At 71.6% G+C, this 56,604-nt stretch carries 51 protein-coding genes, 4 tRNA genes and 2 pseudogenes (2 of these 57 running past the window's edge); 30 read left to right on the top strand and 27 right to left on the bottom strand.

The features are described from left to right. The 3 genes from ABT070_RS19110 to ABT070_RS19100 form a co-directional block, all read right to left on the bottom strand. Positions 1–598: the 5' portion of a MerR family transcriptional regulator gene (locus ABT070_RS19110; RefSeq protein WP_351761804.1), read on the bottom strand. 353 nt of this gene lie to the left of the window's left edge; the window shows 598 of its 951 coding nt (coding positions 1–598); it begins with the start codon at positions 596–598; its stop codon lies beyond the left edge, outside the window. A gap of 76 nt (positions 599–674) precedes the next feature. Beyond that, complete coding sequence (locus tag ABT070_RS19105) at positions 675–2,486, bottom strand: SDR family oxidoreductase (RefSeq protein ID WP_351761801.1); 1,812 nt, start codon at positions 2,484–2,486, stop codon at positions 675–677. Next, on the bottom strand, positions 2,483–3,370 hold the full coding sequence (locus ABT070_RS19100) for a M24 family metallopeptidase (RefSeq protein WP_351761798.1): 888 nt from the start codon (positions 3,368–3,370) through the stop codon (positions 2,483–2,485). Before ABT070_RS19100 ends, ABT070_RS19105 begins: the two co-directional genes overlap by 4 nt. 250 nt (positions 3,371–3,620) lie before the next feature. On the opposite strand from ABT070_RS19100, the gene ABT070_RS19095 reads away from it, so the two are divergent. The 6 genes from ABT070_RS19095 (at position 3,621) to ABT070_RS19070 (ending at position 7,846) form a co-directional block, all read left to right on the top strand. Beyond that, positions 3,621–4,598 (top strand): ABC transporter ATP-binding protein, encoded by a 978-nt coding sequence (locus ABT070_RS19095; RefSeq protein WP_351762207.1) that lies wholly within the window; start codon positions 3,621–3,623, stop codon positions 4,596–4,598. Continuing rightward, the gene (locus tag ABT070_RS19090) at positions 4,588–5,496 is read left to right on the top strand and encodes an ABC transporter permease subunit (protein ID WP_351761795.1); all 909 of its coding nucleotides are present in this window, start codon (positions 4,588–4,590) and stop codon (positions 5,494–5,496) included. The genes ABT070_RS19095 and ABT070_RS19090 overlap by 11 nt, the downstream gene beginning before the upstream one ends. After that, positions 5,493–6,404 carry an ABC transporter ATP-binding protein gene (locus tag ABT070_RS19085; protein ID WP_351761792.1) on the top strand — a complete coding sequence of 304 codons (912 nt, stop codon included), beginning with the start codon at positions 5,493–5,495 and terminating at the stop codon, positions 6,402–6,404. The genes ABT070_RS19090 and ABT070_RS19085 overlap by 4 nt, the downstream gene beginning before the upstream one ends. 9 nt (positions 6,405–6,413) lie before the next feature. Continuing rightward, on the top strand, positions 6,414–7,133 hold the full coding sequence (locus ABT070_RS19080; RefSeq protein ID WP_189923753.1) for an ABC transporter permease subunit: 720 nt from the start codon (positions 6,414–6,416) through the stop codon (positions 7,131–7,133). 102 nt (positions 7,134–7,235) lie between these two features. After that, positions 7,236–7,478 carry an SGM_3592 family protein gene (locus ABT070_RS19075; protein ID WP_351761789.1) on the top strand — a complete coding sequence of 81 codons (243 nt, stop codon included), beginning with the start codon at positions 7,236–7,238 and terminating at the stop codon, positions 7,476–7,478. A 283-nt stretch (positions 7,479–7,761) separates the two neighbouring features. Further along, a tRNA-Ser gene (locus ABT070_RS19070) sits at positions 7,762–7,846 on the top strand. A 127-nt stretch (positions 7,847–7,973) separates the two neighbouring features. Here the strand turns inward: ABT070_RS19070 and ABT070_RS19065 are convergent. From ABT070_RS19065 to ABT070_RS19025, 9 genes are all read right to left on the bottom strand, one after another. Further along, entirely contained in the window at positions 7,974–8,780 is an 807-nt protein-coding gene (locus ABT070_RS19065) for an HAD family hydrolase (RefSeq protein ID WP_351761786.1), read from the bottom strand. Continuing rightward, on the bottom strand, positions 8,777–10,054 hold the full coding sequence (gene serS, locus ABT070_RS19060) for a serine--tRNA ligase (RefSeq protein WP_351761783.1): 1,278 nt from the start codon (positions 10,052–10,054) through the stop codon (positions 8,777–8,779). The genes ABT070_RS19065 and serS overlap by 4 nt, the downstream gene beginning before the upstream one ends. Positions 10,055–10,637: 583 nt before the next feature. Continuing rightward, complete coding sequence (gene pheA, locus ABT070_RS19055; RefSeq protein WP_351761781.1) at positions 10,638–11,570, bottom strand: prephenate dehydratase; 933 nt, start codon at positions 11,568–11,570, stop codon at positions 10,638–10,640. Positions 11,571–11,755: 185 nt separating this feature from the next. Further along, positions 11,756–13,075 (bottom strand): iron uptake transporter deferrochelatase/peroxidase subunit, encoded by a 1,320-nt coding sequence (gene efeB / locus ABT070_RS19050; protein ID WP_351761778.1) that lies wholly within the window; start codon positions 13,073–13,075, stop codon positions 11,756–11,758. An 8-nt stretch (positions 13,076–13,083) separates the two neighbouring features. Beyond that, complete coding sequence (locus tag ABT070_RS19045; protein WP_351761775.1) at positions 13,084–15,069, bottom strand: copper resistance CopC/CopD family protein; 1,986 nt, start codon at positions 15,067–15,069, stop codon at positions 13,084–13,086. 13 nt (positions 15,070–15,082) lie between these two features. Further along, positions 15,083–15,562 carry a copper chaperone PCu(A)C gene (locus ABT070_RS19040; RefSeq protein WP_351761772.1) on the bottom strand — a complete coding sequence of 160 codons (480 nt, stop codon included), beginning with the start codon at positions 15,560–15,562 and terminating at the stop codon, positions 15,083–15,085. Continuing rightward, on the bottom strand, positions 15,559–16,209 hold the full coding sequence (locus ABT070_RS19035; RefSeq protein WP_351761769.1) for an SCO family protein: 651 nt from the start codon (positions 16,207–16,209) through the stop codon (positions 15,559–15,561). The genes ABT070_RS19040 and ABT070_RS19035 overlap by 4 nt, the downstream gene beginning before the upstream one ends. A 145-nt stretch (positions 16,210–16,354) precedes the next feature. Then, positions 16,355–17,119, bottom strand: a complete 765-nt coding sequence (locus ABT070_RS19030; RefSeq protein ID WP_351761766.1) for a YcnI family copper-binding membrane protein — start codon at positions 17,117–17,119, stop codon at positions 16,355–16,357. A gap of 129 nt (positions 17,120–17,248) precedes the next feature. Beyond that, complete coding sequence (locus tag ABT070_RS19025; RefSeq protein WP_351761763.1) at positions 17,249–18,127, bottom strand: hypothetical protein; 879 nt, start codon at positions 18,125–18,127, stop codon at positions 17,249–17,251. A 242-nt stretch (positions 18,128–18,369) separates the two neighbouring features. Here ABT070_RS19025 and ABT070_RS19020 point away from each other — a divergent pair, with 242 nt between their 5' ends. The 3 genes from ABT070_RS19020 (at position 18,370) to ABT070_RS19010 (ending at position 20,757) form a co-directional block, all read left to right on the top strand. Further along, entirely contained in the window at positions 18,370–18,831 is a 462-nt protein-coding gene (locus ABT070_RS19020) for an ATP-binding protein (RefSeq protein ID WP_351761760.1), read from the top strand. Between the two features lie 150 nt (positions 18,832–18,981). Beyond that, positions 18,982–19,914, top strand: a complete 933-nt coding sequence (locus tag ABT070_RS19015) for an intradiol ring-cleavage dioxygenase (RefSeq protein ID WP_451101072.1) — start codon at positions 18,982–18,984, stop codon at positions 19,912–19,914. A 9-nt stretch (positions 19,915–19,923) separates the two neighbouring features. Next, positions 19,924–20,757 carry a triphosphoribosyl-dephospho-CoA synthase gene (locus ABT070_RS19010; protein WP_351761754.1) on the top strand — a complete coding sequence of 278 codons (834 nt, stop codon included), beginning with the start codon at positions 19,924–19,926 and terminating at the stop codon, positions 20,755–20,757. Between the two features lie 111 nt (positions 20,758–20,868). Here ABT070_RS19010 and ABT070_RS19005 read toward each other — a convergent pair whose 3' ends face one another. From ABT070_RS19005 to ABT070_RS18990, 4 genes are all read right to left on the bottom strand, one after another. Continuing rightward, positions 20,869–22,086 (bottom strand): MFS transporter, encoded by a 1,218-nt coding sequence (locus ABT070_RS19005; protein ID WP_351761751.1) that lies wholly within the window; start codon positions 22,084–22,086, stop codon positions 20,869–20,871. Positions 22,087–22,185: 99 nt separating this feature from the next. Beyond that, positions 22,186–23,553 carry a MocR-like pyridoxine biosynthesis transcription factor PdxR gene (gene pdxR / locus ABT070_RS19000; RefSeq protein WP_351761748.1) on the bottom strand — a complete coding sequence of 456 codons (1,368 nt, stop codon included), beginning with the start codon at positions 23,551–23,553 and terminating at the stop codon, positions 22,186–22,188. Positions 23,554–23,650: 97 nt separating this feature from the next. Next, the gene (locus ABT070_RS18995) at positions 23,651–25,144 is read right to left on the bottom strand and encodes an aminopeptidase P family protein (RefSeq protein WP_351761745.1); all 1,494 of its coding nucleotides are present in this window, start codon (positions 25,142–25,144) and stop codon (positions 23,651–23,653) included. A 92-nt stretch (positions 25,145–25,236) separates the two neighbouring features. Continuing rightward, positions 25,237–26,772 (bottom strand): PP2C family protein-serine/threonine phosphatase, encoded by a 1,536-nt coding sequence (locus ABT070_RS18990; RefSeq protein WP_351762205.1) that lies wholly within the window; start codon positions 26,770–26,772, stop codon positions 25,237–25,239. Positions 26,773–27,296: 524 nt separating this feature from the next. Between ABT070_RS18990 and ABT070_RS18985 the strand changes: the two genes are divergently transcribed. Together ABT070_RS18985 and ABT070_RS18980 are read left to right on the top strand one after the other, a co-directional pair. Beyond that, positions 27,297–27,962, top strand: coding sequence for a bifunctional DNA primase/polymerase (locus ABT070_RS18985; RefSeq protein WP_351761742.1), 666 nt, complete (start codon positions 27,297–27,299; stop codon positions 27,960–27,962). A gap of 56 nt (positions 27,963–28,018) precedes the next feature. Then, the gene (locus tag ABT070_RS18980; protein ID WP_351761740.1) at positions 28,019–28,573 is read left to right on the top strand and encodes a hypothetical protein; all 555 of its coding nucleotides are present in this window, start codon (positions 28,019–28,021) and stop codon (positions 28,571–28,573) included. 277 nt (positions 28,574–28,850) lie between these two features. Here ABT070_RS18980 and ABT070_RS18975 read toward each other — a convergent pair whose 3' ends face one another. The 3 genes from ABT070_RS18975 to ABT070_RS18965 form a co-directional block, all read right to left on the bottom strand. Continuing rightward, a complete protein-coding gene (locus ABT070_RS18975; RefSeq protein WP_351761737.1) occupies positions 28,851–29,816 on the bottom strand; it encodes a DUF5926 family protein in 966 nt (321 codons plus the stop codon). Positions 29,817–30,075: 259 nt separating this feature from the next. Next, on the bottom strand, positions 30,076–30,714 hold the full coding sequence (locus ABT070_RS18970; protein ID WP_351761734.1) for an ATP-binding protein: 639 nt from the start codon (positions 30,712–30,714) through the stop codon (positions 30,076–30,078). A 219-nt stretch (positions 30,715–30,933) separates the two neighbouring features. Further along, entirely contained in the window at positions 30,934–31,770 is an 837-nt protein-coding gene (locus tag ABT070_RS18965) for a glycerophosphodiester phosphodiesterase (protein ID WP_351761731.1), read from the bottom strand. 281 nt (positions 31,771–32,051) lie between these two features. On the opposite strand from ABT070_RS18965, the gene ABT070_RS18960 reads away from it, so the two are divergent. After that, positions 32,052–33,686: a S1C family serine protease gene (locus ABT070_RS18960; RefSeq protein ID WP_351761728.1), complete on the top strand. Its 1,635-nt coding sequence runs from the start codon at positions 32,052–32,054 to the stop codon at positions 33,684–33,686. Positions 33,687–33,998: 312 nt separating this feature from the next. Further along, positions 33,999–34,517, top strand: a complete 519-nt coding sequence (locus ABT070_RS18955) for a hypothetical protein (protein ID WP_351761725.1) — start codon at positions 33,999–34,001, stop codon at positions 34,515–34,517. Positions 34,518–34,548: 31 nt separating this feature from the next. On the opposite strand, the pseudogene ABT070_RS18950 reads toward ABT070_RS18955, so the two are convergent. The 3 genes and pseudogenes from ABT070_RS18950 to ABT070_RS18940 form a co-directional block, all read right to left on the bottom strand. After that, positions 34,549–34,787 (bottom strand): annotated as a pseudogene (locus ABT070_RS18950) (NUDIX hydrolase); the annotation flags it as partial. Next, positions 34,785–35,155 (bottom strand): annotated as a pseudogene (locus ABT070_RS18945) (serine/threonine-protein phosphatase); the annotation flags it as partial. The pseudogenes ABT070_RS18945 and ABT070_RS18950, both read right to left, overlap by 3 nt. A gap of 408 nt (positions 35,156–35,563) precedes the next feature. After that, positions 35,564–35,827, bottom strand: coding sequence for a hypothetical protein (locus ABT070_RS18940; protein ID WP_351762202.1), 264 nt, complete (start codon positions 35,825–35,827; stop codon positions 35,564–35,566). A gap of 825 nt (positions 35,828–36,652) precedes the next feature. Between ABT070_RS18940 and ABT070_RS18935 the strand changes: the two genes are divergently transcribed. The 5 genes from ABT070_RS18935 to ABT070_RS18915 all read left to right on the top strand — a co-directional run bounded on the left by ABT070_RS18935 (position 36,653) and on the right by ABT070_RS18915 (position 39,488). Then, positions 36,653–37,288: a DUF5994 family protein gene (locus tag ABT070_RS18935; RefSeq protein ID WP_351761723.1), complete on the top strand. Its 636-nt coding sequence runs from the start codon at positions 36,653–36,655 to the stop codon at positions 37,286–37,288. A gap of 175 nt (positions 37,289–37,463) precedes the next feature. After that, positions 37,464–37,955 (top strand): DUF5994 family protein, encoded by a 492-nt coding sequence (locus ABT070_RS18930; RefSeq protein WP_351761720.1) that lies wholly within the window; start codon positions 37,464–37,466, stop codon positions 37,953–37,955. A 165-nt stretch (positions 37,956–38,120) separates the two neighbouring features. Then, positions 38,121–38,492, top strand: coding sequence for an STAS domain-containing protein (locus ABT070_RS18925; RefSeq protein ID WP_351761718.1), 372 nt, complete (start codon positions 38,121–38,123; stop codon positions 38,490–38,492). Then, the gene (locus ABT070_RS18920; protein ID WP_351761716.1) at positions 38,489–39,178 is read left to right on the top strand and encodes a hypothetical protein; all 690 of its coding nucleotides are present in this window, start codon (positions 38,489–38,491) and stop codon (positions 39,176–39,178) included. The genes ABT070_RS18925 and ABT070_RS18920 overlap by 4 nt, the downstream gene beginning before the upstream one ends. A gap of 223 nt (positions 39,179–39,401) precedes the next feature. Further along, positions 39,402–39,488, top strand: a tRNA-Ser gene (locus ABT070_RS18915). Positions 39,489–39,581: 93 nt separating this feature from the next. Here ABT070_RS18915 and ABT070_RS18910 read toward each other — a convergent pair. Together ABT070_RS18910 and ABT070_RS18905 are read right to left on the bottom strand one after the other, a co-directional pair. Beyond that, positions 39,582–39,743 (bottom strand): hypothetical protein, encoded by a 162-nt coding sequence (locus tag ABT070_RS18910; protein WP_351761714.1) that lies wholly within the window; start codon positions 39,741–39,743, stop codon positions 39,582–39,584. A gap of 284 nt (positions 39,744–40,027) precedes the next feature. Continuing rightward, positions 40,028–40,921, bottom strand: a complete 894-nt coding sequence (locus tag ABT070_RS18905) for a bifunctional DNA primase/polymerase (RefSeq protein ID WP_351761711.1) — start codon at positions 40,919–40,921, stop codon at positions 40,028–40,030. A gap of 362 nt (positions 40,922–41,283) precedes the next feature. Here ABT070_RS18905 and ABT070_RS18900 point away from each other — a divergent pair, with 362 nt between their 5' ends. The 6 genes from ABT070_RS18900 to ABT070_RS18875 all read left to right on the top strand — a co-directional run bounded on the left by ABT070_RS18900 (position 41,284) and on the right by ABT070_RS18875 (position 47,069). Then, on the top strand, positions 41,284–41,598 hold the full coding sequence (locus tag ABT070_RS18900) for a hypothetical protein (protein ID WP_351761708.1): 315 nt from the start codon (positions 41,284–41,286) through the stop codon (positions 41,596–41,598). A gap of 234 nt (positions 41,599–41,832) precedes the next feature. Next, positions 41,833–42,870 (top strand): bifunctional MaoC family dehydratase N-terminal/OB-fold nucleic acid binding domain-containing protein, encoded by a 1,038-nt coding sequence (locus ABT070_RS18895; RefSeq protein ID WP_351761705.1) that lies wholly within the window; start codon positions 41,833–41,835, stop codon positions 42,868–42,870. Next, the gene (locus ABT070_RS18890) at positions 42,867–43,280 is read left to right on the top strand and encodes a MaoC/PaaZ C-terminal domain-containing protein (protein ID WP_351761702.1); all 414 of its coding nucleotides are present in this window, start codon (positions 42,867–42,869) and stop codon (positions 43,278–43,280) included. The genes ABT070_RS18895 and ABT070_RS18890 overlap by 4 nt, the downstream gene beginning before the upstream one ends. Then, positions 43,277–44,566 (top strand): lipid-transfer protein, encoded by a 1,290-nt coding sequence (locus ABT070_RS18885; RefSeq protein WP_351761699.1) that lies wholly within the window; start codon positions 43,277–43,279, stop codon positions 44,564–44,566. The genes ABT070_RS18890 and ABT070_RS18885 overlap by 4 nt, the downstream gene beginning before the upstream one ends. A 147-nt stretch (positions 44,567–44,713) precedes the next feature. Then, positions 44,714–45,262 carry a SigE family RNA polymerase sigma factor gene (locus tag ABT070_RS18880; RefSeq protein WP_351761697.1) on the top strand — a complete coding sequence of 183 codons (549 nt, stop codon included), beginning with the start codon at positions 44,714–44,716 and terminating at the stop codon, positions 45,260–45,262. Positions 45,263–45,389: 127 nt separating this feature from the next. After that, the gene (locus ABT070_RS18875) at positions 45,390–47,069 is read left to right on the top strand and encodes a long-chain fatty acid--CoA ligase (protein WP_351761695.1); all 1,680 of its coding nucleotides are present in this window, start codon (positions 45,390–45,392) and stop codon (positions 47,067–47,069) included. Between the two features lie 249 nt (positions 47,070–47,318). On the opposite strand, the gene ABT070_RS18870 is transcribed toward ABT070_RS18875, so the two are convergent. Beyond that, positions 47,319–48,500, bottom strand: coding sequence for an MFS transporter (locus tag ABT070_RS18870; RefSeq protein ID WP_351761692.1), 1,182 nt, complete (start codon positions 48,498–48,500; stop codon positions 47,319–47,321). 396 nt (positions 48,501–48,896) lie between these two features. Here ABT070_RS18870 and ABT070_RS18865 point away from each other — a divergent pair, with 396 nt between their 5' ends. After that, a complete protein-coding gene (locus ABT070_RS18865; protein WP_351761690.1) occupies positions 48,897–49,505 on the top strand; it encodes a TetR/AcrR family transcriptional regulator in 609 nt (202 codons plus the stop codon). On the opposite strand, the gene ABT070_RS18860 is transcribed toward ABT070_RS18865, so the two are convergent. Next, positions 49,502–54,130: a PAS domain-containing protein gene (locus ABT070_RS18860; protein WP_351761687.1), complete on the bottom strand. Its 4,629-nt coding sequence runs from the start codon at positions 54,128–54,130 to the stop codon at positions 49,502–49,504. The two genes, ABT070_RS18865 and ABT070_RS18860, sit on opposite strands and share 4 nt — an antisense overlap. Positions 54,131–54,546: 416 nt before the next feature. Continuing rightward, positions 54,547–55,089, bottom strand: a complete 543-nt coding sequence (locus ABT070_RS18855; protein ID WP_351761685.1) for an SSI family serine proteinase inhibitor — start codon at positions 55,087–55,089, stop codon at positions 54,547–54,549. Positions 55,090–55,246: 157 nt separating this feature from the next. Between ABT070_RS18855 and ABT070_RS18850 the strand changes: the two genes are divergently transcribed. From ABT070_RS18850 to ABT070_RS18830, 5 genes are all read left to right on the top strand, one after another. Further along, positions 55,247–55,337 (top strand) — tRNA-Ser (locus ABT070_RS18850). Between the two features lie 196 nt (positions 55,338–55,533). Continuing rightward, positions 55,534–55,606: transfer RNA gene (locus ABT070_RS18845), tRNA-Arg, on the top strand. Positions 55,607–55,683: 77 nt separating this feature from the next. Continuing rightward, entirely contained in the window at positions 55,684–56,010 is a 327-nt protein-coding gene (locus ABT070_RS18840) for a hypothetical protein (RefSeq protein WP_351761682.1), read from the top strand. A gap of 191 nt (positions 56,011–56,201) precedes the next feature. After that, positions 56,202–56,405 carry a hypothetical protein gene (locus tag ABT070_RS18835; protein ID WP_351761680.1) on the top strand — a complete coding sequence of 68 codons (204 nt, stop codon included), beginning with the start codon at positions 56,202–56,204 and terminating at the stop codon, positions 56,403–56,405. After that, positions 56,395–56,604, top strand: partial view of a DUF2637 domain-containing protein gene (locus tag ABT070_RS18830; protein ID WP_351761678.1) — the 5' portion only. It continues 561 nt past the right edge of the window; only the first 210 of its 771 coding nucleotides appear in the window; its start codon is at positions 56,395–56,397; its stop codon lies off the right edge, out of view. The genes ABT070_RS18835 and ABT070_RS18830 overlap by 11 nt, the downstream gene beginning before the upstream one ends.

The following is a 56,604-nucleotide window of genomic DNA, read 5'->3' as shown; positions in this document are numbered from 1 at the left end:
CGAGATAGCGTGCGAAGACATGCTCGGTGGTGAACTCCAGGAAACGGGCGGCGATCTGCTCGACCTGCCCCCTCAACTCCCGCAGATGGGCGGTGATCGCGCCCAGGGGGACCCCGGCGGCATGCAACTCCACCGCCACCGAAAGCTCTTGGGGGCTGGGCACGAGGAACCCGTCCTCGTCGCCGGGGACGGGTTCCAGCACGCCGAGCGCCACGGCGTCGGCGATCGCTCCGTCGTCGGCGGTGCCGCCGAAGCGGGCGGCGAGGTCCGCGCGGGAGACGCGGGAGGGCTCCTCGTCGGTCCACGGACCGTCGACCTCGGCGACCAGCCCCAGGACACCGCCCAGGCCACGGCCGGTGTCGTGGGCGTCCAGGAGCTCCTTGATGGAGGCGAGGGTGTAGCCGCGGTCGAGGAGGTCGGCGATCTGGTGGAGGCGGGTGAGATGGGCGTCGGAGTAGTGGTTGGCCCGCCCCTGACGCTCGGGGCGGGGGAGCAGACCACGGTCCTGGTAGGCGCGGATGGTGCGGACGGTGGTGCCGGTGAGATGGGCGAGCGTCTCTATCCGGTACGGGGGCCGGGCGGACGGTCCGGTGGTCAAGTCGCCTTCCTCCCCTCGGCCGTTGCCGTGGTGGACGGTGAGTGCGCGGGCGGGAGCGGCGGGGCCGTGCGGCGGCTCACACCGGCGGTCCCACCCGCGCCAGCGCCCGCAACGCCCTGGGCAGGAAACGCGACAGGGCATACGATCCCCGCGCCTCCGGGGTGACCGGAACCATCGCCTTGTTGAGCGCGACCGCCCGCAGGATGGCGTCCGCGACCTTCTCCGGCGGGTAGTTGCGCAGCCCGTACACGCGCGTGGAGCGTTTCTGACGGCGCCGCTCCTCCTGCGCGTCCACTCCCACGAAGGTCGCCGTGGCGGTGATGTTGGTGTTCACCAGGCCGGGGCATATCGCGGTGACGCCGATGTCCTGGTCGGCCAGTTCCGCGCGCAGGCACTCGCTGAGCATCAGGACAGCCGCCTTGGAGGTGCTGTAGGCGGGCAGTGCCTTGGACGGCTGGTAGGCGGCCGCCGAGGCGGTGTTGACGATGTGGCCGCCCTGCCCGCGCTCGGCCATCTGCCGGCCGAAGAGACGGCAGCCATGGATGACACCCCACAGGTTGACGTCCAGAACCCTGCGCCAGTCCTCGGGCGTCGTGTCGAAGAACGAGCCCGACAGCCCGATGCCCGCGTTGTTCACCAGCACGTCCACCACGCCGTGTTCCGCGTGGACCTTCGCCGCGAGCTTCTCCATCGCCTGCTCGTCGGAGACGTCCACCGCCTCCGCCCAGGCCTCGGGCGCGCCGATCAGAAGCGACATCTCGGCGGTGCGGGCCGCACCCTCGGCGTCCCGGTCGACGGCGATCACCCGGGCACCCGCCTCGGCGAACGCGAACGCCGTGGCCCGCCCGATCCCGCTGGCCGCACCGGTGACCAGCACCAGCTGACCGCCGAAGCGCTCGGCGTACCGGCCGCAGGCGGCCTTGCGCACCGGCTCGGCCGCGCCGTCCGCCCGGGCCCCGCCCGCCGCCTCGGCCTCCCGCTCCTTCTCGACCGACAGGACGAAGTCGTCGATCCAGGAGGCGAGCCGGTCGGGTCGGGTGCGCGGGATCCAGTGCCCGGCCGGCAGGGTGCGCCGGGTCAACCGCGGCACCCACTCGTCCAGTTCGTCGTACAGCCGCTCCGACAGGAACCGGTCCCCCGAAGGGGTGATGAGCTGCACGGGCGCGTGGGCGTGCGCGTCCGGACGCGGGCGGCGCAGGCGGGGCCGTACGTTGTCCCGGTACAGCCAGGCTCCGTGCGCCGCGTCCGAACTCAGCGACGGAGTCGGGTAGTCGCCGGCGGGGATCTTCTCGATCCGCCGCAGGATGCCCGGCCAGCGCTTGCCGAGCGGACCGCGCCAGGCCAGTTCGGGCAGGGCGGGGGTGTGCAGCAGGTACACGTACCAGGATTTGGCGCCCTGGCCGAGCAGTTGGCCGACCCGGCGCGGAGTCGGCCTCGTCAGGCGTCTGTTGATCCAGTGGCCGAAGTGGTCGAGGGACGGCCCGGACATCGAGGTGAAGGAGGCGATGCGGCCCCTGGTGCGTTCGACGGTCACGAACTCCCACGACTGCACCGAGCCCCAGTCGTGCCCCACGAGGTGCACCGGCCGGTCCGGGCTGACCGCGTCCACGACCGCCAGGAAGTCGTCCGTGAGCTTCTCCAGGGTGAACCCGCCCCGCAGCGGCTTCGGCGCGCCGGAGCGGCCGTGCCCCCGGACGTCGTACAGCACCACATGGAACCCGTGGCGGTCCGCCAGCCGGGACGCGACCTCGGACCACACCTCCTTGCTGTCCGGATAGCCGTGCACCAGGACGACCGTCGGCCGACCGGGGTCCCCCAGCTCGGCCACGCACAGTTCGATCCCGCCGGTCCGCACCCGCCGCTCACGCGCACCCTCTGGCAACGTCACTTCCCCTCCGCCTTCCCTGCCTCGTCCGTGGTCGCTTCCCTGCCCGCCCAGCGGCGGACGTGCGGCACATCGTCGTCCAGCCAGAACGCGCTCTCCTCGGGATCCTCGGAGTCGGTGACGACGAGGATCTCCTCGAACTTCGCGCCCGTGCCCCGGAACCCGAGATGGGGCTCGACCGCCCACAGGCCCGGCCGCGGCGGATGGTCGGAGAAGCGGTACGGCGACCACAGCGGCGACCAGCCCTCCCGGTGGCCGTGCAGCGCGTCGGACAGCAGGCCCTTGAGGGACTGGGTGCCGAACCCGAACAGCCGGGGTGAGAAACGGCGTTCGCCGACCCGGTCCACCTTGTGCGCGATCACGCCGAAGGGATAAGCGCGGTGCCGGTTGGCGTAGCCCTGGCGGACCATGAGGCGGTCCACGTCGGCGTAGATCTCGCGTAGCGACCGCCGCTCGCGCACCTCGCGCAGGATCAGCTCCCGGTGTGCGGCGAGGTCGGCCATCAGCCTCTCCTGCACCGGATGGGCGCCGAGCGCGCCCGAGTAGCCGATGTCGGCCGTGTACCCCTCGTACACCGGTGCCAGGTCGAGGATGAACGGCATCCCCGGCTCCAGCCGGCGGCCGGTGGGGAAGAACTGCAACGGGACGCGGAAGCCGGTGAACGCCGTGCGGTCCCCGAACCAGGCGAACGGCAGGTGGAACCAGTCACGCACGCCCCGCTCGCGCAGCCATTCCCGCTGCATCCGCGCCGCCTCGCGCTCCGTCACACCCGGTCGCAGTTCGGCGGCCACCGCCTGCGCGCATTCGTACGCCAGCCGCTGCACCCGTCTGAATCCCCGCAGCTCGGCGGAGAGTTCGCGTGTCCCTGCCGTCGGTGCCGTCGTCATGCCACCCCGTCCCACCCGGTCCCCGGTCGACTGCGCCACGTGCCCGTAACTTGACATCGCCGAATGTGACAGTTGTTAGAGGCCGCGTCAATAGGCGGGTCCGGAGCCTGTGGAAAACCCGTCGTGGGCGCCCCCGTAGCTCTCAGGCATGGCATCCCCTACGGACCCGTACATCTGAGGTCTGAGGCGAAGACGGCTCTGAGGTCTGACGATTTTCGTGGCGTGCGTCACTAATTTCGATGACGTGACTGTGATCGCGACCGAAAGCCTGAGCAAGCGGTTCCCCCGGGTGACCGCTCTTGACCGGCTCTCTGTGGACGTCGGGCCCGGTGTGACCGGCCTCGTCGGAGCCAACGGAGCCGGCAAGTCCACATTGATCAAGATCCTGCTGGGTCTGTCGCCCGCCACGGAGGGCCGAGCCGAGGTGCTCGGCCTCGACGTCGCGAGCAAGGGCGCCGACATCCGCGAGCGGGTCGGCTACATGCCGGAGCACGACTGCCTGCCGCCCGACGTCTCGGCCACCGAGTTTGTCGTGCACATGGCCCGAATGTCCGGCCTGCCGCCCACCGCCGCGCGTGAGCGCACCGCGGACACCCTGCGCCATGTCGGCCTGTACGAGGAGCGCTACCGCCCCATCGGCGGCTACTCCACCGGCATGAAGCAGCGCGTGAAGCTCGCCCAGGCCCTCGTCCACGACCCCCAGCTGGTCTTCCTGGACGAACCGACCAACGGCCTCGACCCGGTCGGCCGTGACGAGATGCTGGGCCTGATCCGCCGTATCCACACCGACTTCGGCATCTCGGTCCTGGTCACCTCCCACCTGCTGGGCGAACTGGAGCGCACCTGCGACCACGTCGTCGTCGTCGACGGCGGCAAGCTCCTGCGCTCCAGCTCCACCACCGACTTCACGCAGACCACCACCACCCTCGCGATCGAGGTCACCGACACCGACGACCACCCCGACGGCACCCTCGCGGTCCGCGAGGCGCTGCACGCGCGCGGGGTGGAGGTCCTGGACGCGAACAGCGCCCTGCCGGGCGCAGGCCACGTCCTGCTGCTGACCGCGCAGAGCGAGGACACCTACGACGTCGTCCGGGACGTGGTCGCCGGCCTCGGCCTCGGCCTGGTGCGCATGGAACAGCGCAGGCACCACATCTCCGAGGTCTTCACGGACAGCGACGCAAGCAACGACCAGCAGCGGAAGGAGGCCGTCGGCCATGGCAGTTGAACACCCGGTCACCGCCCCCTCGGACGACCAGACCCGCATCCACAACATCGGCTACCGCAGCTACGACGGCCCCCGTCTGGGCCGCGCCTACGCCCGCCGCTCCCTCTACTCGCAGTCCCTGCGCGGCGCCTACGGCCTCGGCCGCTCGGTGAAGTCGAAGGTGCTGCCGATGCTGCTCTTCGTGGTGATGTGCGTGCCCGCGGCCATCATGGTCGCCGTCGCCGTCGCCACGAAGGCCGACGAACTCCCCGTGGACTACACGCGGTACGCGATCGTCATGCAGGCCGTCATCAGCCTCTACGTCGCCTCGCAGGCGCCCCAGTCCGTCTCGCGCGACCTCCGCTTCAAGACCGTGCCGCTGTACTTCTCGCGGCCCATCGAGACCTCGGACTACGTACGCGCGAAGTTCGCGGCGCTGGCCTCGGCGCTCTTCGTCCTCACCGCGGCCCCGCTGCTGGTGCTGTACATCGGCGCGCTGCTGGCCAAGCTCGACTTCGCCGACCAGACCAAGGGATTCGGTCAAGGACTCGTCTCCGTGGCACTGCTCTCACTGCTCTTCGCCGGAATCGGCCTGGTCATCGCCTCGGCGACGCCACGACGCGGGTTCGGCATCGCCGCCGTCATCGCCGTCCTGACCATCTCCTACGGCGCCGTCTCCACGCTCCAGGCCATCGCCGACGCGCAGAACAGCACCGGTTCCATCGCCTGGATCGGCCTGTTCTCGCCGGTCACCCTCATCGACGGCGCGCAGTCCGCGTTCCTGGGCGCCACCTCCGCCTTCCCGGGCGGGATCGGCCCGTCCGACGGGGAGGGCGTGGTCTACGTCCTCGTCGTCCTCGGCCTCATCGCCGCGAGCTACGGCCTCCTGATGCGCCGCTACCGAAGGGTCGGACTGTGACCACGCTCAGCATCGACCACGTCTCCCGCTGGTTCGGCAACGTGGTCGCCGTCAACGACATCACCATGACCATCGGACCCGGTGTCACCGGCCTGCTCGGCCCCAACGGCGCCGGGAAGTCCACCCTCATCAACATGATGGGCGGCTTCCTGGCCCCCTCCACCGGCACGGTCACCCTCGACGGACAGCCGGTCTGGCGCAACGAGGCGATCTACCGGCACATCGGCATCGTCCCCGAGCGCGAGGCGATGTACGACTTCCTCACCGGCCGTGAATTCGTCGTCGCCAACGCCGAGCTGCACGGCCTGGGCGCCAAGGCCGCGCAGAAGGCACTGGCCACGGTCGAGATGGAGTACGCGCAGGACCGCAAGATCTCCACGTACTCCAAGGGCATGCGGCAACGCGTGAAGATGGCGTCCGCCCTGGTCCACGACCCGTCGCTGCTGCTGCTCGACGAGCCCTTCAACGGCATGGACCCGCGCCAGCGGATGCAGCTCATGGACCTGCTGCGGCGCATGGGCGACGAGGGCCGCACCGTGCTGTTCTCCTCGCACATCCTCGAAGAGGTCGAGCAACTCGCCTGGCACATCGAGGTCGTCGTCGCGGGCAGGCACGCGGCCAGCGGCGACTTCCGCAGGATCCGCCGTCTGATGACCGACCGACCGCACCGCTACCTGGTGCGTTCCAGCGACGACCGCGCTCTCGCGGCCGCGCTGATCGCCGACCCGTCGACGTCCGGCATCGAAGTCGACCTCGCCGAGGGCGCCTTGCGTATCCAGGCCGTCGACTTCGGCCGCTTCACCGCGCTGTTGCCGAGGGTCGCCAGGGACCACGGCATCCGGCTGCTGACGGTCTCGCCGTCCGACGAGTCCCTCGAGTCCGTGTTCTCTTACCTGGTCACGGCGTAGGAGGCCCTGATGTACGACCCCACAGTCGCCCGGCTCACCTACCGGGCCCTGCTCGGCCGTCGCCGGGCCCTCATCCTGGGCGCCCTGCCGCTGCTGCTGATCGCGATCTCCGTGGTGGTGCGCGGCCTCGCCGGCGCCGACGACCAGACGGCGTCCGACCTGCTAGGCGGGCTCGCGCTCGCCACGATGGTGCCGATCATCGGCGTCATCGCGGGCACGGGCGCGATCGGCCCGGAGATCGACGACGGCTCCGTGGTGTACCTGCTGTCCAAGCCGCTGAAGCGGCCGACGATCATCTTCACCAAGCTGATCGTGGCGATCGCGGTGACGATGGTGTTCTCGGCGCTGCCCACGCTCGTCGCCGGCTTCATCCTCAACGGCAACGGCCAGCAGATCGCCGTCGCCTACACGGTGGCCGCCCTGGTCTCCTCCATCGCCTACGCGGCGGTCTTCCTGCTGCTGGGCACGGTGTCCCGGCACGCGGTGGTCTTCGGCCTCGTCTACGCCCTCGTCTGGGAAGCCCTGTTCGGCTCCCTGGTACCGGGTGCGCGCACGCTCAGCATCCAGCAGTGGTCGCTGGCCGTCGCCCACAAGGTGGCGGGCGGCGACCTCGTCACCTCGGACGTCGGACTGACCACGGCGACGGTACTGCTGGTCGTGGTGACCGTGCTGGCCACCTGGTACGCGGGGCAGAAGCTGCGGGCGCTGAAGCTCGCCGGCGAGGAGTGACCGACCCCGCCGGGGGGGGCGGGGCGGGGCGGCCGTTCTTGACGGTGGCTTCACCCGCGCCCCGGCACACTGGGCGGAACGGACATGACCAGGAGGACGGGGATGGCGGACGACGATGCGTTGAGCGGTGGTCGCGAGCGGTCCGAGGGGGAGGTCTGGAACGACCTCGTCCTGGACGAGGACTTCATACGGTCCGCCGAGACGTCCGAACCGTCCGCCCGGGCCCGGATGCTGGCCGCTCGCTGGCGGGCGGAGGAACCCGAGCCGCAGCCCTGGCGCTCCGACGACCCGCCCGCGGGCTGGTTCTTCAGCAAGGCGCGTCGACGCAGGTGGCGCCGCCGATAGCCGTCGCTCGGCCCCGGCCCTCGCACGGGCGTTTTATTCGGTGGCGCCCAACTCGTCCCCCGGGCACAGTGGTTGTACCCCCGGGGCCGGAAGGGATCCGGTGCCACAGACTGGGAGGAGCTCGACGATGCCCATGCACGGCAGTCCGTCGAGTTCCCTTCAGGGCAGCCAGGGGCGGGTTCCGGAGTAGTTAGCCCTCCGTCGAATCCGTTCCGTACAGGGGAGCTGCCCGGGGCGGCCGCTTCGAGCACGCGATTGTCGCTCTCGCGTGGGCCGCCCACCCGGAGGATTGGCCGAGAGGCAAGGCACCGGCTTGCTAAGCCGTGGTCGGGGGCGACCCCGCGCACGTTCGATCCGTGCATCCTCCGCGGGGCGTTGTCACGGGGACTTGGCGGGGTTGTGCGGGTGGTTCGGCCCGGCGCCGTCGGGTCGTCGGGTGGGGTGAGGACCTGACTCTCTTCCCCCCCCCGGGCCATCCACACAGCCTCGCCGTGTCTATGCGGGCAGCATGCCTTCCAGGGTGACGGCGATGCCGTCGTCGTCGTTGGAGGTGGTCACCTCGTCGGCTACGGCCTTCAGTTCCTCGTGGGCGTTGGCCATGGCCACGCCGCGGGACGCCCAGGCGAACATCGGGATGTCGTTGGGCATGTCGCCGAAGGCGATCGTGTCGACGGCCTTCAGGCCCAGGCGGCGGGCCGCGAGGGAGAGGCCCGTGGCCTTGGAGAGGCCCAGGGGGAGCAGCTCCACGATGCCCGCGCCGGCCATCGCGACCGTGACGAAGCCGCCCGCGGCCCGTCGTGCGGCAGCGGCCAGCGCGTCGTCCGACAGCTCGGGATGCTGTATGTAGATCTTGCTCAGCGGGGCGGACCAGAGGTCGGACGCATCCGTGAACGGCGTCGACGGCAGGGCGCCGGTGAGCGCGTAACCGGGGCCGACCACCACGTCGCCGTCCAGGCCGTCGCGGCTGGCCGCAAGGTACAGCGGGCCGACCTCCGCCTCGATCTTGGCCAGCGCCACACCGGCGAGCTGCCGGTCCAGGGTCACCGAGGTCAGCAGGCGGTGCGCGCCGGCGTCGTAGACCTGGGCGCCCTGGCCGCAGACCGCGAGGCCGTCGTAGTCGAGGTCGTCGAGGATGTGCCGGGTCCAGGAGACCCCGCGGCCCGTCACCACGATGTGCGAGGCCCCCGCCGCGGTGGCCGCGGCGAGGGCGTCACGGGTGCGCTGCGAGATCGAGTCGTCGGAACGCAGCAGCGTCCCGTCGAGGTCGGTCGCGATCAGGCGGTAGGGGAACGCGGCGGTCACTTGGCCACCGGCTCCAGGATCTCCCGGCCGCCGAGGTACGGGCGCAGCACCTCGGGCACGTACACGGAACCGTCGGCCTGCTGGTGGTTCTCCAGGATCGCGACGATCGTGCGCGGGACGGCGCACAGCGTGCCGTTGAGCGTGGCCAGCGGGCGGACCTGCTTGCCCTCGCGGACACGGATCGACAGGCGGCGGGACTGGAACTCGGTGCAGTCCGAGGTCGAGGTCAGCTCGCGGTACTTGCCCTGCGTCGGGATCCACGCCTCGCAGTCGAACTTGCGGGCGGCCGAGGAGCCGAGGTCACCGGAGGCGACGTCGATGACCCGGAACGGCAGCTCCAGCGCGGACAGCCACTGCTTCTCCCACGCCAGCAGACGCTGGTGCTCGGCCTGCGAATCCTCGGGCTTGACGTACGAGAACATCTCGACCTTGTCGAACTGGTGGACGCGGAAGATGCCCTTCGTGTCCTTGCCGTGCGAGCCGGCCTCGCGGCGGAAGCAGGGCGAGAAGCCCGCGTAGCGCAGCGGGAGCTTGTCCGCGTCGATGATCTCGTCCATGTGGTACGCGGCGAGGGGGACCTCGGAGGTGCCGACGAGGTAGAGGTCGTCCTTGTCGAGGTGGTAGACGTCCTGCGCCGCCTGCCCGAGGAAGCCGGTGCCCGCCATGGACTGGGGGCGGACCAGGGCCGGGGTGAGCATCGGCGTGAAGCCGGCGGCCGTGGCCTGGCCGATCGCCGCGTTGACCAGGGCCAGCTCGAGCAGGGCGCCGACGCCGGTGAGGAAGTAGAAGCGGGAGCCGGAGACCTTCGCGCCGCGCTCGACGTCGATCGCGCCGAGGATCTGACCGAGCTCGAGGTGGTCCTTGGGCTCGAAGCCCTCGGCGCCGAAGTCGCGGATCGTGCCGTGCGTCTCGAGGGTGACGAAGTCTTCCTCGCCGCCCACGGGCACGTCGGGGTGCACGAGGTTGCCGAGCCGCTGGAGGAGTTCCTGGGTCTCGGTGTCGGCGGCGTCGCGTTCGGCGTCGGCCACCTTGACGTCGGCGGCGAGCTGGCTCGCCTTCTTCAGGAGCTCGGCCTTCTCGTCCGCGGAGGCCTTGGGGATGAGCTTGCCGAGCGACTTCTGCTCGGCGCGCAGCTCGTCGAAGCGGACGCCGGACGACCTGCGCCGCTCGTCGGCGGACAGGAGGGAGTCGACGAGCGCGACGTCCTCTCCACGGGCACGCTGGGAAGCGCGCGCACGGTCGGGGTCCTCACGGAGCAGGCGAAGGTCAATCACGCGGCCAAGGCTACCCGTGCGGGGTTGCGGCTCACGACACCATTCCGCACGGTGCGCGACCCGTTCCGAATCATGGCTTACGTTGCGTTATGGGTGAATTGCCCAACGTGTCAATAAAAAGTGTCTCACTCCCTGGGACGGGGCATGCGGCGGGCGCCTGGTTGACTCGATTCCCTTGCGCGAGAGGGGACTTGGGGGAGGTGTTGTCCACAGGCGGCCCCACTTCTGAAACGGTTATCCACAGGGTGTGCGAAAGATCTGTGGACATGGGAATTGATCATTCCGATACCGCCGTGCGCGGCGGGTAATTCCATGCCCAAACCCGACCCCGGCCCTCTTTCGGGTGGAAATGGGTCACCCCAAAGGATTGATCGAAGGAAACGGAAGGAAACAGGTGGGCGAAGGGTGACTCAAGGGGTGGGGGCCGCAGTGGGGTGCTCCAGGGCGATTTGTCGACCGGATGGCACTTCGTTGTCGACTTGTCCCCAGGTCGAGAAGCGGGCCTGTGGATAACTTCTGTGGATAACGTAGATGTGCAGATAGGACCGGCCGGATGGGCAGAGAGGACCGGCCGAAACGGCTTCTAGAACCGGCCGTCCTGGCAGCGCGCCACCCAGTCCGCCGCCGCCACGAACTCCCCGTCCGAGGTCCCGGCCGGCGGAGCCGCCACGTCCGCCACGCTGACTTCCGCGCGCGGGTACGAGCCCAGGAAGCGCACCTCACGGCAGATCCGCTTCAGCCCCATGAGGGCCTCGGCCATCCGGCGGTCGGAGATGTGCCCCTCGGCGTCGATGCAGAAGCAGTAGTTGCCGATACCGGCGCCGGTCGGGCGGGACTGGAGCAGCATGAGGTTGACGCCCCGGGTGGCGAATTCGCCCAGCAGGTCGCGCAGGCCACCGGGATGGTCGTCACGCTGCCACAGGACGACGGACGTCTTGTCCGCGCCGGTCGGTGCCGCGGGCCGGGCGGGCCTGCCCACCAGCACGAACCGGGTCTGGGCGTTCTCGGCGTCGTGGATCTCGGTCTCCAGGGCGGTCAGCCCGTACCGGGCGGCCGCGAACTCGCCCGCGAAGGCGGCGTCGTATCGGCCCTCCTGGACCAGCCGGGCCGCGTCCGCGTTCGAGGCGGCCGACTCCCAGGCGGCTTCCGGCAGGTTCGCCTTCAGCCAGTTGCGGACCTGCGGCTGCGCGGCCGGATGCGCGGAGACCGTCTTGATGTCGGCGAGCTTCGTGCCGGGCCGGACCAGCAGCGCGAAGGTGATCGACAGCAGCACCTCGCGGTAGATCATCAGCGGGGTGCCCGCGACCAGCTCGTCCAGGGTCGTGGTGATCCCGCCCTCGACGGAGTTCTCGATGGGCACGAAGGCGGCCTCGGCCTCACCGGTGCGCACCGCGTCCAGCGCGGACTGCACCGACACGTACGGGATCAGCTGGCGGGTGGCCGACTCCGGAAGCGTGCGCAGGGCGACCTCCGTGAAGGTGCCCTCGGGGCCGAGATACGCATAGCTCGCTGGCATGACCTCACCCTAATGGCCCTTGCCGAAGCGGGTGTACGCGTCTCATGACAGCCCCACGCAGGAATGAATCCGCCCGAGGAGGCGTAACTTCCCGCCCCCGGCCCGCCCCCGGGTCGTCCCGTCCCGGACGTCGAGCCTCGGGATGTGCGCCCCGGCCTTCCGGTCCCGGCCCCCGGCCCCGGCCGTCACGCCTCCAATAGGCGCTGCCCCACGTACTCGCCCTTCGCCGCGCCGCCCGGCACCGCGAACAGGCCGCTCGCCTCGTGGCGGATGTACTGCGACAGGGCGTCCCCGCGGTCCAGCTTGCGCTGCACGGTGACGAAGCCGCGCAACGGGTCCGCCTGCCAGCAGACGAACAGCAGACCCGCGTCCGGGGTGCCGTCCGGATCGATGCCGTCGTGGTACGAGAAGGGCCGCCGCAGCATCGCGGCTCCGCCGTTCTGGTCGGGGCGGGTGATACGGGCGTGCGCGTTGAGGGGGACGACCAGATCGCCGTTCGCGTCGGTCTTCTCCAGGTCCATCGCGGTCGTCTCGGTGCCGCCGGACAGCGCGGCCCCGTCGGTCTTGCGGCGCCCGATGACCTGCTCCTGCGCCTTTCCCGTGAGCTTCTCCCAGTCGTCGAGGAGCATGCGGATACGGCGTACGACGGCGTAGGAGCCGTCGGCCATCCAGGCCGGGTCCTTCGTGCTGTCCGCCGGGACGAAGATGCGCTGGTCGAAGTCCGACTCGGTCGGCTTGGGATTGCGGGTGCCGTCCAGCTGACCCATGAGGTTGCGGGCGGTCATGGGGCGGGCGGTGGCGCCCGGCGTCCGGTTGAAGCCGTTCATCTGCCAGCGGACCCTGGCCGCCGCGCCCGCGTCCTTCTGGATCGCGCGCAGGGCGTGAAAGGCGACCAGGGCGTCGTCCGCACCGATCTGCACCCACAGGTCGCCGTTGCTGCGCGTTTTGTCGAGGTGGTCGGAGGAGAAGTCGGGGAGCGGGTCCAGGGCGAACGGGCGCTGCTTCTCCAGGCCGGTGCGGGTGAAGAAGCTGTTGCCGAAGCCGAAGGTGACCGTCAGCGAGGAGGGTCCGGCGTCCCGGGCCACGTCGGTGTCGTCGGTGGCGGTGGCCTCGCCCGCCATCAGCCGCCGGGCCGTCTCCGACCAGCGGCGCAGCAGCGCGGCGGCCTCCTTGCGGCCCGCGCCGGCCGCGAGGTCGAAGGCGACGAGATGGCCGCGGGCCTGGAGGCCCTGGGTGATGCCGGGCTGATGTTTCACGTGGAACATCGCCTCGCCGGCGCCGATCGAGGACAGCGGTGTCGCCTGTGAAGGCGCGGCCGTGTAGCCGACGGCCCCGCCGGCCGCGCCGAGCGCGAGCCCGGTGGCGCCGGCGGTGCCGAGCAGCCTGCGCCGTGACAGCCCCTCGGAGCCCTCGACGGGGGAGGGGGTCTTCGAGGGGGCACCCGCCTCTGTGTCCACGGAGGTGCGGGCCTCGGGGCGGGACTGCGGAATGGACTGGTCGGGCATGGTGCGGTTCAGCCGATCTGCGCGTTCTTGGAGACGGTCACCTGGTCGACGTCGGAGGTCCGTACGGTCACGGAGATCTCCCACTCGCCGGCCATGGGGATCTGCACGCCGTTCGCCGACCAGTGGCCGGTCGTGATGTGGTCGGGGGTGACGGGCAGTGGCCCGATGTCCTTGGCTTCGAGGGTGAAGGCGACCTTGACCTCGGGCACGTCGAAGGCGCGGCCGTTGGGGCGGGTCACATAGACGTGCATCTCGTTGGCGCCGGTGCGCGCCGGGTCGAGGTCGACGCTGACCACGCCCTTGCCGTCCGTTCCGCCGGTGTCGAAGGACATGTCCAGGGTCAGGGCGCCCGATGCGGAGTCCCCCGTGGCGGACGAGGAGGAGGACGAGGCCCGGCCGGCCGCGGCGGCGTCCTGCTCCGTACGGCCGGGTTCGGTCGACGTCAGGACGGTGGTGACGGCGAGCAGCACGACGGCGACGCCGGCCTCGGTGAGCACCGAGCGGCGCAGGCCGAAGCGTTGGGGGTCGGCGTCCCGCAGCCGCTTCTGCCGGGTGGCGTCGACGGCGGCCCGCTGCCGGGCGAGCTGCGCGGCCCGCTCGGCGTTCCCGGAGCCGGGCTCGGCGTCGCCGGACGTCTGCTTGACGGTGTCGCCGGTCGCGGCCGACGCCGTGACGCGTTCCTTCTCGGGCGCGGACTTGCGTACCGCTTCCTTGGCCGACGCTTCCTTGGTCGCCGTTTTCCTGGTCGCCGTTTTCCTGGTGGTCGTGTCCGCCAGCCTTGCCGTCCACCGCCGCGAGACCGACGCGACGCCGACGAGCAGCGCCACGAGTCCGATCTTGACGAGCAGCAGCTGGCCGTAGCGGGTGTCGGTGAACGCGGACCAGGAGCCGAGCTGGCGCCAGGACTGGTAGGTGCCGGTGGCGACCACGACGAGGACGCTGCTGAAGGCCAGCCGGGAGAAGCGGCGCGCGGCGGGGGCCTCTACGGGCCGGTCGGCGGGCGCCCGGAACAGGGCGACGAGGAGTGCGGTGAGCCCGCCGAGCCAGGTCGCGACCGCCAGCAGGTGCAGCACGTCGACCGGCATGGCGATGCCGGGCTGGAGTCCGGTCGAGGCGTGCTCGGCCATGGCCCAGCTGGCCGCGAGCCCGGCGGCCACGACGGTTCCGCCGATGGCGAGCCCGAAGGTCAGGTCCCGCTTCTCCTCGCCCTCGCGCTTGTCGTACGCGCCGAAGAGCACGGCGATGAACAGCGCGGCCGCGGCGAGCAGCAGCAGCCGTGACACCAGGGCCGCGCCCGTCTTGGTCTGGAGGACCTCCCCGAGGAGGTCGAGGTCGAAGATGTCGCCGACCTTGCCGGAGCTGGTGTAGGAGCCGCGCAGGAGAAGCAGGAACAGGGTGGCCGCGGTCATCGCGACCCAGCCGGAGACGACGAGCCGCTGCAGGGCCCGTACCCCGGTACCGCGCTGCCAGCAGGCGAGCACGAAGGCGGCCCCGCCGGTCATCACGATGAACCCGGCGTACGACACGTACCGGCCGAAGCCGTAGAGCCAGCCGACGACGCCTCCGCCGGCGGCCTGGTCGGACACCGAGACGCTGGTCTTGGAGGGGGAGCCGATGGAGAAGGTGTAGGCGCCGGCGACGGGATGACTGTCGGCGGACACCACCTGGTAGGTCACCGTGTAGGTGCCGTCGGGCAGCCCCGAGTGCAGTTGCACGGCGTAGGTCGTGCCGCTGACCTCGGACGGCTTGCCGGTGTCGACCCGGGTGCCCTTGGGGTCCAGGACGCGCAGCGAGTCGTCGTTCATGGAGACGGTCTCGGAGAAGGTCAGCGACACCTGTGTGGGCGCCTTGTCGACCACCACCCCCTGCGCGGGGTCGCTGCCGGTCAGCGCGGCGTGCGCGGATGCGGGCCCGGCGCCTGCCAGGAGCGCACCGGTGACCGCCAGGAACAGCAGCACGAGCATCCGGACGCGGGGGACGATGGTCTGCGTCAAGGTGGTCCCTCCCTCAGTGGCCGGTCTTCGGGTTGTACGTGGCGGACTCCACCGGAATCTCGACCTCGACGGGGTCGGACGCGGCGAAGTGCAGCTCGACGGTCACGGTCTTGCCCCGCACCGGCTTGCTCTTCAGCTTCTCGAACATCAGATGGTTTCCGCCGCTCTTGAACACGAGTTGACCGTGCGCGGGCACGTCCAGGGACGTGACCTCCTCCATCGACGACCCGACGGTCTCGTGGAGGGTGACGCTGCCCGCCGCGGCGCTCGTCACGGAGGTCAGCTCGTCCTTCGTACCGCCCTTGTTGACGATGGTCAGGAAGCCGGCGGCCATGGTGTCCGAGACGGGCTGCGGGATGTAGGCGGCCCGGACGGAGAGTTCGGCCCGCCCGTCGGAGTCCGACCCGCATCCCGTGAGCAGCAGCGCCCCGGCGATCAGGGCGATGGGCGCGGCGAGCGGCCGGACGGGTCCGGAGGGCTTCGCACGCCTCACGGGTTCGCGCCCTTGACGATCTTGGGGAGGTCCTTGGTGTAGTCGTCGACGTCGGCGTCCTCGCCGTAGAGGAGGTATCCCCCGTCGGTCTTCGGGGAGAAGGCGACGACCTGGGTGCCGTGGGTGGAGACGATCTTGCCGTTCTTGTCCTTGTGCGGCGCCTCGACGGAGATGCCGAGGGTGCGGGCGGCGGCCTGGATGGTCGCGAACTTCCCGGTGAGGCCCACGACCTGCGGGTCGATGCCCTTGAGCCACTTGCCGAGCGCGGCCGGGGTGTCGCGGTCCGGGTCGGTGGTGACGAACACGACGCGCAGCTCGTCCTGCTCGGCCTTGGACAACTGCTTCTTGGCGACGGCGATGTTGTTCATCGTCAGCGGGCAGACGTCCGGGCAGTTGGTGTAGCCGAAGTAGATCAGCGTCGGGTGGCCCGCGGTCTCCTTGCGGAGGTCGTAGCTCTTGCCCTGGGTGTCGGTGAGGACCAGGTCGGGCTTGGTGAAGGGCTGGTCGAGCACGGTCGCGGCCTGCTGCTTGCCGTTCTCGGAGACGACGGCGACGGGGCTGCTGCCGCTGTCGCCGCTGCCGCAGGCGGAGAGGGTGAGGGTGGCGGCGGCGAGCAGCGCGGCCACGGCGAACGTCTTCTTGCGCATAGAGAAATGTCCCAGATGTGTGAACTCCGGCGCGCACCGGGGTGTACGGGGCGGGATGTACGACAGGGGCGTGCGTACGGCCCCGGTGCGCACCGTCGAGGAGCAGGCGTCGGGCGACGGCGGCCGCCCGACGCGGGGGTGGGGCTCAGGCCTCGGTCGTGGTCCGGCGGCGGCCGGCGAGAACGCCGTACGCGACACCGGCGGCGCCGACGACGATGCCGACGACGCCGAGGACCCGGGCGGTGGTGTCACTGCTGTCCGAGTCGGAGGCCGCCTCGGTCGTCGCGGCGGCCGCCTTGGCGTCGTCGGATGACTCGTCGGAGGCGTCCTCGGCGGTCGTGCCGTGGGAGTGCTCGTCCTCGGAGGCGGCGGCCAGGGCGAGCACCGGGGCCGGGTTCTCCGGCTCCTCCGCGCCGTCCTCCTGGACCTCGATCCAGCGCACGACCTCCTTGTTGGAGTACGTCTGGATCGCCTTGAAGACGAGTTCGTCGGCGTCCTCGGGGAGCGCGCCGACGGAGACCGGGAACTTCTGGAAGTAGCCGGCCTCGATGCCCTTGCCGGTGGCCGTCCAAGTGATCTTGGAGACGGCCTCGGAGATCTGCTTGCCGTGCAGCTCGATGGGCTTGGCGAGCTTCGACTTGGTGACCTCGATCTTCCAGCCGTTGATCGGCTCCGGCATCGCGGAGGCCAGCGGGTGGTCGGTCGGGAAGGTGACCTCGAGCTTGGTGGTCGAGGCGTTGTCCCGCTCGTTGGGGACCTTGAAGTCGACGACCGCGTAGCCGCCCTTGGCGGCGGTGCCCTCGGCGGCGACGCTGACGTGCGCGAAGGCGGGCGAGGACAGGACGAGAACGGCGGAACCGGCGACGGCAGCGGCGGCGGCGACGCGGGAGGCGATACGAGAGGCCTTCATGACAGCGAGCACTCCACTCTGAGTGAATCTGCGGGTGGGAGAGGCGTGGGCACGGAGATGCGCACGCGCGCGTGCCGCACGACAGCGGCCGTTCCCCCCGAGGTGCGGTGGAGTGCTGGTCGTGTCGCGTCAGGCAGCGAGGACGAGAAGGGATACGTCCGGCGGGCCGCGCCTGATCACCGAGTGCTGGAGCGCGGTGGTACGGGGTGCGGGCGCTGCCGCGAGCAGGGCGGTGCGCGGGACGCGCGGTCCCGCCCCGGGCGCGGCGGGCAGCCCGGCGAGCAGGGCGCGCACCAGCGCGAGCGCCCCGCGCAGGGAGCGTACGAGCGCCCCCTCGGCGACGCCGTGGGCCGACAGGGCGAGCAGCCGCAGCAGGGCCGTGTCGCCGCGCCGCAGCAGCCATCCGGCGGCGACGGCCGCGAGGACGTGGCCGAGCAGCATGGGCAGGGACGGCAGCAGGGACATCGAGGTGCCGGCGCTGGTCAGGGCGTCCGCGGGATGGTGCGCGGATCCCATGCCGCTCATGCCGCTCATGTCCGCGGCGCCCCCCGAGGCCGCGCCGTCGCCGCTCGGGTAGAGCCGCGCGTCGACGAGGATCCGCTGGGCCTGGGCGGGGCTGATCGCCGCCGCCGTGGCCCCGCACACCAGCCGGGCCGCCCGCGCGACGAGCGTGGCGTCGGACAGGGCCGACGCCGTGGTGGAGGCGGAGGCGGTGACGGAAGCCGTGACCGAGGCGGTGTGCTGGCCGAGTCCGAACAGCGTGTGCAGCACGGTCTGCCCGACCGCGAGGAGTACCGCTATGCCCGGCAGCGACCGCTCGCGTCCGGCGAGCGGCACCACGACCGCGAGGGCGCCCAGGAATCCCGCGCCCAGAGTCCACAGCGGAACCGTGGCGCAGGAGGCCATGGTGTGCCCGGCCGCGGCCAGCACGACGCAGACCGCGGCGAACACCGAGGCCCGCAGCAGCCGTAGATCGCGACCTGAGCGCTCGCTGTGGGGGGCAGTCATGGCGGGCTCATCATCGCACTGGCCTCACCGCGGTCATACGGCAGGTCCACAAGATTCCGTACGATGCGGAAGATCAGGTTCTGTGATGACTGATGCGACTGATGACCCTGAGTCCTACATACACCGATTTCAGGGCCGCGGGCATCCCCCATATGGGCGGCATCACGTGGAATTCGCGCTTACACAGGGCCTTGAGGGGCAATACGTATCGGTATGTCGAGCCGCGGCCTGGAGGCTGGAGCATGAGCATCTGGTGGTCACTCCATCTGCGGCGTGATGCCGCGAGCGTTCCGCTCGCCCGCCGCCTGCTGCTCGGCACGATGGAGACGGCGGGCGTCGATCCCGACGTCAGTTACGACCTCTCCGTCGCCCTGAGCGAGGCCTGCGCCAACGCCGTCGAGCACGGCGGGGGCGCCGCACGCGGCGGCTGTTCGGAGGCGTACCGCGTCACCGCCTACCTCGACGGCGAGAAGTGCCGCATCGAAGTCGCCGACTCGGGACCGGGTTTCGCCGGCGGACGCACCCCCCGGGCCGACCGCTCGGTCCACAGCGACACCTACGCCGAGCACGGCCGCGGCCTCTACCTCATCCAGGAACTCGCCGACCATGTCCACATCGGCAACAAGCCGGGGCGCAACGGCGCGGTGGTGAGTTTCGACAAGATCCTCAAGTGGCGCAAGGACGCCCCCCTCATGGCGGTCTGACCGTCCGTCAGGTGTGCCGGGCGTCGATCTTGGCCGGTCAGGGCCGGTAGGAGCCGTTCCGGCGGCGGGAGTTCAGCTTTCTCAGCACTCACAGGTTCCTCTCAGCGTTCCCCCATGCCGCTGACTGGTGGCGTTCCTACGTTCATGTTCATGACGGGAAACCACAAAGACTCCACCATCACCCGGCGCCGCGCCCTCGCGGTGACCGGCGGTACGGTCGCGGCCGGCGGACTGGCCGTCGCCGGGTACCAGTCGGCCTTCGCCGACTCGGCCGCGGACACCGGGGCGACCGCGTCGGCGTCCGCCACCTCGACCTCGACGAGCAGCAGCTGTATGACGCTGATGACGAGCGTCACGGAAGGGCCCTATTACCTCGATGGTGCCTTGGTGCGCAAGGACATCACCGAGGGCAAGAGCGGTGTGCCGCTGACCCTGCGCCTCACCGTCGTCGACGCCACCGACGGCTGCACGCCGGTCTCCGGAGCCGCTGTCGAGATCTGGCACTGCGACGCCTGGGGCTACTACTCCGGCTACACGACCGCCAACCCCGGCGGCTCGGCCCCGGCGGAGAGCGAGGACGGCTCCACCGCCGACGACGACACGTACCTGCGTGGCTACCAGATCGCCAACGCCAACGGGGTCGTCAAGTTCGAGACGATCTTCCCGGGCTGGTACACCCCGCGCACCTGCCACATCCACCTCAAGGTGCACACGGGCGGCGCCAAGGAGGACGGCACCTACGAGGGCGGCAAGGTCAACTACACCGGCCAGCTCTTCTTCCCCGACGACGTCGCCGAGGAGATCTTCACGCTGGAGCCCTACGCGCAGCACTCCGGCAGCTACACCACCCTCGACAACGACATGGTCTACGACGGCGGTGGCACCTCCAGCGGCCTGCTGGCCCTGAAGGCCGTGCACAAGGCCGATCCCTCCAAGGGCTACAAGGGGTCCATCACCCTGGGCGTCGACCCCGACGCCGAGAGCACCGGCGCGGGCGGCGGAGGCGGCGGCACGCCCCCGAGCGGCGAAGCCCCGACGGGCACCCCGCCGAGTGACGCCCCGTCGGCCTCCGCCTCCTCATAGGGTCGGGACATGACAAGCCGTGAGGACGAGGCGCTCGCGCAGGCCGCGGTGGCCGCGCTGACGGGACAACTGGCCCTGGCTCCCAAGCCGGGCCTGCCCGACCCACGTGACCTGGCCGCCCGGGTCACCCGCAAGGACCACTGCGGGCTGCGCTGGTCGGCCAAGGCGCTCGCACCCGGCCTCGCGGCGATGGCCGCGGCCGCCCGCCGCACCGGCGAACCCACACCCCGGCTCCGCGCGGAGCTGGGCGCGATCGGGAGGTGCACCGAACACTCGGTGGGCCTCGCCGGCGGCGGGCACCGGGGCGCGCTGTGGACGCTCGGACTGCTGGTCGCGGCGGCCGCCCTCGACACCCGCGCGCGGGGCGTCGACGTCGCCGCGACCGCCAAGCGGATCGCCGCCCACCCCGACCGGGCCGCTCCCCGGCGGCCCTCGCGGGGCGCGACGGTCTCGGCGAAGTACGGCGCGGCCGGCGCCCGCGGCGAGGCACGCGCCGGATTCCCGCACGTACGGCGGGCCCTGGACGCGCTCGCCGCGGCCCGCTCGGCCGGCGCGGACGAGCCCGAGGCACGACTCGACGCCCTGCTCACCGTCATGTCCACGCTCCAGGACACCGAACTCCTGCACACGGCGGGCCCCCTGGGTCTGCGTCATGTGCAGGCCGGTGCCCGCGGCATCCTGGAGGCGGGCGGCACGGCGACCCCGGCGGGCCGCGCGGCCCTCTCCGACCTCGACACCGACCTCCACACGCGCGCGTGGAGCCCACGCGGCAGCGCGGGCCTCCTGGCGGGCGCACTCTTCGTCGACGCCCTGCCCGTCGCCGCACTCACCCGGGCGGCCTGAGCCGGACGACGACGGCGAGGACGACGCTCTCAGGGTTCCCTGAGGGTGTGCTCAGGGCATGCCCGGGGTGTGCTCAGGGCGTACCCGGGGTGTGCGGTGCCGTCAGGTCGCTCAGGTCGCCGGGATCAACGCGACCGGGGGCTCGGTCGTCCGGTCGGCCGCGGCCCGCCGGGCCGCCGGGCCCATCGCGTACGACGCCGCGACCATCGCCGCGCCCAGCAGCAGCCAGCCGGGCGTGCCCCACTCGACCAGCAGCCAGGTCAGGACCAGCGGGCCGAGGGTGCGGGCCACCGTGACGCCGGTGCCGAACAACCCCTGGTACTCGCCGACGCGGTCGGCCGGGGCCAGGTCGAAGGAGAGCTGCCAGGAACCCGCGGACTGCCCCATCTCCGCGATCACCTGAAGCACCGACCCCAGCACCAGCACGCCCGCCGCAACCCACGGCGAGGCACCGGCGGACAGGGCGAACACCGCGCACGCGGCGCACATCACCCAGCCCGCCCGGCGCACCGCGCGCGTGGCGCTCGCCAGTCCCGTCACGCCGCGTGCCGCCCGCACCTGGAACACCGTCACCACGGCGGTGTTGAGCACGAACAGCGCGGAGACCAGCCAGGCGGGCGCCCCGGTCCGCTCGGTGATCCACAGCGGCAGCACCAGACTGAGCAGCGGCATCCGCAGCAGCAGCACGGTGTTCAGGAGCGCCACCACGGCGTACGGCCGGTCCCGCAGCACCCCCAGGCCGCTCCCGCGCGGACGGACGCCCCCGGGGGCCACCCGGGGCAGCCCGGTGAGCAGCGAGGCGCACACCAGGAAGCTCACCGCGTCGACCACGAACACCGCGAGGTACGCGCCCCGTGTCCCGGCGTGCAGCGCGAGCCCGCCGAGCCCGGCGCCCACCGCCAGACCCGCGTTCAGCGTCGCCTGGAGACGCGCCAGCAGCCCCGTCCGCTCCCCGGCGGGCACCAGCCCGGCCAGCAGGGACTGCCGGGCCGCCGCGAGCCCCGACTGCGCGGCCGCGTACCCGCACGCCACGAGCACGAACGGCACGAACCCGCGCACGAGGGTGAAGGACGCCACCGCGAGCCCGGTCGCGAGGGCCAGCAGCACCGCCGTCCCGCGCGCCCCGCGCCGGTCGGCCAGTCGCCCCAGCGGCACGCCGGCCAGCGAGCCGACCGCCCACCCGAGGGTGAGCCCGAGGCCCACGCGCGCGGGGGCGAGGCCGATCACCTGGGTGAAGTACAGGGCCGACGTCGTGTAGTACGCGCCGTCCCCGACCGAATTGCTCAACTGGGCGAGAGCGAGCAGCCGCCTCGGGCGAGTCTTCGACATACCGATGACGCTAGAACCGCGGTGGACCGCTCGACAGCACCAATCCCGGGCCATGAAGCTGGTCCAATCAGGCCGGGCCCGAGGCCGGTCCGGGGCCGGTCAGTTCCGGCCCAGGACCTTCGTCAGTGCGTCGAGCGCCTCCGGGTACAGCCGTTCCCGGGGCGTCCCGTACCCCACGACCAGTCCTTGCGGCCGTCCCGCGCCGGGAGTGTGCCAGTGCTCGCCGAGACGGCCCACCGCGAGCCCCTCCGCCTCCGCGCGCGCCAGCACCTCCGCCTCGTCGTCGACCTCCACCAGCGCGTGCAGCCCGGCGGCGATCCCGCGCACGCCCCGGCGCGCGCCCACCCGTTCCAGGAGCAGGTCCCTGCGCCGGCGGTAACGCAGCCGGCACGCGCGCACGTGCCGGTCGTAGGCGTGGCTGTGGATCAGTTCGGTGAGCGCGAGCTGCCCGATGGACTCGGTGTGGTGGTCGCTGTGCAGTTTGGCGTCGGCGACCGCGTCGACCAGCTGCGGCGGCAGCACCATCCAGCCGAGCCGCAGCGCGGGTCCGAGCGTCTTGGACGCGGTGCCCAGATAGACGACCTGTCCCGGCGCCATCCCCTGGAGCGCTCCGACCGGCTGCCGGTCGTAGCGGAACTCCCCGTCGTAGTCGTCCTCGACGATCAGCCCGTCACGCACGCGTGCCCACTCCGTCAGCGCCCGTCGCCGCCCCGGATGCAGCGTCCCACCGGTCGGGTACTGGTGCGCGGGCGTGACGACCACGGCTCCGGCGCCGCCCAGTTCCCCGACGCGCACCCCGCGCTCGTCCACCGGAACCGGCGTCACGGTCCCGCCGTTGCGTCGTACGACCTCGCGGTGGAAGGGCAGCCCCGGGTCCTCCATCGCGATCCCGGCGCCGCCCAGCACGCGCGTGAGGAGCGCGAGGCCCTGCACGTACCCGGAGGTGATCACGATCCGCTCCGGCGGCGCGACGACGCCCCGCGCCCGCCCCAGATACCCGGAGAGGGCGGTGCGCAGCTCGATGCGGCCGCGCGGGTCGCCGTAGTCGTACGCCAGTGAGGGCGCCGTCGCGATGGCCCGGCGCAGCGCGCGCAGCCAGGCCGCGGCCGGGAACGCCCCCACGTCCGGGCTCCCGGGCCGCAGGTCGAAACGCGGCTCACGCGCGCGTGCGGCGGCGCCCGCCGGTTCGGCGGCGTCGGACGGCAGGGCCGCGACCCGGGTGCCCGAGCCCTGCCGCGCCGTCAGATAGCCCTCGGCGACCAGCTGGTCGTAGGCGGCCTTCACCGTGTTGCGCGAGATGCCGGTCTCGGCCGCGAGCCGCCGGGTGGCCGGCAGCCGGCTGCCGGGCGCCAGCCGCCCCTCCCGCACGGCGTCCCGCAGCGCCCGTTCCAGCCCGGCCCGCCGCCCTTCGGCGGCATCAGGTTCCAGATGCAGGTCGACGCCGACACCGGACCAGAAGTCGTTCACGCAGTCCCCCTAGACGGTCCCCCGGAATCCACCGGATCCCCCTGGACATGTCGACGGCCGGGCACCCACCGGTACCCGGCCGTCGACCAGCGATGTGTCAGCCCTTCAGCGAAGCCATCCAGGCCTCGACCTCGGCGGAGCGGCGCGGCAGGCCGTCCGACAGGTTCCGGTTGCCGTCCTGCGTGACGAGGATGTCGTCCTCGATCCGGACGCCGATCCCCCGGTACTCCTCGGGCACCGTCAGGTCGTCGGCCTGGAAGTACAGCCCGGGTTCGACCGTCAGGACCATGCCGGGCTCCAGCGTCCCGTCGACGTACGACTCCACGCGCGCGGCGGCGCAGTCGTGGACGTCCATGCCGAGCATGTGACCGGTGCCGTGCAGCGTCCAGCGGCGCTGGAGGCCGAGCTCCAGGACCCGCTCGACCGGGCCCTCGACCAGGCCCCACTCGACGAGCCGTTCGGCCAGCACGCGCTGTGCGGCGTCGTGGAAGTCGCGGTACTTGCCGCCGGGCTTGACGGCCTCGATGCCGGCCTCCTGGGCGTCGTACACGGCGTCGTAGATCTTCTTCTGGATCTCGCTGTAGCGGCCGTTGACCGGCAGCGTGCGCGTGACGTCGGCGGTGTAGTACGTGTGGGTCTCCACGCCCGCGTCGAGCAGCAGCAGGTCGCCGGAGCGGACCGGGCCGTCGTTGCGCACCCAGTGCAGCGTGCAGGCGTGCGGACCGGCGGCGGCGATGGTGCCGTAGCCGATGTCGTTGCCCTCCACGCGGGCGCGCAGGAAGAACGTGCCCTCGATGTAGCGCTCGCTCGTCGCCTCGGCCTTGTCGAGGACCTTCACGACGTCCTCGAAGCCGCGGACCGTCGAGTCGACGGCCTTCTGGAGCTCGCCGATCTCGAAGTCGTCCTTGACGAGGCGGGCCTCGGAGAGGAACACGCGCAGTTCGGCGTCGCGCTCGGCGGTGACCTTGTCGGTCAGGGCCGCCTCGATGCCCGCGTCGTGGCCGCGCACGACCCGCACCGGGCCGGTGGCCTCGCGCAGCCGGTCCGCCAGCTCGCGCACGTCGGAGGCCGGGACGCCGTACAGCTGCTCCGCCTCGGTGAGCGAGTGCCGGCGGCCGACCCACAGCTCGCCCTGACCGGACAGCCAGAACTCGCCGTTCTCGCGGTCGGAGCGCGGCAGCAGGTAGATCGTGGCCTTGTGGCCGTCGGCGACGGGCTCCAGTACGAGGACGCCGTCCTCCGTCTGGTTGCCGGTGAGGTACGCGTACTCGACGGAGGCGCGGAAGGCGTATTCCGTGTCGTTCGAGCGGGTCTTCAGGTTGCCCGCGGGAACCACCAGGCGCTCGCCGGGGAAGCGCGCGGAGAGCGCGGCGCGCCGGGCGGCGGTCTCGGCGGCCTGGGCGATCGGCTCCAGGTCACGCAGTTCCGTGTCGGCCCAGCCGGACTTCATGCTCTCGGCCAGCTCGTCGGAGACGCCTGGGTACAGGCCGTTCTTCCGCTGCTTGATGGGCTCCTCGGACTCAGTCTCCGGCTCCGCTGCGGTAGCAGCATCATCCGGCACAGCCGGGGTGAGCTCGTCGGCCACGGTCATCCTCCTTGATACGGCACTGAACCCCCTCCATCGTACGGACGTACGGAAGGGGGCCCAGGGCCGAAAGACCCGTTACGGCCTGTTACGGCGGCTCACTCGAACCGGGCCGCCAGCAGGACCACGTCCTCGTCGCTGTCCCGCTCGGCCGCCCCGTCCGGCAGGAGCGTGCGCAGCACGTGGTCGGCGATCGCGCCGGGGTCGTGCCGCAGCGGCTTCGGGACCCCGGCGGCGGCCGCGTGCAGCCGGGCGAAGGCGCGGTCGACGGGGTCGCCGGTGCGGTGCAGCAGGCCGTCCGTGTAGAGCAGGACGGTCTCGCCCGGCTCTGCCTCCAGCTCGACGCTCGGCGCCTCCCAGCAGGCCAGCATGCCCAGCGGGGCGGAGACGGAGGTCTCCGCGAACTCCGTGCGCCGCTCGCCGACCAGCAGCGGCGGGCAGTGCCCGGCGCCGGCCAGGGTGATCTTGCGCAGGGCGGGTTCGCAGTAGGCGAACAGGGCGGTGGCCGACCGGGCGGGCTCGGTCAGCCGCAGCAGCAGCTCCAGGTCGGACAGGACGGCGACGGGGTCCTCGCCCTCCATCACGGCGTACGCCCGCAGGGAGGCGCGCAGCCGGCCCATCGCGGCGACCGCGCTCGGCCCGGAGCCGGTGACGGACCCGACGGCGAGGCCCAGGGCGGCGTCCGGCAGCGGCAGCGCGTCGTACCAGTCGCCGCCGCCGCGCGGGCCCGTGTGATGCCGGGCGGCGAGCTGGACGCCGGGCACACGCGGCAGCCGGGAGGGCAGCAGTTCCTCGGCCATCGTCTTCATGCACGCGCGCGTGCGTTCGAGTTCCAGGAGCCGCGCCAGGTGCTCGGCGGCGTACCGGACGTACAGGCCGATCAGGTGGCGCTGCCGTTCGTCCGGCTCCGCGGGTTCGTCGTAGAGCCATACGGCCGCGCCCAGGCGGCCGGGAGCGCCGTCCGTCTCCAGGGGCAGCGCGTAGCTGGCGGCGTAGCCGAGGCGGGCGGCCACTTCGCGGTGGCGGGGGTCCAAGCCGTCCTCGGCGAAGAGGTCGGGCTCGGCGATCTCCCCCTCGCCGCCGGGCAGCCCCTCGAGGATGCGGCCGTAGGACAGGGCACTGCGCGGCACGGTCTCGATATGGCCGAGATCGGCGCGGCCGAGGCCCAGTCCGATCATGCTGTCCGGCCCGAGCCGGTCGGCGGGTTCGAGGACGACGAGGCCGCGCCGGGCGCCCACGAGGGCGGCTCCGGCGTGCAGCAGTTCCTGGAGGGCGTCCGGCAGGGCGTCCGTGCGGATCAGGCGTTCGGTTAGTTCGTGGAGGGTGGTGAGATCGGAGACCCAGCCGGCGAGCCGGTCCGTCAGGAGAGCGTTCGGGCCGGTGGAGCCGGGTGCGCCGGAGGGGGCCGCAGGGACCGTCGGGGTGCCCGGGGTGGCGGGCGCGGGCGCGACAGTGTGTGCGGGCGAGGGAACCGTTGAATCGATTCCAGCCACTTTCGGAGGGTGAGGGGCGTTCATGGCGTCCGGCTCTCGGACCGGAGCGTATTGCTCAAAAGCATCGCAAACCCCCATGTCATTCTGCGCCGCTAGCGGTGTCTCCACATGTACACGCACTCGTGAGGGGATGTCCAGCATTGTCCTGCTGGGATTGCTGGTGTCCGTGGGGTCTTCGGGAGAATCGGGCACAGTTTCTCCGGCTCCCTTGCGTAAAGGTAAACTTGGCTTAAAAATGCCTCGGGTAACGGGTGATTGCGGTCGACTGGGCTTGCTCCACGGAGCGTCACAGCGGTCGTGATGGGTACGTACTCGGTAAGGGCCAGGTGTCGTTGGGAGCTCGTAGGGAGCCTTCCGGAACCTGGTGACCGGCCCGGGCGTCATAGTCATCGACGACCGTGCCCCATCCTCCCGTGGCGGAGGCGGAGAGAAATACGCGCGACGGCAAACGCCAGACTTCGCCACCCCACGCCACGCCCAGGCATTAGATGGATGCAAGTCGGACGGAGTGGCCGCGGAAGCAGCCACCGCTCGACCCTGAGGGGTTCCCCCTGTCCCGTACAGGGGTGTGATGCACCAACAGGTACGCACAGTGAAGTGATCGACACATGATGTGATGTGGCCCACGGTGTTGCCAGCGGTGCAACGGAAAGGAACGAGCGCTCATGCGCGAGATCCTCGGAAAGCGACGCAGGCTCCTGTCCCAGTCCAGCGACAGAGGACCTGAGTTGATCGACTCGGCCCTGACCTTCGCGACGGAATGGCAGTGGCCCGTCCTCCCGGGCGTGCCGGCGGACCCGCAGGGGCGTTCCCGCTGCGGCTGTCCCGACCCGGAGTGCACGGTCCCCGGTGCTCACCCCTTCGACCCCGGCCTGCTCGCGGCCACCACCGAAGCGCGCATGGTGCGCTGGTGGTGGACCAACCGGCCGACCTCACCGATCATCCTGGCCACCGGGGGTACGGCCCCCTGCGCGGTCAGCCTCCCCGCCCTCGCGGCCTCGCGCGCGCTCGTGGCGCTCGACGGCCAGGGCATTCGCCTCGGCCCGGTGGTCGCCTCGCCCACCCGCTGGTCGATCCTCGTCCGGCCGTACACGATGGAGCAGTTGGGTGAGCTGCTCTACGCCAAGGACTTCGTGCCCGGCTCCCTGCGTTTCCACGGCGAGGGCGGCTACATCGCCCTGCCCCCGTCCGAGACGGGCCGGGGCGACATCCGGTGGGAGCGCGCGCCGCTGCCCGGTTCGGCCTCACCCTGGGTGCCCGACGTCGAGGCCGTGGTGGACGCCGTCGTCGACGCCCTCACTCGTACGGGTGTGAGCGCACCCGAGTTGTAGGGGTGTCGGGCGCGCGCCGGACAGGACACCGGCGTTCGCCCTCTATCTTCCGCTACATGAACCTTCGTCTCCTCGCCCTCGCGGGCGCCGTGGCAGGCGCGATCGCGCTGCCTCTGGCCATGGCGTCCGCGGGGCCGGTCGGCGACGAAGGGCGTACGGCCGGCGCCGGCGAAGTGGCCGATACACATGCCACCGGCGGCACGGATCCGAAGGCGCCGCCCGTCGAACCCTCCCGGTCACCGCTGCTGCTCGGCCTGGGGCTGGCCACCGCCGCCCGCTGCGGCCCCGAACTCACCTCCCCCGAAGGCGTGGAGGCGCAGACCTGCGTGCTGTCCCAGGGTGAGGACAGCTGGGCGCGCACCTACTACCGCAACGCCACCGGACGCGCCCTGGACGCCTTCCTGAGCCTCATGGGGCCCGAGGGGCGCACCGTGCGGACGCGGTGCGCCGTGGGCGCCGAGGACGAGCCGGAATCCTGCGAGACACCCCATGAGCGGACCCGGGGCGAACTGGCGGCGTACACGGCGGTCGCGGAGTTCGCGCGAGCGACCGACGGCGGGCCGCTGCTGCTGCGCTCCGGGAGCAACTCCCGGGCGAACGCGGGCAGTTGACGTGCGACCGCACACTGTAAACGGAGCCGGACATGAAAAGACCCGGTTGCTGACGACGGGGGATGCATCAGCAACCGGGCAACTCGAACGGTAACAAGAGATCTGCTCCACGCAAATTCGATCTCTTGTTTTCATCGGTATTCCGGACACCGGCGAATCGGCGCTTCTGGCGCCGACTCACCCTGCGCGGGCGGTAGTTGTGAGCGGAGTCACGCCGCACGCCGACGCGCGGGGTGCTGACCGGTCGGTCAGTTCGGCCGGGGTCCGTACCTGTGTGTCAGCTGAGCGTCACCTGTCGGTTGGTCAGGCCGCCCCGCGCGCGACGCTCGTCGGCCGTGAGCGGCGCGTCCGAGGCCAGGGCGGTGGCGAGCCGCTCGGCGAACTCGGTGGCAGGCTTCTCCACGTCGTCCGCCGTGACCGCGCTCGGCAGGTCCCAGACCGGCACCGTCAGACCGTGCGCCCGGAAGGAGCCGACGAGGCGCGTGCCCTCCCCGAGGCTCGAACGGCCCGCCGCGTGCAGCCGCGCGAGGGCGTCCAAAAGCCGCTCCTCCGGGTGCGGCATGACCCAGCGCAGGTGGTTCTTCTCCGGCGTCTCGCACCAGTACGCGGCGTCCACACCGGTCAGCTTCACGGTCGGGATCGCCGCCGCGTTGGCCCGCTCCAGGGAGGCGGCCACCTCGGGCGCGGCGTTCTCCGGGTCCGGGACCCAGAACTCGAAGCCGTCGTGCACAACTGGCTCGAACACGCCTTCGGCGTCGAGCAGATCCTGCATCCGCGGGCCGTCGGCCGGGGCCCGGCGCGCCGTCACCGGAGTGCCGGGGTCCGCCTCCAGCGCCCGCCGCAGGGTGTCCGCCAGGTCGCGGCTGATGTCGCCCGACGGCGTGTCGTTCTGCAGGCCGAGCAGCACGGAGCCGTCGTCGCGGCGCAGGGCGGGCCAGGCCATCGGCAGCACGGTGGCGAGCGTGACGGACGGGACGCCCTCGGGCAGACCGCCCTTCAGCGTCAGCGCGACCGTGGCGGCCGGCACCAGCTCACGCAGCGCCACCCAGTCACCCTCGCCCGGCAGGCCCTCGAAGGGGCGCTGGACCAGTTCGGTCACGGCATGCGCGGCGGCCCGGCCGTGACAGGCCTTGTAGCGTCGGCCGCTGCCGCACGGGCAGGGCTCCCGCGCGCCGACGACCGGGATGTCCGCGTCGGTGAGCTGCGGCCGCTTGGCCTTCGTCTGGGGTCGCTTCTTGGCCATCTGGGTGTCTCCCGGGTACGGCTCGTCTGGTACGGCGGGAGCCTAGCCGTTCGTACGCTCCGTCACCGGAACCTGTGGACGACGCGGGGGCTGTGGACAACGATCACCGCGCTCCGCCCTGCGGATCTCCGGCCCCCGTCTCCGGTTGGCCCCGGCCCGGTCTCGGCTCTCCCCGGCCGCTCTCCGACCGGTCCCGGCCGCTCTCCGACCGGCCCCGGCCGTCGCCGCTCGTCCCGGGCCGCCCCCGGCCGTCCCCGGTCTAGTCCAGGTCGTCGAACGCGTCCGCGAAGTTCAGGCCGGGCATCGACGCCACCGACGGGGCCGCGACCCTGGACGCGAAGTCGTCGCGCCGGCAGCCGGCGTCGGGGTCGTATACGTCCGCGTGGACGATGACCCACACCGTGACCTCGCCGCGGGCGTCGTCCCGGACGCCCCAGTCGTCGGCCAGCGCCGTGATGATGTTGAGCCCGCGGCCGCCGTGCGCGGTGACGGAGGGAGTGGCCGGGGCCGGACGGGTCGGGCCGCCGCCGTCGGTCACCTCGACCATCAGCCGGCCACCCGGATCGACCCGCCACGCGGCCCGGACGTCGCCGTCCCCGGCCAGGGCGTCGCCCAGTGGTCTGCCGTGCTTGCACGCATTGCTCAAGAGTTCGGAAAGGATCAGTACGGCGTCGTCGATGACCGATTCCGACACTCCACCCGTGCGCAACTGATCGCGCATGCGGTGTCTCGCATTCCCCACGCCCGCAGGGCCATGGGGTACGGCCATGCTCGACGACGCGGGCACCTCCTGTGCCACCACCAACGCCACCCCCGAGACCTCCTTCGCCCCACGCCACGGTGTGGATGCCCCATTGGCCTGTACCGGAAACCGGCCAATGCGGCCCCGGAGACGCATTCGTCATGATCGAACACGGAACGAACGCGCCGGAGCACTCCCTGTGAGGGGCCTGTCAGTGAGTGGCTGGATTTAGACGGTATGGCTGAGAACGGAGGATGCTGTAACGGCGCTGTGGGGTCAAGAGGTATGGGCGGGGCTTGTGTGACTTCTGTGAATTCTGTGACCTCTGTTATCCCTGTTTTCCCTGTGACCTCTGCGGCTTCCGACGGGTGCGGGTCAGCGGCCCAGTCGGCGCAGCACCTCGCGCGGGCGGTTGGTGATGATGGCGTCGATGCCCAGCTCGACGCAGAGATCGACGTCCTCCGGCTCGTTCACGGTCCACACGTGCACCCGGTGGCCGGCCCCCTTCAGGCGCTCGATGTACGCCGGATGGTTGCGCACGATCCGGATCGAGGGACCGGCGATCCCGACCCCGGCGGGCAGCCGCCCGTCGCGCAGCCGGGGCGAGACGAACTGCATCAGGTAGACCGTCGGCACCGTGGGCGCGGCGGCGTGCACGCGATGCAGCGAGCGGGCCGAGAAACTCATGATCCGCACCGGGGACTCGGCCGCCGGGACCGGCGCGTCGAGACCGAACCGCTTCAGCAGCACCAGCAGCCGCTCCTCCACCTGTCCGGCCCAGCGCGTCGGATGCTTGGTCTCGATGGCCAGTTCCACCCGGCGCCCCGCGTCGGAGACGAGCTCCAGCAGCCGCTCCAGGGTCAGGACGGAGGTCTCCTCGCGGTCCTCGGGCCGGACCTCCCAGTCGGGGTCCTCCTCGCGCGCGTGCCAGGCCTCGCGGGCCTCCCGTGTCTTCCAGGAGCCGAAGTCCAGCGTCGCGAGGTCGGCGAGCTCCAGGGCGGAGACCGCCCCACGGCCGTTGGACGTACGGTTGACGCGACGGTCGTGTACGCAGACGAGATGGCCGTCCGCGGTCAGGCGCACGTCGCACTCGAGGGCGTCCGCACCGTCCTCGATCGCCTTCTTGTACGCGGCCAGGGTGTGCTCGGGGGCCTCCTCGGAAGCCCCGCGGTGGGCGACGACTTGAATGTGGTGCTGCCGTGCGTGGGTCACCGCGTCATGGTGCCATCGGCGCCCGGTCGTCTGAGAACCCTCTGAGATGTTTCGATGATGCGCACTTATTGTGCGTAATGACCTATATAAGGAATGGCCAAGGACCCACAGCCACCGCTTATGGTGCTCTGACGGCCCGTGGGAAAAGCTGAGACGTACAAAAGCACATGCACAGCTTCAGCGCGCCGGGTCGACGACAAAGCGCGCGGAAACGCGACGAGCGTGGACGAGCGTGACCCAGTGCGACCGACGACAACAGCCGTGGATCGAGGAGAAGAGCTGTGAGCACCGAGAACGAGGGCAAGAGCGAGGGCACTCAGGTACCCCCGGCCCCGTCCGCACCCCCCGTGCCGGTGGAATCTCCCTCGGCCTCCCCGCAGGCGCCCGCGCCCGACGCCGGCGCGCCCACGACTCCGCTCCCGGCGGCGCCCGCGCAGGCACCGGAAGCCGGTCACGCCCCCGCGGGCGCGCCCGAGGGCCACTGGCCGCCGCCCACCGCGCCCCAGGGAGCGCCGCCGGCCCCGGTCGACGGCGACTGGCCGCCGCCGGCCGCTCCGCAGGCGTTCCCGGCGCCGCAGGGAGCCCCGGCCGCCGCCGACGACTGGCCGAACCCGGCTCCGACGACGCCTCTCTACGCAGACGCTGGCGCGAGCACGCACGCGTACGGCACCCCCGGCCCCGGCGACATCGCTGCCGGTGGCGTCGGCGGGGTCGCTGGACCGGGCGGCCCCGGTGGCCCGGGTGGCCCCGAGGGGACCGTCTGGGGTGCCTCCTACCAGCAGCCCGCGCCCAAGTCCGGCCGCGGCCGGGGCGGGCTCGTCGCCGCGATCCTGGTCGCCGCGCTGGTCGCGGGCGGCCTGGGCGGCGGACTCGGCTACACGCTGGCCAAGAACGACGACGACACCGGCTCGACGACCGTCTCCGCCTCCACCAACGGCGGCGACGTCAAGCGCGACCCGGGCACGGTCGCCGGGGTGGCCGCCAAGGCGCTGCCCAGCACGGTCACCATCGAGGCCGAGTCCAGCAGCGGAGAGGGCGGCACCGGCACCGGCTTCGTCTTCGACACCCAGGGCCACATCATCACCAACAACCACGTCGTCGCCGACGCGGTCGACGGCGGCAAGGTGACGGCCACCTTCCCGGACGGCAAGAAGTACGACGCCGAGGTCGTGGGACACGCTCAGGGCTACGACGTCGCCGTCATCAAGCTCAAGAACGCGCCTTCGGACCTGAAGCCGCTCACCCTCGGCAACTCCGACAAGGTGGCGGTCGGCGACTCGACGATCGCGATCGGCGCCCCCTTCGGCCTGTCCAACACGGTCACGACGGGCATCATCAGCGCGAAGAACCGCCCGGTGGCCTCCAGCGACGGCACCAGCAGCGCCGCCTCCTACATGAGCGCCCTCCAGACGGACGCCTCGATCAACCCCGGCAACTCCGGCGGCCCGCTGCTGGACGCCTCGGGCAACGTCATCGGCATCAACTCCGCGATCCAGTCCACCGGCAGCGGCGGCCTGGGCGGCACCACCCAGTCCGGCTCGATCGGCCTCGGCTTCGCCATCCCGATCAACCAGGCCAGGTACGTCGCCCAGCAGCTGATCAAGACCGGCGAGCCGGTGTACGCCAAGATCGGCGCGTCCGTCTCCCTGGCGGACTCCACGGAGGGCGCGAAGATCACCGACACGGCCGAGGGCGGAGCCTCCGCGGTCGAGTCGGGCGGCCCGGCGGACCAGGCCGGCCTCAAGCCCGGCGACGTCATCGTCAAGCTCGACGACATGGTGATCGACAGCGGCCCGACCCTCATCGGCGAGATCTGGACCCACCAGCCCGGCGACAAGGTCGCGATCACCTACGAGCGCGACGGCAAGTCCCACACCGTCGACCTCACCCTCGGCTCCCGCAAGGGCGACAGCTGACGCCGACTCCGACGCCGGGCCACGCGCGCGTGCCTCCCCGGTTCAGCACCGCCTGACCCCCACGCGCGCGTGCTCACCCGTTACTCTTGTCCCCGCGCCGCCGATCACGAACGGCGCGACCTGCTCCGCAGGTCATAGACGTACTGGTCAGAAGGGGTGCCTCTCGCTGAGGGGCACCCCTTCTGCGCGCTTTCCGAATGTGATCGGGTGGTGAATCGTGTGCGCAAGTGTGGCGTGGACATGACCGAAGTGACATGGCATGTTCACGCTTGATTTACGCGGACACCTCCTCTGCCCTCAATCCTCGTGATCATGGAATCTCTGAAGGCTCTGAGGCTGACCGTGCCCGTGGGACTCGCCGCCCTCATGCTCACCGTGGCAGGCTCGATATCCACAGCGTCGGCGACGACGTACTGGTCGTACAGCAACGACTACGAGGGCCAGTGCCTGGTCTCGTCCACCGTGAGCGACAAGGTCTGGTCGGACACCTGTAATGACGGGCTCTCCACCCGGAACTGGTACTGGGGTTCGGATTCCTACACCCGCAACTACGACGGCACGGTGTTCCGCCGGCTGGTGAGCAAGGCCAACGGCATGTGTCTCACCACGGACAGCAAGACCGCGACCAACGCTGTCTGGATGAGCGCCTGTGGGAACGCCCCCGGGCAGTGGTGGAGCGGCGATGGCAACTACCTCGAATGCGACTTTATTTCGGGAACCGGGGTGTTCCTCCGTACCTCGGGCAACGGTGCCGCCGTCTACACCACCAACTACATTGGCGAAGCCGGCATCGACCCAGCCCGCTGGGTCTGGTGGGGCGCGCACAGCTGACGCTGCCACGACGTGCAGAAGGTCCTCATACCCTGGAGGTGGGCGGACCCTCGTAAGGCGCTCCGTCCGCACGGAAGACGTGGTGCTGCGAGTCCGTGATCCCGTTGGCCGGCTCGGCGTAGATCAGAGGCTTGATGGGGCCAGGACGCCAGCCCGCCTCCTCCAGGACCTCGCGGGCAGCCGCCTCTTCAGGAGTCTCGCCCTCCTCGACCAGGCCCATGGGCAACTCCCAGGCCCAGAGTCCGTGATGAAGCGGTGCCGCCACATGACGGCCATCACCCCGATCTGGTCGCTGCCGTCCAGCAGTGGCAGGTACATCCGCACACTGCCGTTCTCCGCCACCTCCACCGTTCTGCGGCTCAGGAACGCCTCGCCGTCGGGGGAGTCCTCGACCGGCTCGGGGCCGCCGACCTTCAGCCTCCGGCCGGCAGCGGCACCAGAAGCACCTGTTCGTAGTCCTGCAGGAGGATGGAGACGTCTCGGCCCCCGACCCTGGCCACCTCTTCCGCGACGAGCGGGGCGATCAACTGCGGCGGCATCTCGTGGGCCCGGTCCAGCAGCACACCCAGCAGTCGTTCGCCGAACCCCTCCGACCGGTCCACCCCGATCCGATCCGGCTTCCGCCCACTGTCCGTCATCGCTGTGAGCTTCCCTTCGTCCCGGGTGTGGGGAACTCATCGGGGTGGCGGCGTCCACGCGGCGGCGTTCATCAGGAAGCCCGGCCTCGTCGAACCGCAACCGGTGCGGGCGGTGCAGGCCGAATTGGGCCGACGCTTCCAGCACCCCGGCCACGTTTTTGGACGCCGTGCCCTGACGCAATGCACACCGCCCCTCTCGGATCCATCCGGCAGGCAACGGCGATCAGCGTGGACGACGCTGTCGACCAGCGGGCGTTAACGGCTTATCGGAGCGATGCTCCAACGACCCCGGCGTATACACACCGGGGCCGCCCTTCCGGGCCGGTCGCACGTGAGAGTGTGCCGACCCGTCTTCATGTTATGCCTGGTACACATTCCGGGCATCAGGTGTTTCGCGCTTGTCGTGCCTCAGATCTCGTCAGTCTGCGTACGGCCGTTTCCGGAGGGCCCACTGGTGACCAGCCAGGAGCGCGCAGGCTCTGCTGCGCGGGCGGTGTCCACCGTGAGGTGGAGGCGGGTTGCGCCGGCCACCGTGCCGACGGGATAGCTGCGCTGCTCGGACGAGGCGAAGCAGCGACGGAGAACCTCCGCGACCTGACGGGCGGCCTCCGGGGACGAGGCGACGAGGCGCACGTCGACGTTCCCGGCAGAGAGCGGCTCCGGTGGTTCCACCGGGTGACGCCGTCCCGGCCTGCCCACTGATTCCACCGGGGAACGAGCCAAATCATCCGTGGCACCGCCCGGCTCGGTGTCGGTGTCGTCGACAGCAGGCGATGCGCCAGCGGGCGATACGGAAAGCCTTGGCGTTCGTCGGTTCTTCTTCGCCCGCAGACGGCCGATTCCCGGCAACGCTTCGCCGTAGCGGTAGGCCGCGATCCGTGCGTCGTGCTGCACGTTGAGCTGATGAATCAGGACGATTCCCAGGGCGATCATGGCGATGATCAGTGCCGCGGTGACAACGGTGTCCACGTCATCACCTCCCTCGGGCGAAGCGCACCAGGGAGTGATATGCGCTGAGGGCTGTACCTCTTCTGGTCGCGGTCATGGCGCGAACCTGTTCCCCGGGATCGTCTTCGACGTTCCGGTCCTGTCGCTCGCCGAGAACGGCACCAGATCTGATCCGGTGTGCGAAGTGCTCCCGGTACTTCGACCCTACTCCGCTCGAAGGCCCCTGTGAGCGGGGCGTGTGACCAGCCGTTCTCCCCGGCAACGCTCCGTCCGCGTCACCATGCGGAGACTTCGACCTCGTTACCGGGCGCCGTGTGAGGCCTCCGGCCTGGTGATCACTCATCCTCTCCGGAAGCGCCTTGAGGTCGGCCGTCCGGAGGAGGAGCGCAAGGGGGGGGGTCGCCCGCCGACGGACGGCGCGTACTGCCTGGCCGAGGAGTACGCTGAAGGTACCGAGGATATTTCGCGCACCGGCTACCACGCTCGTGTCGTTTTCGGCGATCGAATAGGCCGGGCCGACCGTGGTCGGCCCGGGGCAGGGTTCGCGTCATGACTGCGACCATTTCCCTCTCGCCGACACTCGAAGACCGGCACGCGTCGTCCTCCCCCGCTTCTCCCTCTCTCCGCCTGTCGCTGGCCCCTGCCGGCGCCGCGCCGGCTCTCCTGGACGGCGCATGGTGGCCCCGCTCCCGCGACCTCGGGGCGGAACTCCCGATCCTGACAGCCGTACTGGAGCCGTTGTGGGGGCGGATCACCCGGGTCACGGTGAATCCCACCCACTGGCCGGCCGTGCCGCGCAAGGTGCCCGTCGCCGGGCATGTGGTGAACGTGGGCTGGTTCCTGGCCGAGCAGGACCCGCACGAACTGCTCCTGCTCTCCTATCGCATGGGCCGCTGGGACCTCCTGGTGGTCCCGCCGCGGACGGACCCCGCCACGGCCGCCTGGCTGATGTCCGCCGCGAGCGACCCTCTGGGCACGTCGACCGCGAGCCGGCTGATGGAGCAGGCCGCCCGCCTACGGACGGCGACGGAGGCCGACCGGGCCGTGGAAGCGGTCTGGGACTCCGAGGGAGGGCATGAGGCCCGCGATCCGGCCGCACGTCCACGGATCCCGGCGGTCATGGCCGATGGCGGAGATCGAGCCGCTGCACCCGTCGCGACCCCGAATCGGCCGATGGGGATGTGAGGACCATGGAGACCTTCGTGATCGTGATCGTGGTCATGGCGATGATCGCTATGGGTGTCCTCCTCATCCACCTGGCCAACCGGCAGCACGCGATCGCATCGCCACCTTCCACCACAGTCGCTCCCGGGCGACCTGGCGAGGACGCAACACCTGCAAGGGAGCGGGGTGAGTCCTCGTGATCCCCATCAGGCTTCTGGCGGACACCGGCGCGGAGCCGATCCTCCCCGGTACAGCGGTCCTGCGGATGGAGACGACGTCCAAGCGCACGGGAACGTTCGACGGCGCGTGGTGGCCGAGGTCCCGCGACCTCGAGAGCCAACTGTCCGGACTGCTCGCCGCGTTGACCGCCCGGCTTGGTCCTCTCGCCCGTGTCGGCCTCGACGCGGGCGCCTGGGACGAGAGGCCGGGCCACCTGGTCGTCGACGGTCGCTCCGTCCGCATCGACTGGTCGGCCGTCGGCGACGACACCATGATCGTCACTCGGGGCGACCAGGACCACTTCATGTTCCTGGTGATCCCTCCGCAGACGACTCCCTCGCTCGCTCGCGCCGCGATGGCCATGGCCGTACGGGACGACAACGACGCCTCGGCCGAACGGATTCTCGCGGCCACCGGCGTCACCCCCACAGACCGGACGCGCGTACTCCCTGGTGCTCCCGGCTGGTAGCCCATCGGGGCGCTCAGCGCGCACTCCGATGCCGGAGGAAGCGTTCAGGCACCGCTCTCGGGCACCGAGCGCAGGAACTCGGTTCGCCGGAACGGAAGTTCATCCCGTCCGTCACCGCGCACGCACACCCCCACCCGCAGCCTCACGCGCCCGGACAGAGGAGCCATGGCCCTTCCACAACTGAACATCCACCGGCACGAACGCGGCACCCGCACTCTGATCACCCTCGCGGGAGAGATCGACCTGGACACGGCACCGCTGGTGCGCGACGCGCTGGCCGAGTGCCTGCTCGACGGCATGCGCAGCACCGATGTCGATCTCACAGCGGTCACCTTCTGCGACGTCAGCGGACTCAACGCCTTCCTCATGGCATCCCGGCTCGCCACGGACGCAGGCAGGACCGTGCGGCTGCTCCACCCGCCGCAGAGCATGGCCCGCGTCATCGAGATCACCGGCTCCGGATTCCTGCTCCACTCGTTCCCGGCCACCGACGCGCGACCGCGGCGGATTCCCGTTACCACGGGCGGTACGCCGTGACGGCCCCACCCGGGCGGGAGCAGCCGCCGTACGGTGACCGAAGCACACCGTCCCCCAGGAACGCGTTACGCCTGCGCCGGCTGAACCGCTGGCAGGCCGAGACCCTCAAGGAGGACCTGGCCGATCTGTACGTGGAGTCCTCCCAGGCGCAGCCCGGAGAGGGGTACCGGGGCCGGGAGGCGTTTCTGCGACGGCTGACCGGCGCCATCCGGCGGCCCGGCTTCGCCCTGCTGATCGCGGAGAGCACCGCTTTCGCCGGGTGCGCCTACGGATTCCCCGTGCGGCGCGAGGGGACCTGGTGGCGTGGGTTCGACGGACCCCTTCCACAGAGCGTCGAACAGCTCACGGCGTCCGGTCACGTCTTCGCGGTCACCGAGACCCTGGTACACCCGCACGCCGACGACCAGGGCCTCGCACGCCGCCTTCAGCAACGCCTGCTCGCCGACCACCACGCCTCACTCGGGGCGACGTTGGTGGAACAAGCCGACTCGGCGCTCTGCAACGCCTTCCTGTCGTGGGGCTGGCAGGACATCGGGCTTGTTCGTCGGCCGCCGGACCAGCAGGCGCTCCGGCCGTCGGACCCCATGGTGCTGCGCGCCCTGGTCCTTCCGCTCGGGCTCGGGCCGCGCACGGCCACCCACCCGGACGGGCTCGCCCACGAGAACCGCACCCAGCGGCCCGGCTGAAGCAGTAGGGAACGGCCCCTGAAAGGTCCCGCTCTGTTCCGGCGCGGCCAGTACGGTGCTTTCCATGTGCCGGCGTGAGGCCGGGCCAGGGCGGGGTGCCGGTCGTGGGCGGCGGCACGAGCGGCCGGAAGCAAGGCCAGTGGCCCCGTGTGGACCACGCACCCCGAGCAGCCCCCGCGCCCGGTAGTCTGTACCCGCTCCGCCCCAGGTGGGCAGGGGCGCGGGTGGGTTGCCCGAGCGGCCTAAGGGAACGGTCTTGAAAACCGTCGTGGCAGCGATGTCACCGTGGGTTCAAATCCCACACCCACCGCAGGTGAACGTCCTCTGACCGGATAGCTCGGTCAGGGGACGTTCTCGTGGGCGTCGTGCGCCGGGGACCGTTGTCACCCGCTGTTGCCCAGTACTAGACGGCGAGCAGTCCGGCGAGTGTCAGAGCCGCCAGCGCGGAGAAGAGCCGCGGTTTTCTCCAGCCCGGTCCCGAGGCCTGGCGGGTCAGTTCCCAGATGCCCACCAGGCCGCCACCGAGGCCCAGCGCGCTCCGCAGCAGGAAGACGGTGGTGTGCATGGGGGCCTCCGGGGACCTTCGGACGGATGGGCAGGCTACCCCTGGTGGTGGTCGTTTCCCGTCGCCGGGATGCCTGTTCTGGGAGGACCAGGGCCGTGAGTGTCCCCCCTTCACTTGCGTGCGCGGGTGGTGGTCTCGGCCTTGCCGAGAACGGGGTGTCGAGTTGTGCGACGGTCGCTGTCGGTGTCGCCGCCGTGTTGGTTCTGACCGGCGGGGGCATCGTCCTCGGACCGCGCCGTCCCACGGCGCCCGGCGCTCGCACTGATAGCGAGCGCCGGGGGCCGTCACGGGCCGGGGCGGTGGGTGGTCATGCGGGCCGCCGATGTGATCGTCCCCCGTGCCTCTCGGGCCGTCAGGCCGGTTCGTACGGCGGCGGCGACCAGGTCCTCGGTCAACTCCGGGCCGATGCCGTCCTCGTAGGCCCGGCAGGCCGCCCAGAAAAGGCGTGTGTTGCGCTGGCCCTCGTGGGCGGCCAGGACGAACTGGACCAGGCCCCGGCCGTGTGCGCCGCCCGCCGTCGAGCCGGGGCCCGGGTGGGGCGGGCGCGGCGGTGGCTGCAGCAGGCGCAGGAGGGAGCGCGGGCAGGGGGCGGGGGCGAGGTGGGCGGTGCCGGGGGCGGTGGCGTAGACGCCGTGGGCGGTGCGGGAGCCGGGGCCGACCAGGTAGCCGCCGGCGCCCCGGATGTCGATGCCGGGGGCGAGCCGGCCGGCCGAGTTGGGGACCACGACGTCCGGCGGGCCGGTGAGCCACAGGTGCCGCCCGCCGGACGGGGTGAGGACGACGATCGTGGGCGGGATGGTGAAGAGGTGGCGCAGGGCCAGTTCGCGCAGGGCGGCCGTGGAGTCCGTGTCCGACTTGGTGTCCAGGTCGACGCCGATGAGGTGGTGCGGGGGCAGGCCGCAGGCGATGCCGTAGCCGGTGGCCCAGGGGGCGGCGGCGAACAGTTCGCGGATGCGGGCCGGGTCGGTCGAGGCGTCGTACACGCCGTGGCCGGGGCGGCCGCACTCGCCGCGGCAGGGCGGTCCCGCCGGCTCGGGGGCGTCGCGGTGGGGGGAGCGCAGGGCCGGGAGTTTCGTCCGGGACAGGGGGATGACGGCCAGGCCGCGTTCGGCGGCCGACAGGGCGTGGGCGAGGGCCAGCGTGGTGGCCTGCCGGGAGTACCGGTCGGTGGTGGCCATGGAGACAGTGTCGTACGTGTGTTCGATAAAGGGAAGGGGGTGAGCCGCGACGCGCCCGGGGGCGGTCGGTTCGGGCGGAAAAGTGCCGGAACGCTTCACCTCTTGTGCGGCCCGGAGGGCGGGTGTCCGACTTGCCGGGGATTATGGCGGCACGGGCAGGAAAAGTGGTGCTGGGGGTTTATCGACTTGTCATCACGCTTGAGTGCGAATCATGGCTTCCGGGATGGTTCGCCGGGGATTCGGTGGGCAACTCTGGTCTCGCGACGTCGTCACAAGCACCGGGGCGGTCGGCCAACCGCCCAGGTGAAAGCCGTACTTCACGCACCTCGGGTACTCACGTACTTCCGTTCTGGAGGAACCACATGGCAAGCATCCGTACCGCCCGTGTCATCGCCGCCGTCTCCGCCCTCCCGCTGGCAGTCGCCCTCTTCACCGGCGTCGCGGTGGCGGACAACGGCGGCTTCGCGGACGACGGATCGAACGCGGGTGTCGCGAGCATCGTCGGCAGCGGTGTCGGGCGGGACAACAGCGGCAACTCGGCCACCACACAGCAGAGCGCCGTCGGGTCGGGCGCCTCGAACCAGAGCAACACCGCGCAGGTCAACGGGTCCGCGTTCACCGCGGTCAACCAGGGCAACAGCAACGTCGCGGTCGCCTTCGCCCCGCTGTGGCGGTGACCTGAGAGGACCGGAGTCCGGCGCCGGCCCCGGGGGGAGCCGCGTGCCGGGTGGGGGCTGTGGGGGTGGCAACGCGTCCGCGCGGCGGTACTTCGGTACCGCCGCGCGGGCGTTTTTCGTGCACGGAAGTGACCTTGACAGAGGCCTATATCTGACGGACAGTCAGAAACTGTTCCCGGTAAGTCCGTTCCCGGTAAGTCCTGGTAACCCTTTCCCGCCGGAAGGAGTACGGCCGTGGACGACGAGCTCCACGCGCGACTCAAGGCCTACGAGGGCCGCCCCGCGAGGGTCGCGGGCGTCGGCCGGGACCCTGTCAACGCACCCATGATCCGGCACTGGTGCGAGGCGATGGGCGACCGGAACCCCGCGTACACCGGCCCCGGCGCTATCGCCCCGCCGACCATGCTCCAGGCGTGGATCATGGGCGGCCTGAGCGGCCACGAGGGGCGTGCGCAGGGGTACGAGGAGCTGCTCTCGCTCCTCGACGGGGCGGGCTGCACGTCGGTCGTCGCGACCGACTGCGAACAGGAGTACCTGCGCCCGCTGCGGCCCGGGGACGAGGTCGCCTTCGACACGGTGATCGAGTCGGTCTCGCAGCGGAAGACCACCAAACTGGGCACCGGGTACTTCGTCACGACCCGGACGGACGTGCGCGTGGGCGAGGCGCTGGTCGGCACCCACCGCTTCCGCATCCTCAAGTACGCGCCGAGCAAGTACGCATCGGGCAAGCGCGCGCCGAGCGAGTACGCATCGGGCAAGCATGCACCGGACAAGTACGCATCGGACAAGCACGCGCCGGGCTCGTACGCGCCGACCGGAGGGGGAGAGAAGGCGCAGGACCGGCAGGAACCGCCGCGGCGGCCGCGTCCCGTGGTCAACCGGGACAACGCCGGTTTCTGGGAGGGCGTCCGGCGCCACCGCCTCCTCGTCCAGCGCTGTACCGCCTGCGACACGCTCCGCTTCCCCTGGCTCCCCGGCTGCAACGCCTGCGGCTCGGCGGAGTGGGACACCGTCGAGGCGAGCGGCGAGGGCACGGTCTTCTCGTACGTCGTGATGCACCACCCGCCCTTCCCGGCCTTCTCCCCGCCCTACGCGATCGGCCTGATCGAGCTCGCCGAGGGCGTCCGCATCATCAGCAACGTGGTCGACGTGCCCTACGACAAGGTGCGGATCGGCCTGCCGGTGGAGCTGGAGTTCCGGGCCTACGACGATGCGGACGGCGAGCTGGTGCTGCCCGTGTTCCGCCCGCGCGCGGGGGAGGCGGCCGCGTGAAGGCCGGTGACGAGCTGCCGCCGCTGGAGATCGGGATCACCCGCACCCTGATCGTGGCCGGCGCCCTCGCCTCGCGGGACTACCAGGACGTCCACCACGACCCCGAACTGGCCCGGCTGAAGGGGTCCCCCGACATCTTCATGAACATCCTCACCACCAACGGCCTGGTCGGCCGGTACCTCACCGACCACTTCGGCCCGACGGCCGTGCTCCGCAAGGTCGCCATCCGGCTCGGGGCGCCCAACCACCCGGGAGACACCATGGTGTTGAGGGGCAGGATCGAGGAGGTCGACGGGGAGACGGCCGTGGTGCGGGTCACCGGGGACAACGGGATCGGCCGGCATGTCACCGGCACGGTGACGCTCACCGTCGCCGCCGCCGTCACCGTCCCGCCGGGAGGTGCGGGATGAGCGTGCGGACGAAGGACTCCCTCGGCGGCCGGGCGGCGATCGTCGGCATCGGGGCCACGGAGTTCTCCAAGGACTCGGGGCGCAGTGAACTGCGGCTGGCGGTGGAGTCGGTGCGGGCGGCTCTCGCCGACGCGGGACTCACGCCCGCCGACGTGGACGGGATGGTGACGTTCACGATGGACACCAGCCCGGAGATCACCGTCGCGCAGGCCTGCGGCATGGGCGAGCTGTCCTTCTTCTCCCGGGTCCACTACGGCGGCGGGGCGGCCTGCGCGACCGTGCAGCAGGCGGCGCTCGCCGTCGCGGCCGGGGTGGCCGAGGTCGTGGTCTGCTACCGCGCCTTCAACGAGCGGTCGGGGCGGCGCTTCGGCTCGGGTGTGCGACACCGCGAGCCGTCGGCGGAGGGGACGGCGCTCGGCTGGTCGCTGCCGTTCGGGCTGCTCACCCCCGCCTCCTGGGTGGCGATGGCGGCGCAGCGCTATCTGTACGCGTACGGGCTGACGCCGGAGGAGGCGTTCGGGCCGGTCGCCGTCACGGCCCGCCGACACGCGGCGTCGAACCCGGCGGCGTACTTCCACGACCGCCCGATCACCCGCGCCGACCACGCGGCCTCGCGCTGGATCGCCGAGCCGCTCCGGCTGCTGGACTGCTGCCAGGAGACGGACGGCGGCCAGGCGCTGGTCGTCACCTCGGTGGAGCGGGCTCGGGACCTGCCGCAGCCGCCCGCCGTGGTCACCGCGGCCGCCCAGGGCGCCGGACGGTCCCAGGAGCAGATGACCAGCTTCTACCGCGACGACCTGACGGGCCTGCCGGAGATGTCCGTGGTCGCCCGCCAGCTGTGGCGCAGCTCGGGTCTGGCGCCGGCCGACATCGACGTGGGGATCCTGTACGACCACTTCACGCCGTTCGTGCTGATGCAGCTGGAGGAGTTCGGCTTCTGCGCCCCGGGCGAGGGGCCGGCCTTCGTCGCGGAGGACCGGCTGCCGCTGAACACCCACGGCGGTCAGCTCGGGGAGGCCTACCTCCACGGGATGAACGGTGTGGCGGAAGCCGTACGGCAGTTGCGCGGCACGTCCGTGAACCAGGTGCCGGGGGCCGCCCGGATCCTGGTGACGGCGGGGACCGGGGTGCCGACGTCGGGCCTGGTCCTGACCACGGACGAAGCCGCTGACGGACCTGCTGACGGACCCGCTGAGGGACCTGCTGACCGAGTCGGCCACGGAGTCGGTGACGGAACCGGTCGCGGAACCGGTCGCGGAACCGGTGACGGGCCCACGGGGGGATGAGTACCCAGGGGTCATCCCGTAGTAGTCGCCGCCGTCTCGTCCACCTTCAGGAGGTGGGGCGGGCACCACCCCTACAACCTGAGAGGGACCCGGCTTCGGGACCTGCGGCCGATCCGCCCGGGCGGGCCGCGAACCTAGCGTGGAGCCATGACCACATCCGTCTGCACCCGCGCTTCGAACGGCATGACGCGGCCTTCTCCGTACCCGTCCTTCGCGTCGTACGTCAGGGCCCGTCAGCCGGTGCTGCTGCGCACCGCACGGTCGCTGACCGCGAACCCGAGCGACGCGGAGGACCTGCTGCAGACCGCGCTCACCAAGACGTACGTCGCGTGGGAGCGGATCGAGGACCACCGGGCGCTCGACGGCTATGTCCGCCGGGCCCTGCTGAACACCCGCACATCGCAATGGCGCAAGCGCAAGGTCGACGAGTTCGTGTGCGACGAGCTGCCGGAGCCGGATCCGGTCGCCTCCGCGGACGACCCGGCGGAGCGGCAGGCGCTGCACGACGCCATGTGGCGGGCGATCATGAAGCTGCCCGCGCGGCAGCGGGCGATGGTGGTCCTCAGGTACTACGAGGACCTCAGTGAGGTCCAGACGGCCGAGGTGCTCGGTGTCTCGGTGGGTACGGTGAAGTCGGCGGTGTCACGGGCGCTCGGCAAGCTGCGCGAGGACCCTGAGCTGGTCCTTGTCCGCTGACGGGGCCCGATCTCGCGGCCCGCGGCGGGGTCCGGCCGACGCCGTGACCTGATCGATCACCGCTCCCTAGTGACATACCGCGCGGTATGTGCGCAGAATCAGCACAACCGTTACCACCGCGCAGGCAATGTCGCCGCCCTGGGAGGACGCCGTGCTGAGCACCATGCAGGACGTACCGCTGACCGTGACCCGCATTCTCGAACACGGTGTGCTGGTGCACGGCCGGTCCCAGATCACCACCTGGACAGGTGAGAGCGAACCGCAGCGACGCAGTTTCGCCGAGGCGGGCACCCGGGCGGTGCAGCTGGCGAACGCCCTGCGCGACGACCTCGGCGTCCGCGGCGACGACCGGGTCGCCACACTGATGTGGAACAACGCCGAGCACGTCGAGGCGTACTTCGCGATCCCCTCCATGGGCGCGGTGCTGCACACCCTCAACCTGCGCCTCCCGGCCGAGCAGCTGGTGTGGATCGTCAACCACGCCGCCGACAAGGTCGTCATAGTCAACGGTTCGCTGCTCCCGCTGCTCGCGCCCCTGCTGCCGAAGCTGCCCACGGTCGAGCACGTCGTCGTCTCGGGTCCGGGTGACCGCTCGCTCCTCGAGGGCGCCCACGCGCGCGTGCACGAGTACGAGGAGCTGATCGCGGACAAGCCGAAGACCTTCGACTGGCCCGAGCTGGACGAACGCCAGGCCGCCGCCATGTGTTACACCTCCGGGACCACGGGCGACCCCAAGGGCGTGGTCTACAGCCACCGTTCGATCTACCTGCACTCCATGCAGGTGAACATGGCCGAGTCGATGGGCCTGACCGACCAGGACACCTCGCTCGTCGTCGTCCCGCAGTTCCACGTCAACGCCTGGGGACTGCCGCACGCCACCTTCATGACCGGCATCAACATGCTGATGCCGGACCGCTTCCTCCAGCCCGCGCCCCTCGCCGAGATGATCGAGAGCGAGAAGCCGACCCACGCGGCCGCCGTCCCCACCATCTGGCAGGGCCTGCTGGCCGAGCTCACCGCCAAGCCGCGGGACGTCTCCTCCCTCACCCAGGTCACCATCGGCGGATCGGCCTGTCCGCCCTCCCTCATGACCGCGTTCGACGAGCTGGGCATGCGGGTCTGCCACGCCTGGGGCATGACGGAGACCTCCCCGCTCGGGACCATCGCCCGTCCGCCGGCCCACGCGGTCGGCACCGACGCGGAACTCGGCTACCGCCTCACCCAGGGCCGCTTCCCGGCCGGCGTCGAGGGCCGTCTCACCGGCCCCGGCGGCGAACGCCTCCCCTGGGACGGCGAGTCCGCGGGCGAGCTGGAGGTGCGCGGCACGTGGATCGCCGGCGCCTACTACAACGGCCCCGACGGAGAGCCCCTGCGCCCCGCCGACAAGTTCAGCGAGGACGGCTGGCTGAAGACGGGCGACGTCGGCACCATCTCCCCCGACGGCTTCCTCACCCTCACCGACCGCGCCAAGGACGTCATCAAGTCGGGCGGCGAGTGGATCTCGTCGGTCGACCTGGAGAACGCGCTGATGTCCCACCCCGACGTCGCCGAGGCCGCCGTCGTGGCCGTCCCGGACGACAAGTGGGGCGAGCGCCCGCTGGCCACGGTCGTCCTCAGGGAGGGCGCCATCACGGACTTCGAGGCCCTGCGCACCTTCCTCGCCGCCGAGGGCCGGATCGCCAAGTGGCAGCTCCCGGAGCGCTGGACGATCATCGGGTCGGTTCCGAAGACGAGCGTGGGCAAGTTCGACAAGAAGGTGCTGCGCAGGCAGTACGCCGAGGGCGAGCTGGACGTCACCCGGCTCTGACCCCGTCCGCCGCGCGCCGCGGCTGCCGCAGCGTGTGCGGCGGCCTCTGCGGCGGCCCGTGGCATCGGCGGTGGCGAGTCACGCATGTCGTGTACGCCGGGCAGGGCACCTCGCGGCCCCTGCCCGGCGTACGCCGTTCGCCGTTCGCCCGGTCGCAGACGGGCAGACTTCACCGTCGCGGCCGGGCGCAGAGTCCCGGTCGCGGCCCGGAGACGCGGCCCGGCCCGAAGTCCCGGTCGCGGCCCGGAGTCACGGGCGCAGGCCGACTCGGCGTCGTACGGCCGTGCTCGTCCAGCCCAGGACCAGCCAGGCGCCGGCCACCGCGACGACGCCACCCCAGCCGAAGCGGGTGAAGGCGAGGCCGGCCAGGGCCGAGGCGGTCGCGCCGCCGGCGAACCCCGCGACGACATAGGCGCTGTTCGCGGTGGCCGGGGCGGAGGTCGTCGTCAGGGCGAGGGTCTGGTTGGCGACGTGGGAGGCCACCAGAGCCGCGTGGATCACGATCGCGGCCACGAAGAGCGCCACGAGCACCTGCCCGCCCAGCCAGAACAGCGGGACCGAGACAGCGGCGAGAAGATACGCGTTGCGTACGACCTTCGCGGCGCCGAAACGGTCGACCAGGCCGCCCGCCAGCGGTGCGACGACGCTGGCGGCCAGCCCGAAGAGCCCGAAGAGGCCGGCGGTCGCGGTCGACAGGCCGTAGGACCCCTCGCCCGTCAGCAGCAGGGCCAGCGAGGTCCACAGGGCGCTCCAGGCGCCGTACATCCCGGCCTGGCGCACGCAGGCCCGCCACAGGTCGGGCGAGCGCCGCACCAGGCCCGGCATCGCGGTGAGACCGGCGAAGAGGTGGCCCTCGCGGGGGCGGTGGCGTTCGGCGGGGAGGGCGGCCGCGGTCAGCAGGCCCAGGATCGTGGTGAGGACGGCCGCGCCCACGAACACCGCCCGCCAGCCGAAGGCCTGCCCGGCCAGCCCGCCGAGGACGCGGGCCGCGACGATGCCGGTGAACAGCCCGGCGATGACGGCGGCCACGTGCCGGGCGCGCCGGTCGGCGGGGGCGCGGGCGGCGACCAGCGGCACGAGGAGCTGCGGGACGACGGTCGCGGCCGAGGCGACGAGCACGGCGGCCGCGAGCGCGCCGGTCCCGGCGGCCGTGGCCGCGGCGACCAGGGCCGCCGCGGTGACCAGGGAGAGGACGGCGACCAGTCGGCGCCGGTTCACGCGGTCGCCGAGCGGGGCGAAGACGAGCAGGCCGGCCGCGTAGCCGAACTGGGCGACCGAGGCGATCCAGGCCACGGCCGAGGGCGCCGAGCCGAAGTCGTGGGCGATGAGGGGGAGCAGCGGGGCCGCGAGGTAGATGTTGGCGGCCGTGACGGCGGTGCAGAGGGCGATGAGGACGAGGAGCAGCTCCTTGCGGCGACCCGTGGCCGCCACGGGTGCGACGTCCCGCGTATCCGGAGCGTCCCGCGTATCCGGAGCGTCCCGCGTATCCGGAGCGTCCCGGGCATCCGGAGCGTCCCGGGTCTCTCGCGTCTCCAGGGTCTCCAGGGTCTCCGGGGTCTCCCGGGACTCTCGGGGGGCTCGGACTTCTGTGGCTTCGGGCGACGACATGGTGCGGTGCTCCCACTCCGACATCTGGCATCTCGTATCTGGCGTCTGGCGTCTGGCGTGTGGCGTGTGGTGTGTGGTGTGTGGCGTGTGGCGTGTGGTGTGTGGCTTGTGATGCGACGGCAACCAACCAGTTGGTTGGAACGGAGGGGGAACAGTCTGGGGCGAGCGTGAATTCCCTGTCAACCAACTGGTTGGTTAGGCCCTCGCTACGATGACCCCATGGCAACCACCAGGGATCCCGAGGCCACCCGGGCCCGGATCTTCGAGGCCGCCGTCGCGGAGTTCGCCCGCTACGGCATCGCGGGCGCCCGCATCGACCGCATCGCCGCCGAAGCCAAGGCGAACAAGCAGCTGATCTACGCCTACTTCGGCAACAAGGCCGAGCTGTTCTCCCAGGTCCTCGGCCGCTCCATGGTGGACCTGGCCTCCGCCGTCCCGGTCGACCCGGACGACATCGAGGGCTGGCTGGACCGGCTGATGGACTACCACGCCGCCCACCCCGGGCTGCTGCGCCTGCTGTACTGGGAGGGCATCGAGTACGGCAGCACCGAGCTGCTGCCCGACGAGGCGCAACGCCAGAAGCACTACGCGCTCAAGGTCGCCGCCGTGCAGGACGGGCAGGACCGGGGAGTGATCTCCGACGCGATCCCGGCCCGCGACCTCTTCTTCCTGCTGATCGCGATGGCCAACTGGGCCGCCTTCGTCCCCCAGATGAGCCGCATCCTGGCCGGCTCCGAGGACGCCGACCGCGACCGCCTGCGCGCCTCCATCAAGGAGGCGGCGCGGCGGATGGTCGCCCGGCAGGACGGGCAGGACGACGGGTCCTAGTTGGTGCCGATCCGGGCCAGCAGATCCACGATCCTGCTCTGCACCTCGGCACTCGTCGACCGCTCGGCGAGGAAGAGGACCGTCTCCCCCGACGCCAGCCGCGGCAGGTCCGCCTGGTCGACGGCGGCCGTGTAGACGACCAGCGGAGTGCGGTTGAGCTGGCCGTTCGCCCGCAGCCAGTCCAGGATCCCGGACTGTCGGCGGTGCACCTGCATCAGGTCCATCACGACCAGGTTCGGCCGCAGTTGCCCGGCGAGCGTGACGGCGTCCGCGTCGCTCGCCGCCCGCGCCACCTGCATGCCGCGCCGCTCCAGCGTCGAGGTCAGGGCGAGGGCGATCTCGGCGTGCTCCTCGATGAGCAGCACCCGGGGCGGATGCTGCTCGCTGTCACGCGGCGCGAGCGCCTTCAGCAGAACGGCGGGATCGGCGCCGTACGCCGCCTCGCGCGTCGCCTGCCCGAGCCCCGCCGTGACCAGCACCGGAACCTCGGCGGCCACCGCGGCCGTGCGCAGCGACTGCAACGCCGTACGGGTGATCGGCCCGGTCAGCGGGTCCACGAACAGCGCGGCCGGGAAGGCGGCGATCTGCGCGTCGACCTCCTCGCGGGAGTGCACGATCACCGGCCGGTAGCCGCGGTCGCTGAGCGCCTGCTGCGTACTGACGTCCGGCGCCGGCCACACCAGCAGCCGACGCGGGTTGTCCAGCGGCTCCGGCGGCAGCTCGTCGTCCAGTGGCTGCGGCCGCGGGGGATCCGCCACCTCGACGGCCCCGCCGGGTCCGTCCAGCGGCTCGGGTCCCTCGGCGGCGTTCTCGTCCGGGGCGCCTATGGCGTACGACCGTCCGGCGCCGTCGGTCCCCGGCCCACCGGGCACGAGCCGCGACTGACCCGCGAGAGAGGGGTGCGGTACAGGGGTCTGTACGGGCGCGGCCGCGGGAGTCGCGCCGGGCGGCGGCGCCGGGACCTGCGCCACGGCGGGCTGCTCGCCCGACGGGTGCGGCCGTGCCGTCTGCTCCGGGCGCGTCGCCGGGTCGGGCGGAGTCCCCAGCTTGCGGCGCCGTCCGGAACCACCGGGGCTGTTCGGAGCGGGGGTGGCCGTGGACTGCGCCGACGGCAGCCCCGGCTGCGGGTGACGCATCGCCTGCGCCTGCTGCGCCTGCTGCGCCTGCTGAATCTGCTGCAACTGCTGTGCCTGCTGAACCTGCGCGGCCTGCCGGGTGAAGGGCACGCCCTGCCCCAGGGTCCGCACGCTGATCGCCCGACCCTGGGTCGAGTTGGGGTCCATGGGCCGGCCCGCCGCGGCCTCGGCGGGCAACGGCTGCGCCGCCCGCGGCTGCCCGACGGCGGCCTCGGGCGGAAGCGGAGTGCCACCGCTGGGCGTTGCCGCCGCAGGCGCGGGTTGCGCGGGCGCGGCGGCGGGGGCCGCTTCGGCCGGGAGCGGCCGGCCCTGGCCGGACACGTTCGGCACGGGGGCGGCCTGCGCGGGGAGCGGCTGGCCTGCGGTCGGCTGCCCGGGCAGCGGCTGCCCCGGGACGGGCCCGGCTGCCGGCACCGGCTGCGCGACGGCAGCGGCAGGCTGCGCGGCGGCGACGGGCTGTTCCCCTTGCTGCGGCTGCGATCGGGGCTGGGGCTGGACCTGCGCCGGGGCGGCGACCTCAGCAGCCTGAGCGACGGCCCGTCGACGGCGCCCGGTCGGCGCGTTCGTCGGGTGCGGCTGGGGCGGGGTGTGGTCGTCGGCCTGGCCGTGCGGGACGGCGTCGTGCCGCCCGTGGTCGATCGCGGAATCCTCGGCGGCACTCTGAACGGGCGCCTGACCCTGGACGGGCACCTGAGCCGGAACGGGCACCTGAGCCGGAACGGGCACCTGCCCCTGAACCGGCACTTGACCCTGAACCGGCACTTGACCCTGTACCGGTGCCTGACCCTGAACAGGCACGTGAGCCTGAACCGGCGCAGGGGCCTGTGCGGGAACCTGTGCCTGCGCGGGCACCTGCGCCTGTGCGGGCACCTGAACCGCTCCCAGCGCCTGCACCGCTCCCGGAACCGAAGCCGGAACCGGACCGGGCACGGAACCCGGAACCGGAATCGGCCCCACTACCCGGGCAGTCGGAGCGACCGGAGCGACCGGAGCGACCGGAGGGGTCGGAGGCGTCGGAGCGACCGGGGCTGCCGCACTCGTGCCGACGGAGCCGTCCGGCACCCGGTCGGCCTCCGCGGGAGGCAGGGCGAACACCGCGCGGGGCCCCGCCTCCTGCGCGGCAGCGCGCTCGTTCGCGGCGGCCAGGGCGCGCCGTCGCCTGCCCGTCGGCTGGCCGTCCTCCGTCTCCGCCTGCGCGGTGCCGGCGGGACCCGTCATCGGGGCCCCGGCCTGCGCGCCCGCGATCGCCGGCAGCGCGGGCGGCAGAGCGTTCTGCGGCTGCCGGCCGTCCGGTGCCTGTGCGGCCCGCTGTCCGCCCGGCGCGGGTACGCCCTGCGGCGGAACGGTGCCGCCGAGTCCCGTACCCGAGGCCGCGGTCCCCGCCGCGTGCTCCGCGGCGGTGACGACGGCGCCCTCGCTCACCCCGCCGTCGATCCCCACGGCCGTCCCCGCGTCGGCGCCCACGACGGCGACCTCGGCCGACCGTCCGCGCCGCCGGCCGGTGCCGCCGGAGCCCTCCGGGCCCTCGGCCTCGTCCATCGTGGGCGACACCTCACCCGGAGTCTCCTCCGCGGCCGCCGCTCCGGCCCGCCTGCGCCGCCGTCCGGTCGGCACCGCGGCGTCCGCCTCGGCACCGCCCTCCGCGGCCGGGACGTCGCCTTCCAGGAAGGCGTCCACGGAGGACCGCCGGGCCCGGCGGCGCCCACCGGCGCCGTACTCGCCCGGAACGTCCTCCTCCGAGGCCATGCCGGCCGCGGGTGCGCTGCCGGCACCGGCCGCGAGAGCGGGCAGGGCCATGGCCGCCGGAGCCGCCATGGCCCCCGCACCACCGCCCAACGGCACCTCCAGCACGTACGCGCTGCCGCTCATGCCCGGCACCTCGTGCGTCTGGAGCACGCCACCGTGCGCCCGCACGATGCCCCGCACGATCGGCTCGTGCACGGGGTCGCCGCCGGCGTACGGCCCGCGCACCTCGATGCGTACGACCTCGCCGCGCTGGGCGGCCGCCACCACGACCGTGTTGTCCATGTAACCGCCCGCCGAGACGGGCGCGTTGCCGGTGGCGTCGACGCCCGCGACGTCGGCCACGAGGTGCGCGAGCGCGGTCGCGAGGAGCCGCGCGTCGACCTCGGCCTCGATGGGCGGCGCGTGCACGGCGAACTGCACCCGGCCCGGCCCGATGAGATCCACCGCGCCGTCGACACCGGCGGCGACGACGGCGTCGAGCATCACCTTCGTCCGGGCGATGACCTCCGACCCGATGTCGAGACGCTGGTAGCCGAGCACGTTGTCGATGAGCGTGGTGATCCGCGAGTAGCCGGCCGACAGGTGATGGAGCACCTGGTTGGCCTCGGGCCAGAGCTGACCGGCGTCGTCCGCGGCGAGCGCCGCCAGCTCGCGGCGCAGTTCGTCCAGGGGCCCGCGCAGGGACGCCCCGAGCAGGGTGAGCAGCTGCTCGTGCCGCCCGGCGAGCGCCTCGTACCGGTCCTTCTCGCGTTCGCCGAGCGAGGCGTAGCGCTCCTCGCCGGCCGCGAGCTCCTCCTCGTGCCGCTCGCGCAGCTCCTCGAGCTCGCTCACATGCTGCTGGCGCAGCGCGGTGAGATCGGAGGCGTGCTCCTCGGAGAGCTTCTCCAACTCCTCCGCGTGCCGCTTCTCGACGTCGTCCTTCTCCTCGGCGAGGGCGTCGAAGGGGCGCCGGTCGGTGAAGGTCATGACGGCGCCGACGAGCTGATCGCCGTCGCGCACGGGCGCGGTCGTCAGATCGACCGCGACCCGGTCACCGCTCTTGGACCACAGCACCTGCCCGCGCACCCGGTGCTTGCGCCCGGAGCGCAGGGTGTCGGCGAGCGGCGACTCGTCGTACGGGAACGGCGAGCCGTCGGCGCGGGAGTGCAGTACGAGCGTGTGCAGTTCCTTGGCGCCGAGATCGCTGGCCCGGTATCCCAGTATCTGGGCGGCGGCCGGGTTGACGAGGACGATCCGTCCGTCGGTGTCGGTGCCCACGACGCCCTCGGACGCGGCCCGCAGGATCATCTCGGTCTGCCGCTGCGAACGCGCCAGCTCGGCCTCGGTGTCGACGGTCCCGGACAGGTCGCGTACGACGAGCATCAGCAGTTCGTCGGAGGCGGAGGAGTAGCCGTAGCCGTCGTAGGCCTGCTGGCCGTTCTCGAGGTTGGCGCTGGTGACCTCGACCGGGAACTCGCTGCCGTCGGTGCGGCGCGCGACCATCCGGGTCGGCTTGGTCCGCCCGCGCGGGTCCATGTGATCGGGCCGCCGCATGGACCCCGGGATGAGCTTGGAGTCGAACTGCGGCAGCAGATCGAGCAGCCCGCGCCCCACCAGAGCCGTACCCGGTGTCTCGAACGCCTCGAGCGCGATGGTGTTCGCGTTGACGACTGTCCCGTTGGCGTTGACCAGCACCAACGCATCGGGGAGCGCGTCGAGTATGGCTGCGAGGCGAGCAGCGCCTCGGGATGGCCTGCTGCTCACGAGTCGCTTCCTCCCTGTTACCGCACCTTGCCGACCGTTCGGGCCATCTTGCCAACCGGCCCGCACCGTGTCACGCGAGGGAGTCTAAGGGCTGGGGTCCCGTCGGCGGCGCCGGATGAGAGGGAGCTCGCACGACGAAGTGACACAGAACGTATGTCCTCACCTGTCGTGGCCTGTCCCTGGGCAGGGCGGACGGCTCCCGTGCCCGCCCGCCGCCTGCCCGGACTTCGCGGGACCTTCGCGCCACCTTTACGGAACCGGTGCTTCCGCCACGCGTCGCCTGTACGCGCACGACCGCGAACACGAAAGCGGCGTCCTCGGGAGCCGTCGGGAGTCCCCGGGATTCCTTGAGGCATCGGCATCGGCATCGGCATTGGTATCGGCGTCGGACACCGGCCGCGGCGCCCCGGCACGCGTCAGCGGGCGGCCGGACGCAGGTCGGGCAGCAGCGGCACGAGCCGGTCCCACCGCTCCATCCGGCAGCCGTTGCTGCGGTCGTACGTCGCGTCGACCGGGCGCCCGGCCCAGCGGCCGGTGACGTGGGCGGTGGCCGGTCCGCCGTACCGCATGGTGCAGACGCCGTCGTCCGGCGCGGGCGCGAAGGCGTCCCTGCCCCAGCGGGTGTTGCGGTCCACGGCGCGACAGGCGCTTCCCACGTCTGGGTGACTGCCACCTCCGGGGTGGCAGTACAGATCGAACGTCCCGTCCGCCCGTCCGCCCGCGTGCCGGACGGTGACCGTGAGGTGATCGCCGGAGACCCGGTCCTCCTCCCGGACGGGCGGAGGCGAAAGCGGAGTGAGTGGAGTGAGTGGGGTGACGCCGGCGACGGCGGCGACGGCCTCGGCCGTCCCGGCGGCGTACGCGGTGACCGGACCGGTGGCGGACGAGGCGACCACGACGGCACAGGCGGCGGCGGAAGCGGCGACGGCGAACCGTCGGAGCGGGGTGACCTGGAACATGACAGGACTAACGCCACGCCCCCGACGACGTTGCGCCCCGGCAACCGCTTTGCCCTGCGGCCCACCTGGCTAGTACCGTGGACGCCGATTGGTGACACGCCGCTCGACTGTGTCATCATCTGCACGCACCACTCGCACACACGCGAGCGGTTGTGCTGGAGGCGTCGCCTAGTCCGGTCTATGGCGCCGCACTGCTAATGCGGTTTGGGACTTCAATCCCATCGAGGGTTCAAATCCCTCCGCCTCCGCGCGATCACCGAAGCCCCGGTCCCTCCGACCGGGGCTTCGGTGTTTCCCGGGAGCCCCCTTGAGGGGCGTTTCCGCAGCTCACAAGCGGTATGGCAAACGGATTTCACATGTCGGCGGCAGTCATGTAATGTTCTTCCTGTCGCCGCGAGCGGGCCGCAAGGGCCGGGAGCGGGAGACAGGAAAACCGAATAACAAGCACTCGTAGCTTAACGGATAGAGCATCTGACTACGGATCAGAAGGTTGCAGGTTCGAATCCTGCCGAGTGCACACAGACCAAAGGCCCCGGAGAGATCCGGGGCCTTTGGCGTTTCGGGACGTACGGCAGTGAAGTACAGCAACGGTTGATGTCGGCCGCCGGCAGAGCGGTGATCGAGAACGCCGAACCACTCGACCTGATCGTCCTGGACGACGGCGGGCGGAGCGTCACCGTCCGACTGCCGTCCCCGGCTCCGCGGCACGGCTGCCATGCCGCCGGCATCCTCATCCGCGGCGGCTTCGTGAACGCCGCCGTACGGATCGGCTTCGACGCCGACGCCCTCGACGACCGGGCGGCGCTCCTGGCGCCGAACGGCTCACGGCGGCCCGGGAGCGGTTGGCCGCCGTTCGGGGGAGGATTCGAGAAGAAAACCCGCTCGGCCCATAAAGTGCGGAATGGGATACGTAGAAATTAATTAAGAAACGCTCTCCTCGTATTTAACAACGGCAGGGTCACTCATTTGCTGCGCATCTGGAGGAGGCGGAGTGGCGTTAGCGGGATATGACGAAAGCAAGGTCTCAGGGCCTGCCTCGACGCAACGCGAGGACGGATAATCTGCCTGCGGTCCGTGATCTGACAGTGGGGAAATATCTTTTCCCGCCCGGTGTGGCAAGCTCGGAGCCTGCGGTACAGAGCGCTGTGATCGGGGGCGGTGCGTGGGTCGAACGTCAGATCACCGAGCCACTGCTCCGCGAGTTCCTCGCGCTGCTGGAGGCGATCCAGGAGGAACTCGATTCTCGATGGAGCGGCCAGGAGAACTTCGGCCGGCACGTGGACCACGCCCGACGGGCGCACTCCTATGAATCATGACTATGTAGATCCGTCCTTTGTTCGGAATGATTGGTATTCCGGCGCATATTCCTACGGGTCGGACACCGGCTGGAACGGTGGACCCGTCGAGAACGTGCACGCGGGGGTCCCGCTGACCCCGCCCGACGCGGGCTGGGACCCGGTCGAGGAACTCGCCTATCTCATGCAGGAGGCGGTTCCGGCGGAGCAGCCGGCCAGG

The sequence above is a fragment of the Streptomyces sp. NPDC002884 genome, from assembly GCF_040295245.1.
Lineage (GTDB): Bacteria > Actinomycetota > Actinomycetes > Streptomycetales > Streptomycetaceae > Streptomyces.
The sequence above is the reverse complement of the archived record's forward strand: the minus strand, read 5'-3'. Positions and strand labels throughout refer to the sequence as shown.

Excerpts from the sequence above, each read along its gene's own strand:
- pheA (WP_351761781.1), bottom strand. The coding sequence starts at position 11,570 with ATGCCAGCGAGCTATGCGTATCTCGGCCCCGAGGGCACCTTCACGGAG.
- ABT070_RS18900 (WP_351761708.1), top strand. The coding sequence starts at position 41,284 with ATGGCAAGCATCCGTACCGCCCGTGTCATCGCCGCCGTCTCCGCCCTC.
- ABT070_RS18885 (WP_351761699.1), top strand. The coding sequence starts at position 43,277 with ATGAGCGTGCGGACGAAGGACTCCCTCGGCGGCCGGGCGGCGATCGTC.
- ABT070_RS19035 (WP_351761769.1), bottom strand. The coding sequence starts at position 16,209 with ATGCGCAAGAAGACGTTCGCCGTGGCCGCGCTGCTCGCCGCCGCCACC.
- ABT070_RS19100 (WP_351761798.1), bottom strand. The coding sequence starts at position 3,370 with ATGACGACGGCACCGACGGCAGGGACACGCGAACTCTCCGCCGAGCTG.
- ABT070_RS18910 (WP_351761714.1), bottom strand. The coding sequence starts at position 39,743 with ATGCACACCACCGTCTTCCTGCTGCGGAGCGCGCTGGGCCTCGGTGGC.
- ABT070_RS19075 (WP_351761789.1), top strand. The coding sequence starts at position 7,236 with ATGGCGGACGACGATGCGTTGAGCGGTGGTCGCGAGCGGTCCGAGGGG.
- ABT070_RS19090 (WP_351761795.1), top strand. The coding sequence starts at position 4,588 with ATGGCAGTTGAACACCCGGTCACCGCCCCCTCGGACGACCAGACCCGC.
- ABT070_RS18990 (WP_351762205.1), bottom strand. The coding sequence starts at position 26,772 with ATGCTGGACATCCCCTCACGAGTGCGTGTACATGTGGAGACACCGCTA.
- ABT070_RS18995 (WP_351761745.1), bottom strand. The coding sequence starts at position 25,144 with ATGACCGTGGCCGACGAGCTCACCCCGGCTGTGCCGGATGATGCTGCT.
- ABT070_RS18935 (WP_351761723.1), top strand. The coding sequence starts at position 36,653 with ATGACTGCGACCATTTCCCTCTCGCCGACACTCGAAGACCGGCACGCG.
- ABT070_RS18875 (WP_351761695.1), top strand. The coding sequence starts at position 45,390 with ATGTCGCCGCCCTGGGAGGACGCCGTGCTGAGCACCATGCAGGACGTA.
- ABT070_RS19015 (WP_451101072.1), top strand. The coding sequence starts at position 18,982 with ATGACGGGAAACCACAAAGACTCCACCATCACCCGGCGCCGCGCCCTC.
- ABT070_RS19080 (WP_189923753.1), top strand. The coding sequence starts at position 6,414 with ATGTACGACCCCACAGTCGCCCGGCTCACCTACCGGGCCCTGCTCGGC.
- ABT070_RS18970 (WP_351761734.1), bottom strand. The coding sequence starts at position 30,714 with ATGCGTCTCCGGGGCCGCATTGGCCGGTTTCCGGTACAGGCCAATGGG.
- ABT070_RS19010 (WP_351761754.1), top strand. The coding sequence starts at position 19,924 with ATGACAAGCCGTGAGGACGAGGCGCTCGCGCAGGCCGCGGTGGCCGCG.
- ABT070_RS18955 (WP_351761725.1), top strand. The coding sequence starts at position 33,999 with ATGGAATCTCTGAAGGCTCTGAGGCTGACCGTGCCCGTGGGACTCGCC.
- ABT070_RS19005 (WP_351761751.1), bottom strand. The coding sequence starts at position 22,086 with ATGTCGAAGACTCGCCCGAGGCGGCTGCTCGCTCTCGCCCAGTTGAGC.
- ABT070_RS19025 (WP_351761763.1), bottom strand. The coding sequence starts at position 18,127 with ATGACTGCCCCCCACAGCGAGCGCTCAGGTCGCGATCTACGGCTGCTG.
- ABT070_RS18985 (WP_351761742.1), top strand. The coding sequence starts at position 27,297 with ATGCGCGAGATCCTCGGAAAGCGACGCAGGCTCCTGTCCCAGTCCAGC.
- ABT070_RS18855 (WP_351761685.1), bottom strand. The coding sequence starts at position 55,089 with ATGTTCCAGGTCACCCCGCTCCGACGGTTCGCCGTCGCCGCTTCCGCC.
- ABT070_RS19030 (WP_351761766.1), bottom strand. The coding sequence starts at position 17,119 with ATGAAGGCCTCTCGTATCGCCTCCCGCGTCGCCGCCGCCGCTGCCGTC.
- ABT070_RS18865 (WP_351761690.1), top strand. The coding sequence starts at position 48,897 with ATGGCAACCACCAGGGATCCCGAGGCCACCCGGGCCCGGATCTTCGAG.
- efeB (WP_351761778.1), bottom strand. The coding sequence starts at position 13,075 with ATGCCCGACCAGTCCATTCCGCAGTCCCGCCCCGAGGCCCGCACCTCC.
- ABT070_RS18880 (WP_351761697.1), top strand. The coding sequence starts at position 44,714 with ATGACCACATCCGTCTGCACCCGCGCTTCGAACGGCATGACGCGGCCT.
- ABT070_RS18980 (WP_351761740.1), top strand. The coding sequence starts at position 28,019 with ATGAACCTTCGTCTCCTCGCCCTCGCGGGCGCCGTGGCAGGCGCGATC.
- ABT070_RS18905 (WP_351761711.1), bottom strand. The coding sequence starts at position 40,921 with ATGGCCACCACCGACCGGTACTCCCGGCAGGCCACCACGCTGGCCCTC.
- ABT070_RS19020 (WP_351761760.1), top strand. The coding sequence starts at position 18,370 with ATGAGCATCTGGTGGTCACTCCATCTGCGGCGTGATGCCGCGAGCGTT.
- ABT070_RS18975 (WP_351761737.1), bottom strand. The coding sequence starts at position 29,816 with ATGGCCAAGAAGCGACCCCAGACGAAGGCCAAGCGGCCGCAGCTCACC.
- ABT070_RS18925 (WP_351761718.1), top strand. The coding sequence starts at position 38,121 with ATGGCCCTTCCACAACTGAACATCCACCGGCACGAACGCGGCACCCGC.
- ABT070_RS18840 (WP_351761682.1), top strand. The coding sequence starts at position 55,684 with ATGTCGGCCGCCGGCAGAGCGGTGATCGAGAACGCCGAACCACTCGAC.